A 56,309-nucleotide genomic window follows, 5' to 3' on the forward strand; every position below is an offset into this window, starting at 1 on the left:
TCTCACGGCTGTGTGCGCCCACCCCCCCGCCGGGGCCGTTGGGCGGGCCCCCCCCCCCCCGGGGGGCGCCGGGCGGGGGGGGGGGGGGGGCAACCTTTCGCGCCACACGGGGGCGCCCCGCTGGCGGGGCCCCCCCGGGCCGGGGATCTCGGCGCTCGATCGCGGCGCTCAGCCGAGCAGCATCACGGACACCTCGGCGCCCTCGGCGACCTCGGTGACGTCGGTGGGAAGGGTGATCAGCGCGTTCGCCCTGGCCAGGCTGCCGAGCAGGTGGGAGCCGGTGCCGCCGACCGGGTCCACGGTGCCCTCGCCGACTCCCGCCGCGGGCGGGGTGTACCAGGCACGCAGAAACTGGCGCTTGCCCTCGGGGGACTTCAGCGCCGCCGAACAGGTGGCCCGCACGATCGGCCGCTCGGTGACCTCGGCCCCCTGCATGCGCAGCAGCGCCGGACGCACGAACACCTCGAACGACACGAACGCGCTGACCGGATTGCCGGGAAGGGTGAAGATCGGCGTCTCGTCGGGGCCGATCACGCCGAAGCCCTGCGGCATGCCCGGCTGCATCGCGACCTTGCCGAACTCGACCGTGCCCAGCTCGGAGAGCACCTCCTTGACCACGTCGTAGGCGCCCGCGCTCACCCCGCCCGTGGTGACCACCACATCGGCCCGGATCAACTGGTCCTCGATGGTGTCGATCAGGATCTTGGGGTCGTCGGGCACGTTGCCGACCCGGTACGCGATGGCGCCCGCCTCGCGTGCGGCGGCGGTGAGCATGTAGCTGTTCGAGTCGCGGATCTGGCCGGGGCCGATCGGCCGGCCGGGCTGGGTCAGCTCGCTGCCGGTGGACAGGATCACCACGCGCGGCTTGGGCCGGACCCGGATCCGCTCGCGGCCGATCGCGGCGAGCAGGCCGACCTGCGCCGAGCCCACCGCGGTGCCCGCGTCCAGCACCGTCTGCCCGGCGGTGACGTCGCTGCCGCGGCGCCGGATGTACTGGCCGCTCGACGGCGCCCGGGTGATCCGCACCGTCGGCATGCCCGCGTCGGTCCACTCGACCGGCACGATCGCCTCCGCGCCCTCCGGCAGCGGCGCGCCGGTCATGATCCGCGCGCACGTGCCGGATCCGATCGCGATCTTCGGCGCGTTGCCCGCGGCGATGTCGTCGACGACGTCGAGCACCACCGGGTAGCGCTCACCCGCGTCCGCGACGTCCGCGACCCGTACCGCATAGCCGTCCATCGACGAGTTGTCGAACGGCGGCAGGTCGCCGGTGGCGGCGACCTCGTCGACCAGGAGGCTGCCGTGCGCGTCGAGCAGTTGCAGTTCGAGGGGGGCCAGCGGCGCGATCCGTCCGAGGATCCCGGCAAGGTGGTCCTCGACGCTTTTCATGCCTGCATCTCCTCGTTCACGTACTGCCTCAGCCAGGCCCGAAACGCGGGTCCCAGATCCTCACGCTCGCATGCCAGCTTCACGATGGCACGCAGATAGTCGGCCCGGTCACCCGTGTCGTACCGGCGGCCGGTGAACACCACGCCGTGCACGGTGCCGCCGTCGGCGGCTTCGCGACCCGCGAGCACCCGCAGCGCGTCGGTCAGTTGGATCTCGCCGCCCCGACCGGGCGCAGTGCTCTCCAGCACGTCGAAGATCGCCGGGTCGAGCAGATAGCGGCCGATCACCGCGAAGTTGCTGGGGGCGCCGCCCGCCTCCGGCTTCTCCACGAGGTCGGTGACGCGCACCACGCCGGGCTCGGAGACGCCCGGAGCCAGCGGTTCGACCGCCGCACAGCCGTAGAGGTGGATCTGTGCCGGGTCCACCTCGATCAGCGCCACCACGCTGCCGCCGAGTTCCCGGCGCACCCGCAACATCGTGCTCAGCAGCGGATCGCGCGGGTCGATCAGGTCGTCGCCGAGGAGCACCGCGAACGGCTCGTCCCCCACGTGCGGGCGGGCGCACGACACGGCGTGGCCCAAGCCGCGCGGATCGCCCTGGCGCACGTAGTGGATCGCGGCCAACTCGCTCGACTCGCGGACCAGTTTGAGTCGATCCACGTCGCCCTTGGCCGCCAGCGCGTGTTCCAGTTCGTACGCCCGGTCGAAGTGGTCCTCCAGGGGACGCTTGTTGCGACCGGTGACCATCAGCACGTCGGTGAGCCCGGCCGCGACCGCCTCCTCGACCACGTACTGGATGGCCGGCGTGTCCACGACCGGCAACATCTCCTTCGGCGTGGCCTTCGTCGCCGGCAGGAAGCGGGTACCCAGGCCGGCGGCGGGAACAACGGCCTTGGTGATGTGGAACGAACGACGCGCATGCATGGCTCGCACACTAACGGGTGAGGTCGCCCGGGGTCCCGTTAAGCCCGGCGATCGGACGCTTGTCGCCCGCCGGTCCGCCCTCGACCGGATCCGGGCCGCAGAACCGGTCGCCACCCGCCCGCTTGGCCCGACCCAGTGCCCGATCCGCGGCCCGCAGCAGGGTCGCGGAGTGGGTGCCGTCGCCGGGCAGTACGGCCGTGCCGATCGCCATGGTCAGCCGGACCGGGTCGGTCGCCGCGCCGAACGTGCCGCGCCGCACGGCGTAACACAACCGTTCGGCGACCTTGGCCGCGCCGGCCGCGTCCGTCTCGGGCAGCAGGATCACGAACTCCTCGCCGCCGTACCGGGCGATCGTGTCCACCTGGCGGATCTCCAGGGCGAGCCGCTGGGCCACCTCGCGCAGCACCGCGCTCGCGCCCTGGTGACCGTGCCGTTCGTTGACGTCGCGGAAATGGTCGAGGTCGAGCATGAGCAACCCGAGCGGCCGGCCGAACCGGGTCGCGCGCATCACCTCGCGGTCGAGCACGAGTTGCAGGTAGCGGTAGTTCCACACGCCGGTCAGCGGGTCGGTCACCGACAGCCGTTCCAACTCGGCGCGACTGAGTTCCAGGCGGGTGACCTCGTGCCGCAGTTCGGGCAGTTCGTTCCCGGCGATCGCGCGCAGCCGACGCACGGCGACCGCCAGCGAGCCGACCGCCACCGAGAGCGCGCCGACCAGCAGGATGATCAGGAGGCGTTCGAAAGTCAGGGCCATGCGGGATCCGGGTCCGGTGCGGTGGCGCGAACTGTGTCGATTGCGCGGACTCCTTCGGTAACCCGTCCAAACACGTCATTCAGGGAACAGCATGAAGGACATCCTCAACGACAAGGCCACGCTGAGGTCACAGTTGTTGCACTCACGGTCACTCATGGGGTCGGATCGGCGTGTCGCGGCGTGTCGCGCGCTCCGCGACGCGCTCCTCGCGCTCCCCGAGGTGGCCCGCGCCGAGACCGTCGCCGCCTATGTTCCGGTGGGCTCCGAGCCGGGCGGGCGGGATCTGGCCGAGGACCTCGCCGCCGGATCGACCCGGCGCGTGCTGCTGCCGGTGTTGCTGGCGGACAACGACCTGGATTGGGCCGTGTACGAGGGGCCGGCGTCGCTGGTGCCGGCGGGCCGGGGGCTGCGCGAGCCGATCGGACCGCGGCTGGGCGTCGAGGGCGTGCGCACGGCGGACGTCCTGGTGGTGCCGGGGCTCGCGGTGGACCGCCGGGGTCTTCGGCTCGGCCGTGGCGGCGGGTCCTACGACCGGGCGCTCACCCGGGTGCGGGCGGCGGTGACGGTGGTGTTGTTGTACGACGACGAGGTGCTCGACCGGGTGCCGGCCGAGCCGCACGACGTGCCCGTGGACATCGCGGTGACGCCCGCGGCGGTGTACCGGTTCAGCCGGTAGCACCGCCGCGGGCCGCCGTCACGGCCCGGCTGGGGCCGCCGGAGCGACCGGGTCGCCCGGGACCAGGGCCAGCCGGTGCTTGGCCGCCTTGTCCACCGCGGCGGGCGTGTACGGCCACGCCAGCGTCTTGCCCTTGCGCCACAGGTCGGTCTGGTCGGTGTAGTTGTCGTGCCACACGTGCCCTGAGGCGCCGGTCAGGTTGATCCACCGGGACGCGTCCAGATCGGCCAGGTCCACCACCATCCGCATCGACGGCACGGTGGTCACCTCGTAGCCCTGCGCGACGTTCCACCCGGTCGCGTTGACCAGGCCCTCGCCGCCGGACATCCGATACGGCCCGCGGTTGAGCATGTACTTGACCACGCCCGGCCCCTCGGTGCCCAGCGTCTGGTTGCGCAGCGTCAGCGTGTGCAGCCGACCCCACGACCAGGTGTCGATGTCCTTGCCGAGCCGGGAGGTGAGGTCCTTCTTCGCCTCGGTCATCGCCTTGTGCAGGAGGCCGTCCCGGGTGGTGATCGCGCCCGGGTTCTTGGAGATGTTCCACCACGGGCTCTCCGGACTGGCCAGCAGCGTGCGCGCGACCTCGTTCCACCGGTCGCCGCCGTCCGGCTGCGCGGTGGAGTCGTCCCGGTCGCCGCACTGCACATGGTTGGTCGTCGGGTTGCTCGCGCAGTCGTTGTCGGCCCGGACCGAGAACGGCATCTTGTCGCCGAAGGCGAGCATGAGCACCTGGCGCCACACCGCGTTGAAGTACGCCGCGGCCTTGGAGTCCGCGTCGTTGCGCATGTCCCAGTCCTTGAGCAGGTCCTGCGCCTCGCGCACCCACGGATCGTCGATCTTGACGTCGCGCAGGTACGGCACCAGGAACTGCGCGACCGGGTTGACGTCGTCCGCCTGCATCTTCTGCATCGCCGCCGCGTCGATCTTGCCCGGCGCGGTGGTGATCATCTCCTCGATCCGCCGACTGCGGGAGCCGTAGCCCCAGTCGGAGGTCATCAGGTACGGGTACGCCGGCGAGGTGACCGCGTTGTTGGCGGTGACGATGTAACCGTCCTGCGGGTCGTACACGTTCGGCAGCGACTCGAACGGGATGGTGCCCACCCAGTCGTACTTGGGGTCCCACCCGTACACCGGCCAGCGGCCGTCACCACTGCGCCGCACCGGGATCTTGCCGGGCGCCTGGTAGCCGATGTGCCCCTCGACGTCCGCATAGATCGCGTTCTGCGACGGCACGTCGAAGTTCTTCAGCGCGGCCCGGAAGTCGTTCCAGTTCTGTGCCTTGTCGAGCTGGAAGAGCGCGTCCATCGAGGTGCCCGGGTCCAGCGCGGTCCACCGCAGGGCGACCGCGAAGCCCTCCTCGCGCTGCGGGCTCGGGTCCGGGATCGGCGCGTCCTTGCCGACGTCCTCCAGTTCGTCGGACACGTCGGTCAGGATCGGCCCGTGCCGGGTGGTGCGCACGGTGATCTGCCGATCGGCGCCGCCGGCCACCTTGATCGTCTCCTGGCGCACGTCCACGAACGGCTCGAACTTGCCGCCGTAGAGCACGGTGTCGCCCTGGACCTTCTCCAGGTAGAGGTCGGTCACGTCGGCGCCGAGGTTGGTGAAGCCCCACGAGATCTTCTGGTTGTGGCCGATGATCACGCCCGGCATGCCGGAGAACGTGTAGCCGGAGACGTCGTACTGGCACTTGGGCCCGACCGTGCGGCAGTGCAGGCCCATCTGGTACCAGACCGAGGGCAGGGACGGGGACAGGTGCGGGTCGTTGGCCAGCAGCGGCTTGCCGGTGGTGGTGCGACTGCCCGCCACCACCCACGAGTTGGAGCCGACACCGGAGGACTTCTCGCTGAACAGCGAGGGCAGCTTGGACAACGACTCGGACAGGCCGGTCAGCGCGCTCTGCGCGCTCTTGGAGGGCACCGCGGGCGGAGCCTCCTGGGCGAAGCGCTCGGTCTTGCCGTCCTTGACGATCGCACCGTCGCGCACGATCGGCTTGTTCGCCTCGTACGGGTACGGCGGGTAGAGCTCGTCGATCTGGTTGACCGTCAGCTTGTCGGACAGCAGCGCCCGGTCGATCTCGTCCTGCATGTTGGTCCGCAGGTCCCACGCCATCGCCTTGAGCCACGCCACGGAGTCGATGGGGGTCCACGGCTCGGCCTTGTAGCCGTCGTGCACAAGGCCGAGCAGCGCGTACTCGAACGACGCGTCGGCGCCCTTGTGGTCCTTGAGGTAGGCGTTGACGCCCTCGGAGTAGGCCTGGAGGAACTTCTGCGACTCCGGCGGCATGGCCGCGTACTCCTGCTCGGCCACCTTGCGCCAGCCCAGCGTGCGCAGAAACTTGTCGTTCTCCACCTGACCGGAGCCGAACATCTCGGACAGCCGGCCGGCGGTCATGTGCCGGCGTACGTCCATCTCCCAGAACCGGTCCTGGGCGTGTACGTAGCCCTGCCCCCGGAACAGGTCTTCGGACGTGTCGGCATACACCTGCGGGATGCCCTTGGCGTCGCGGACCACGTCCACCTTGCCGGTCAGCCCCGGAACCCGGACCGTGCCGGAGGCCTGCGGGAACGAGTCGCGCGACAACTGCCAGCCCCACCAGCCGAGTCCACCGATCACGATGGCCAGCACCACGACCAGGACGATGGCCGTCAACCGGAAGCGGCGCCACGCCTTGGACGGCCCCTTGGGGGTCGTCGATCGTTCCTTGACCTTGGCGGTGGCACCGGGCGCGGGCGCCTCGGCCGGGGCTGCGGGCTCGGGATCGGCGACGGGCGTGGGCTCGGCCGCCGGCGCGGGCACCGGCGCGGACTCGACCCGCGGCGGCTCGCCGGCTCGCGGCGCGGGCGGCCCGGCGGGAGCGGGAGCGGGAACGGCCGCCGGTGCGGGCGGCTCCGCGTACGGCTCGGGCGGTGCGTAGGGCTCCTGGGCGGTGTACGGCTCCTGGGCGGCCGGGTAGGGCTCCTGGGCGTACGGCTGCTCCCGGGCGGCGTAGGACTCCTGTGGTGCGTACGGCTCTTGCGGCTGGTGCGGCGCGTACGGCTCGGGCTCGCCGTACGGTTCCGATTCGTCGTACGGCTCGGACGCGGCTCGACGTTCACGCTCCGCGCGTTCGTCCGCGCGCCGCTGGGCCGCGACCGGATCCGCCGCGGCCCACTGCGATGTGGGCCACTCGCCCGTGGGCCAGTCGTCCCACCCGGGGGATGAGGCGTCCTGGCCACCGGGGGGCTGCTCCGGGTCGGGCGTCTTCGAGGGAGGCATCAAGGTCCTTATGCGGTCGGTGCGGCAAGGACACCTTAAAAGCCGAGCGTCGCCGGCATCACAGCCACGGGTACGAGACGGGACCCCTGTGGGGTATGGATCCTTCGCTTTGGTAAAATATTCGCCAGGCGTAGGTAATTCATCGCCGGTTCGCCGGCGCGGCAGGGCCCCCCTTCCCATGGCTCGCTGATTGCCTGCGCATCGCGGTGTCGCCGGCTTTGCCCGTCGTCGCCCTGCCTTCTTGTTCCGCACTCCGTGCGGCCGCCTGGGGGGTGGCCGGACCGACGACCGCCGGAGGTGACGCACGTGTCCGTGCCCGAGCTCAACCAGGTCCTGCTCCTGGGTGCCCTCGTCATGTTGTCCGCCGTGATAGCGGTGCGCCTGGCGACCAGGACCGGACTGCCGAGCCTGCTGCTCTACCTCGGACTCGGAACCCTGATCGGGGACGACGGCCTCGGCATAGGTTTCGACAACGCCGAGCTGACCCAGACGCTCGGCTACGCCGCGCTGATAGTAATCCTCGCCGAGGGCGGGATAGCGACCAGTTGGAAGGAGATCAGGCCGTCGGTGCCGGCGGCGGCGGTGTTGTCCACCGTGGGGGTGGGAGTGAGCGTCGCGATCACCGCGTTCGCCACCAGGATCGTGCTGGACGTGGACTGGTCGACCGCGATCCTGATGGGCGCGATCGTCTCCTCCACGGACGCCGCCGCGGTGTTCTCGGTACTGCGCAAGCTGCCGCTGCCGCATCGGCTGACCGGTCTGCTGGAGGCCGAATCCGGGTTCAACGACGCACCGGTGGTGATCCTGGTGGTCACGTTCGCCCACGTGGGTCACGTCGAACCGTGGTACGTGATCCTCGGCGAGATCGGCATGGAGCTGACCATCGGCGCGGTGGTCGGCCTCGCGGTGGGCAGGATCGGCGCGTACGGTCTGCGCCACGTCGCGCTGCCGGCGTCCGGCCTGTACCCGATCGCGGTGATGGCGCTGTGCGTGCTCGCCTACTCCGGCGGCGCGCTGGCCCACGGCAGCGGGTTCCTCGCGGTCTACCTGACCGCGCTGGTGCTGGGCAACTCGCAGCTCCCGCACGGTCCCGCGACGCGCGGCTTCGCCGAGGGGCTCGGCTGGATCGCCCAGATCGGGCTGTTCGTCCTGCTCGGACTCCTGGTCACCCCGCACGAGTTGGCCGGCGCGATCGTCCCGGCGCTGGTGATCGGCACCATCCTGCTGCTGGTCGCCCGACCGCTGTCGGTGATCGTCACCACGACGCCCTTCCGCATACCGTGGCGCGAGCAGTTGATCCTGTCCTGGGCGGGGTTGCGCGGAGCGGTGCCGATCGTGCTCGCGACCATCCCGATCGTCAAGAACGTCCCGGACGCCCAGCGGCTGTTCAACATCACCTTCGTACTGGTGGTCGTGTTCACCCTGGTGCAGGGACCGACGCTGCCGTGGATAGCGCGCAAGGCCGGCTTCGCGGGCGAGCAGGAGCCGACCGACCTGGGCGTGGAGTCCGCGCCGCTGGAGCGGCTCCAGGGTCACCTGTTGTCGGTCAGCGTGCCGCCGGGCTCGCGCATGCACGGCGTGGAGGTCGGCGAGCTGCGACTGCCGCGCGGCGCGGCGGTCACTCTGATCGTCCGCGACGACGAGAGCTTCGTGCCCGAGCAGACCACCGTGCTGCGGCGCGGTGACGACCTGCTCGTGGTGGCCACCGACACGGTGCGCGACGACGCGGAGGACCGACTGCGCGCGGTCAGCCGGGGCGGCAAGCTCGCGGGCTGGTTCGGGGTCAAGGGCGACACGTGAGGTACGATCGGTTGGTTGATTGATTGCCATCGGGGCGCCTCACGGCGCCTCGATCGCCGATCCCCTCCACACACCGACTCTGCCTGACGCAGGGCTGGCGTCAGGACCGCACGGCGGCCGAAGCACAGCTTCGGTATCTACCCCGGTGGACGCTTTCGAGGACAGCTCTCGGCGCACCGGGGTTTCCCATGTGCGTCACCAGGTGGCAGGAAGCGACATCCACGATGCCCACGCATCGGACCGCACGACGCGCCCACGAGGAGTGGTGCGCGTGATATCCACATACTCCTCGCTGCTGCGGACCCCGTCCGCCTGGCGTTTCCTGGTGCCCGCGCTGATCGCGCGGCTGCCCTACGCGATGCTCGGCCTGGGCATCGTGCTGTTGGTCAAACACACGACCGGTTCGTACGGCACCGCCGGCGCGGTCTCCGCCGCGGCCGCCGTCGCGCTCGCCTTCGTCGGCCCGCAGACGGGTCGGCTCGCCGACCGCTTCGGCCAGGCCGCCGTGGTCGTTCCCGGGGCGGTGCTGCACGGCGCGGCGGTGGCCGCGCTGATCGTCGCCGCGCTCACCGACGCGCCGCTGTGGCTGTTGTTCGTCACCGCCGTGCTCTCCGGCGCGACCGTGCCGCAGATCGGCTCCATGGTGCGGGCCCGCTGGGCCGCGCACCTGGAGCGGTCGCCGCTGCTGCCGACCGCGTTCGCGTTCGAATCGGTCACCGACGAGTTCACCTTCGTGGTGGGCCCGGTGGTGGCCACCTTCCTGGCCACGGGCGTGCACCCGGCCGCCGGGCTGGTCGTCGAGGCCGCGCTGACCCTGATCGGGTCGCTGCTGTTCGCGCTGCAACGCGGCACCGCGCCCCGGCGGGTGGTCCGCACGGCCGACGACGCGCCGCGCGTGTCCGCGCTGCGGATCGGCGGCGTGCGGCTCCTGGTGGTGGCCTTCGTGTGCATCGGCGGGGTCTTCGGGACCGTGCAGGTCTCGGTCACCGCGTTCGCCGAGGAATCCGGCGTACCCGGGCTGGCAGGCGCGCTGTACGCGGTCTTCGCGGGCGGAAGTCTGATCGCCGGCGCGGTCTACGGCGCGATCGCCTGGCGACGGGCGGCGCACCGCCGAATGCTGGTGACGTTCGCGCTGCTGGCGCTGGGCACCGCGCCGCTGTGGGCGATCCCCACGGTGGGAATCATGGTGCCCGTCGCGTTGCTGTGTGGACTGGCGATCGCACCCACGCTGATCACCGGCTTCACCCTCGTCGACACGCTGGTCCCGGCCGAGGCCAAGACCGAGGCGTTCACGTGGCTGACCGGCGCGATCGGCCTGGGCCTCGCACTCGGTTCGACGTTCTCCGGGATGCTGACCGACGCGCGCGGCTCGGGCGCCGGATTCGCGCTCACCCTGGCGGCGGCCGGCATCGGCTTCCTCGTGGTGCTCACCGGGCAGCGACTGCTGCGGCCGAGCCCGGATGTGACACCCATTACACCGATGACCGCGACCGTGGTGGACGGATCTCCGGTGAATGCTGCACCATTGGCACTCGACAGGTGAGAGTGCCAGTACCCAGCTGACCTGTCTGTCGAAGGAGGACCAGACCGTGCCGACGTACCAGTACCAGTGCACCGCCTGTGGCGAGGGCCTTGAGGCCGTCCAGAAGTTCACGGACGACGCGCTGACCGAGTGCCCCGCCTGCCAGGGCAGGCTGCGCAAGGTCTTCTCGGCCGTGGGCGTCGTGTTCAAGGGCTCCGGCTTCTACCGCACCGACAGCCGCGGCTCGAGCACGTCCTCGACCCCGGCGGCGACCCCGGCGGCCGCGTCGTCGTCCTCCTCGTCCGACTCGGGCGGTTCCTCGTCTTCGTCCTCGGGTTCGTCGTCGTCCTCTTCGTCGTCGTCCTCGTCCGGCTCGTCCGGTACGACGTCGACGGCGGCCTGACCGATGACGACCGGCGTGCTGCCGGCGGGGGTGGCCCCGGCCGAGATCGGCGTGATCGGCGGCTCCGGGTTCTACGCGTTCCTGGACGACGTGGTCGAGGTGCGCGTGGACACGCCGTACGGCGCGCCCAGTGACGCGCTGTTCCTGGGCGAGGTGGCCGGCCGTCGGGTGGCCTTCCTGCCCCGGCACGGCCGCGACCACGCGATCCCGCCGCATCGGATCAACTACCGCGCCAACCTGTGGGCCCTGCGCGCCGTCGGGGTGACCCAGGTGCTCGCGCCGTGCGCGACCGGCGGCCTGCGCGCCGAGCTGGGCCCGGGCACACTCGTGGTCCCCGACCAGCTGATCGACCGCACCTCCGGTCGCACCCAGACGTTCTTCGACGGGCTCCCGCTCGCCGACGGCAGCCTCCCGCCGGTCGTGCACACCACGTTCGCCGACCCGTACTGCGCGGACGGCCGCGCGGTGGTCGCCGCCCAGGCACGCACGTCGGGCTGGGATCCGGTGGACGGCGGCACGCTCGTGGTGATCGATGGCCCGCGCTTCTCCACCCGCGCCGAATCCAAGTGGTACGCGGCTCAGGGCTGGTCGATCATCGGGATGACCGGACACCCCGAGGCCGTACTCGCCCGCGAACTCGGGTTGTGCTGCACCGCCGTCGCGCTGGTCACCGACCTGGACGCGGGCGTCGAGGCGGGCGAGGGGGTCACCCACGCCGAGGTGATGGAGGTCTTCGCGGCCAACGTCGACCGGTTGCGCACGCTGTTGTTCGACGTGGTCGCGGCGCTGCCGAAGACGCGTTCGTGCGCGTGTGGCACGGCGGAGGTCGAGCGACCCGCCTAGCGTGTCGGCCCGGCGTTTTGCCCTGGGGCGCGGTTGCGCGCGGCCCGCGTGGTGGCAGTGTCGAAACGTACGAAAGGCCGTCTCCCGGTTCGGGGGGCGGCCTTCGTGGTGTGTGGGGTCGCCGTGGCGGGGTGTGTCGCGCGCAGGCCAAGGCGGGTGGGGGTCGGGGCCGGGTCGTCACTCACACGAGTGGACCGGTTGTCCCCAGGGGCGGAGTTGTGCACAGGCGAGGAGACACCTCGGCCGGGGTGCGGCGGCGCGCGGCACGGTGGGAACGCGGCTCGGCCCTCGTTTCCCGCCCCGGTTCCGACGGGGGTCGGGCCGCACCGTCCGTGCCGTTTCGCGCTGCCCGCGCTGGAGGTGTGATGTCCGCTTCGGGATCGTTCGGGTCCTCGCCCGGTTCGACGTTCGGCCCGGCGTTCCGGGCGCCGCCGCCCCCGAGCGCCCGGACGCCGTGGCGGCGCGTGCTGGCCCGCCATCGCCGCGGCCTGGCCGCGCTGTCCGCCGCCGTCGCGGTGCTCGCGGTGATCGTGGCGGTCCGCCCGGCACCCGCGGCCACCACACCGATCGTGGTGGCCGCGCGCGATCTGGCCGCGGGAAGCACCCCCGGACCCGCCGACCTGACCCTGGTCGAGATGCCGACGGCCTTGCGTCCGGCGGGAGTTCTGCACACGGTGGGCCAGGCGGCCGGGGTCGCGCTGACCGGTCCGCTGCGCCGGGGCGAACCGGTGACCGACGTCCGGGTGGCCCGCTCCGGCGCCCCGCGCGACCCGGGCACGGTCGCCCTGCCCGCGCGCTTCGCGGACGCCGACGCGGTGGCCGTACTGCGCCCGGGCGACCGGATCGACGTGTTGGCCGCGCCGCTTGCCGACCACCCGGGACCCGCGCGCCTGATCGTGCCCGGCGCGCTCGTGGTGGCCCGGCCGGCATCGTCCGGCTCCTCGACGGGAGCCCTGCTGATCCTCGAAGTCCCCCGCCCCGTGGCCGCCGAACTCGCGGGCGTGGCGACCGGACCGGCGCTGACCTATACCATCCACAGACTCGCGAACGGCCCTGTTGCGACGGATCGCGAATGACAGCAGACTCGTGCGAGTTGTCCTGCTTCAGGGGGTATTCAGTGGTCACTACTGTTCCCGGTATTGATCATTGATCGGTTCGCCCCTTCGAGGCTTCGACCGATCAAGATCGATGGGAATCAAGCAGTGGGCGGCTTCAAGAAGTTCCTCATGCGCGGAAACGTCGTGGACCTGGCCGTGGCCGTGGTCATCGGCGCCGCGTTCACGGCGGTCGTGACCGCGTTCGTGAAGGGGATGATCAACCCGGTCGTGGGTGCCTTCGGCACCAAGAACCTGGACGGTTACACCACCTGCATCAAGGGCCCGTGCGGAGTCGACGCGAAGGGGCAGGCAACCGGCGTGCAACTGCTCTGGGGCTCGGTCCTCGGCGCGACGCTGACCTTCCTGATCACCGCGGCGGTCGTCTACTTCCTGCTCGTGCTGCCGCTGAACCACATGATGGAAAGGCGCAAGCGGGCCCTGGGCCACGCCGACGAGAAGGAACTCAGCGACACCGAACTCCTGGTCGAGATCCGCGATCTGCTCGCCGCGCGGCTCAACCCCGAGGCGGAAGCGAACCAACCGAACCACGGCGTCCCCGGCTCGCGCTCTTCACGCTCCGACCTCTGATCGGCCGACGGCACACACAGCACACACGCCCCGACTCGCACCCACACACCGGCGCGGGCGTCGGACGGCACCAGGCAGATGTACGTGAGACGGCGGGCCCGCACCTTCCTCGAAAGGTGCGGGCCCGCCGTCTCGTATCGCCGAGTCTCATGTCGCCCAGTCTCGCGTCGCCGGTCGTCAGAGGTGATGCGGCGGCTTGTCGTCCAGGAATCGGCGCAGGTCCGCCGGGTCGGCGGCCGTGCGCGCGTCGCCCCATCCGGAGTCGGTCTCGTCCGAGCTCACGTCCGGGAGCAGGTCGTCCCAGCCGAACGCGTCCCGCCGCCTCGCTTCGCCCGGCCCACTCGTCGCGCGTACTTCCGCATCCGCATCCGCCATCGCACCAGTGTGCCGGCGCCCCGGTGGCACCCGCGTCACGCGGCTTCCAGCCCCTGGGCGGTGGCCAGCTCGCGCAGTTCGACGAGCGCCTGCTTCTCGATCTGCCGAATCCGCTCGCGGGTGAGGCCGAGCTGCTTCCCGACCTCGGTCAGCGTGTGCTCCTTGCCGTCCGCCATGCCGTAGCGCGCCCGCAGGATCGTGGCCGTACGGCCGTCGAGCCGACCCACCAGGTCCGCTATCTGTTCGCGCCGCAGCGTCGCCAGGGTGATGTCCTCCGGCGTCAACGGGTCGGTCTCCTGGACCAGTTCGCCCAGTTCGGTCTCGCCGTCGTCACCCACGGGGGTGTCCAGGCTGATCGGATCGCGCGCCCAGCCGATGACGTCCACGACACGCTCGGGGGTGGAGCCCACCGCTTCGGCGATCTCCGCCATCTCCGGATCGCGGCCGTGGTCACGGGCGAACTCGCGCTGCACCCGCCGAATCTTGCTCAGTTCCTCGACCAGGTGCACGGGCAGCCGCACGGTGCGCGCCTGATCCGCCATCGCGCGGGTGATCGCCTGCCGAATCCACCACGTCGCGTAGGTGGAGAACTTGAAGCCCTTCGCGTAGTCGAACTTCTCGACCGCGCGGACCAGGCCCACATTGCCCTCCTGAACCAGGTCCAGGAACGGCATCCCGCTGCGCGGGTAGCGCCGTGCGACGGACACCACCAGACGCAGGTTGGCCTGGATGAACAGCTCCTTGGCCTGCGCGCCGCGTTCGATCAGGCGGTCCAGCTCGGCCTGCTCGACACCCTCGGGCACCGCGTCCTCGTCGATCAGCTTCTGTGCGTACAGCCCGGCCTCGATGTCCTTGGACATCTCGACCTCGCGCTCCGCGTCGAGCAGCTTCGTGCGGCTGATCTCGTCCAGGTACACACCGACCGTGTCGCGCTCGACGTCGGCAGCCTTCCGCGTGCGGGAAGCCGCCACTCGCTCGGCGCCCTGTCGGGCCACACCACGTGTAGTCGGCATGCTCTAGCCCTCGCTTTCATTCGCGTTCGTCAGTAATTCGAACGAACGAGAAGCCTGTGATATTCCGTCCGCAGATGTACTGTTGAAAGGTTGGCCGATAGCGGCCCCTGCGAGCGCCTGCCCGGCGTCGGGCGGCCCATGCGTACTGTGGGGGTGCCGCTTGGTGCCTACGATCCGCTCAACGGTCGACGAGGCCCGGATGTTCCTAAGGCACGCGCCCGGCCCTGCCCCGGCGATCCCAGGTCGACTCCGCGAGCCGGCATCGATTCGGCGGCGAATATCGGCTTATCCACTGTTATCCGACGCCATCGACGGACGCGCGCCCGTCGTCTACCGATGGGTTTCGGCCGGCCGTCAGTGCGTGTCCGGCGCGGGTTGCAGGTCGCGCGGGGTCAGCCGCCAGGCCAGTCCGGCCGCGATCATCGCGACCACGCCGCCGGCCAGGAAGGTCGGCGTCATGGCGGACGTGAACGCCTCGCCGGCCCGGTCCAAGAGGCTTCCGGTGCCGAGCCGAGCCGCGACCACCGACGCCTCGCCGATCGACTCGCGCACCGCCGCCAGATCGGCCGGACCCAGGTCCAGATCGGCCAGGTCGGCCCGGTAGAGCGAGGACGCCAGGCTGCCCAGGATCGCGACGCCCAGCGCGGCGCCGAGTTCGTACGCGGTCTCGTCGATCGCCGCCGCGCCACCGGACTCGGCGGCCGGCGCCGAGGACATCAGCACCACGGACGCGACGGTGGCCAGGGTACCGACGCCGAATCCGACCACCGCGAGCGCGACGCCCACCAGCACGTAGTCCACGTCCCGGAAGTGCTGCCCGATCCACGGCAGCGCGAGCCCGACGCCCATCAGCGCCAGGCCGGACGCGAGCACGTTCCGGGGCGGGAAGCGATGCATCAGCGGGGGCACGAACATCGACGCGAGGATCAGCGCGATCGGCGCGGGCAGCAGGTGCAGCCCCGCGGAGACCGGGCTGTACCCCTGTACGTACTGGAACCACTGGCTGAGCAGGAACAACGCCGCCCCCAGCCCGAGCATGCCCAGGAAGATCGCCGTCGCGGCCATGGTGAACGCGCGATGGGTGAACAACCGGACCTGGAGCAGCGGGTTGGCCAGCCGCAGCTGGCGGCGCACGAACACGGTCAGGGCCACCGCGGCCACCACCATCAGGACCCACGCGACGGGATCGGCGACACCGGCCTTGCCGAGTTGCTTGATGCCGCCCGCGAGGGTGCCCATGCCGACGATCGACAGGCCGACCCCGGGCCAGTCCCACTTACCGGTGCGCGGCGAGCGCGACTCGGGCAGCAGCCACAGTCCGAATGCGATCACCGCGACCGCGATCGGCACGTTCAGCAGGAACGCCGACTGCCAGCCGTGCGACTCCACGAGCAGACCGCCGACGACCGGCCCCAGCGCCATGCCGCCGCCGAAGACCGCCGACCACACGGCGTACGCGAGGGCCCGCTCACGGGCGTCGGTGAACACCTGGCGCAGGATGGTCAGCGTGGACGGCATGATCGCCGCGCCGCCGACGCCGAGCAGCACCCGGGCCGCGATCACGTGCCATGCCTCGGTGGCCGCGACGGCGAGCAGCGAGGCCAGCGCGAAGATCGCGAAGCCGACCAGCAGCAGTCGCTTGCGCCCCCAGCGGTCGCCGAGCGCGCCGGCGGTGACCAGCAGGCCGGACAGCGCGAGCGCGTACGCGTCGATGATCCACAACTGCTCGACCGAATCGGGCCGCAGATCCGCGACCAGCGAGGGGAAGGCGACGTTCAGGATCGTCGCGTCCATCGCGATGATCAGCAGGCTCCCAGACAGGATCGCGAGCACGGCCCAGCGCGTCGGGTCGAGTTCGGGCGAAGGTGTGGTGGAGCCGGCCATGAAACATCCTCAATTCTTATGAGACACTAAAGTCTCATCTCGGCGTCATGGTGTCTACCGCTCCCCTCCCGGGAGGACGACCTGGATGAACGACGCGCGATGGCGGAACCCGAGCCGCTCGTACACCTTCCGGGCCGGATTGCCCTCGGTGACCGCGAGCCCGATCGAGGGCAGCCCGTCGGCCGCCGCCAGTCCGAGCGTGTGCCGCAACAACCGGCCGCCCAGCCCGGCGTACCGCGGGTCCGGGTCGCGGAAGACCTCGCTGATCCACGGCCCGAGCAACTCGGCGTCGTTGACCAGGACGGCCGCGACCACCCGCTCCTCGTCGACCGCCACGGTGCTGAACCCGCACAGCGGCCCGAGCGTGCGGCCGTCGTACAGACCGTCCACATCCTGTGGATTCGGGTGCTCGGCGCGATCCGGGTGATCCGGCGGGTAGGCGGCGAGCCAGTTCTCGTACAGCGCCGAGGGCGGCACGGACACCGCCGGGCGCGCCTCGATGCCCGCCTCGGTCCACGCGGTGTCCCCCAGGTCCGGGCCGAGGTCGCGGGTGTACTGGTGCAGATGGCGGAACAGTCGGCCGCCGGCGGCGAGCAGCACCGCACCGATCTCCTCGCCGGTCGACACCACCCACCCGGGCAGCGCGGTCAGGATGGCGGGCGCGGCGAGCTCGGCCGGGAACCGGTGCAGGCGCAGATCCAGCGCGGCCGGGCGACCGGACCGGTTGCCCAGCCGGTAGTCGGCCACCAGCGATCCGTCCCGATCGAACACGGTCCCGCGGGTGCGAACACTCTCGTCTGTGGTCATGAGATTCATTCTTCGATGCGCGAGCAAGTGGATATCTCCTTGTCGGCGGCCTCGAACCCGACCTCGGACACGCGCCCCGACGACGGTCGCGAGCATGCGTCGCGCGCGAGCGCCGTACGCCGTGCCCATCCGCCCAGCATCACCCGACCCGGGAGTCCCCGCACGCCCGGGCACACCAGAACATGCGCGGAGAGTGAGCGCCCCCGAAACTGGCATACATGGACAAAATCTCGCTCCGGACGGCCACCCGGGAGCAACTCGCCTCGGCCCGCGCCACCTCGTCCGGCCGCAGCTCGGTCACCATGCTCGGCGGATCCCGACAACACCTGCGCCAAACCCTGATCGCCCTGACCACCGGCAACTCGCTGGCCCCCCACGAAAGCCCCGGCGAGGCCTCCCTGATCGTCCTCACCGGCCACGTCCGCCTGGCCACCGACGACGAGACCATCGAGGGCACCTCCGGCGACCTCCTCGTCATCCCCCAGGAACCCCATTCCCTCGAGGCCCTCGAGGACTCCGCCGTCGTCCTGACCGTCAACAAACCCTGACCCACGCCAAAGCCGCCGGCCACCCCCTCGACCGTTCCGCTACCCTGTCCTGCGGGACCTCACGGCCCCGAAGCCTCCATAGCTCAGGGGATAGAGCACCGCTCTCCTAAAGCGGGTGTCGCAGGTTCAAATCCTGCTGGGGGCACCTGGTCGAACAGGCGAGAAACCCCGGCTTCGGCCGGGGTTTCGGTGTTTTCCGGGGTGGGTCAGGTGGTCGGGGACACCTCGGCGGTGCGGGCTCGGTCGTAGAGGGCGGCTATGTCGGGGCCGAAGTAGCTGCTGTAGGAGGTGAGGTCGTCGCCGCCCTCCTGGTAGCCGCCGATCACGCCGATCACCGTGCCGCGGCCGTTGGCGGGGTCGATCTCGGTGAGCATCGGGCCGCCGCTGGTGCCGTTGGGGAACCCCGCGCAGTCGAAGCGCAGTTGGGTGTCGGAGTAGGCCGACGTGGTGTTCTGGCACCCGATCGGCTGGTCCTCGTCGTCCGGGTAGCCGATCAGGCGGGCCGGGCGGGCGGGAGCGGAATCGAAGTCGACCTGCTCGGCGCCGGTGATCGTCTCGATCCGGTCGTCGGTACCCGGGCGGCGCACCTGGAGGAAGGCCACGTCGTAGTCCGGGTCCCGGTCGGCGACCCAGCGCGGGTCCACGTCGATCCGGGAGAGCACCCACGCGCCGTACGGCATCACGCCGTCGTGATAGCCGGGCGCGAACGCGATGTCGGAGGCGAAGGCGTCGCCGAACACGCAGTGCGCGGCGGTGACCACCAGGTTCCGGTTCGGGGACCGCACCACGCTCGCCGTGCAGAAGTGTTCCGGATCCTCCCCTTCCGCCACGTGCAGCAGCGCGCCGATCGCCGGGGTCGCCGCGATCGGGGCGGCCTCCAGCGGATCGGAGGCCGGCAGCGGCTCGACCTGCGACGAGGACTCCGTGGGCACGGGCGACGACGACAGCTCGGAGGACGGACCGGCGGGCGCCGCGCCGAGCAGGCTCGCCGCGATCCGGTCGCCCTCGGCCGGGTCCGGGAGGTGGTACCCGCGGGAGGCGTCGCCGGTACCGCGCGACCTGGGATGGCCCGAGATGCGTCCGGTCGACGCGAGGCCGGCCACCACCAGGACCGCGGCCACGCAGAAGAGCGCGCCGATCACCACTCGACGCCTGTGCGGGGTCGCCTCGACATCCGACGTTCGTCGTGACACTCGACCACCATTTTTCTCAGCGGGATACGGCCTCGGCCTGTGGACGCTACCGGCCGGATGGATACCCCGGTGGGGACGAATCAGGCCGATACCCGCACGGTCACGAAGTCGTGACGAAGGGTTCCTTCGACCGTCGCCCCAACGAGTGGGAGGAGGGCGACGGTCGCAGGAATCCCCCGCTGTGCGTCGGCTCGGCGCCGTCTCTCCAAACGCGCCCGGCCGGCCCTGCGACCGTATCCCGAAGATCCACGGCCTCGGCACCCCGGTATGGGTGATTTATGAATGCCTTAAGAATCTGTGCGCGGAAGGTGTGCGCACGCATCGTTCCGGGTCACCGGGTGCGCCCGGAGCACTCGGACGCGGGCGGCCCGATCATGCCCTCGTGCGCCGCGCCCGGCACTGCCACAATTTCCTTGTTCCACGAAGGGTTCCACGAAGGGTTCCACGAAGGGTTTCACGAGGGGGACCCGCGCGGGGGTTTCGCGCGGGCGACGGCGGGCCGGAGAGGGCGGGGTACCGATGGCGGGTTCCGAGGACTCGTGGTGGACGGTGCGCGCCCGGTTGCGGCTGATCTGGGTGCCGTGCGCGGCAGTGATGCTCGCCACCGTCGCGGCGCTCGTGGTGGGTCTGACGCTGGACGGGGACGCGCGCTCGCGCGGGCTGCTCCTGGTGCTCGGCGGTGATCTGCTGCTCGTGGTCGGGCTGACCGTGCTGATCGAGGCCGCGCTGCGGCGCACCGTCGAGCGGCCGCTCACCCGGCTGGCCGATCCGAACGCGCAGCCGGCGCGCGCCGCGCGCTACGACAGCCGCGAGTTCGATCTGATCGCCGCCACCATGGCGGAGCTGCACGCGCGGGCCCGCACAGCGGAGCAGGAGGCCCGCCGCACGCAGGCCGAGATCGCCCGGCTGACCGAGTCGGTCGCGGAACGGGACCGGGCGCTGGAGACCGAGCGCGAGCAGACCCGGGATCTGGTCCACGCCGGGGAGGAACTGCGGGCCCTGGTCGAGGAGCACGCCCGGCGGGCCCGGCTCGCCCGGGCGGACCTGGATCGGTTCGCGCACGCCGCGACGCACGACATGCAGGATCCGCTGCGCCGGATCGTCTCGTTCGGCCGGATGCTCCAGGAGCGCTATCAGGACGTGCTCGATCGGCGCGGCCGGCAATACATCGACTTCACCATCGACAACGCCCGCCGACTCCAGGTGCTCATCGACGAGATGGTCACCCTCACCGAAGTGGGCCGCTCGCGCGCGGAAAGTGCCCGGGTCGACCTGGGCGACCTGGTCCGGCAGACCTGGCTGGACATGGCGGACCGGGTGGAGGACACCGGCGCCGAGTTGGCGTACGACGAACTGCCGGTGGTGGACGCGGATCCCGCGCTGTTGGCCACGCTGGTCCAGCATCTGCTGGGCAACGCGGTGAAGTTCCAGCGCCCCTACGAGCCGCCACGGGTGCGGATCGCCGCCGAGCCGGTGTCCGACGGATGGCGGATCACCGTGACCGACAACGGGATCGGCATCCCCACCGAGGCGGCGGAACGGGTGTTCGCGGCCTTTCAGCGGCTGCACCCGCGCGAGACGTACACCGGCAGCGGCATCGGACTCGCGATGGCCAAGCGAATCGTCGAACAACACGGCGGCCGGATCGCCGTGGACACCGGGTACACCGACGGGACCCGGATCGAGTTCACCCTGCCGGACCGCGCCGCCGAACCGGACGAGCCGGAAGCGGCAGCGGACACCGAACTCGCCGACGCCGAAAAGCCGGTGGACCCGGCCGGCCCCGCCGACCCGGCCGCCGAGGACCCCTCGGCGGACCTCTCCCGGAACCTCCCGCGGGACCTCCGGCAGGACCTCCCACCGGACCTCCCGGAGGACCTCGAACCGGTTACACCCGTTCGCTTCAGCGATCCGTCGAACCACGAGCCGCTCGCGTACGTTTCCGTTGCATCGGCGCCGCACGATCGGCCGGCGCCGGGACCGACGACGGAGGCACCCCATGCGAACGAGCGACCCGAGCACCGAGCCGGCAAGCGTCGAGCCGACGGGCATCGAGCCGACGAGTAGGGCCGAGCCCACCCGCCGGATCCTGGTCTGCGGCGCCCTCGTCGCCGCCGCCGGAGCGACCCTGGTGGCCTGCGGTGGCGACGACGACGGTGGTGATGACGACACGAAGAACACCGCCCCCGCCGGCGACAAGACGCTCGGTGCGGCCGCCGACGTGCCGGTCGGCGGCGGCAAGATCTACGACGACGCCAAGGTCGTGGTCACCCAGCCCACCGCCGGCGACTTCAAGGCGTTCACCGCGGTGTGTACGCACCAGCAGTGCCTGGTCGCCAACGTCGCGGCCGGCAAGATCAACTGCACGTGCCACGGCAGCAGTTTCGACGCCTCCACGGGCGCGGTCCTCGGCGGCCCGGCCCCTCGCCCGCTCGCCGTGAAGCCGATCGCGGTGAACAACGGCCAGATCGTGCTGAAGCCGGCGTAACGACCCACCACCCGCGCAACAGCCCGGCCCGGCCCCGGCCCGGTCGCCCGCGCGGCTATGGTTTCCGCTCCCGCTTCGTGATTGCGTACCCGAGCCCGCCCCGGCCCAGGACGCGATCCGGAGGATCTGCCCATGACGACGACGCCGACCCCGCGACCGAGGCTCGACCTGCTCGACGGCGACTGGTACGCGAACGGCCCCTACGCGGACTACGCGTGGTTCCGCGAGCACGAACCCGTCGCGTGGGACGCGGGCAACGAATTGTGGGGCGTCTTCCGGCACGCGGATCTCAAGGATGTCGAGGCGCGCAGCGAGCACTTCGTCAACTCCGACCGGAACAAGGGGGGTTACCGCCCGAACCTGCCCGCCGACCCGGCGATCATCGGCCTGGACAACCCGCTGCACAACAAACGGCGCAAGCTGGTGAGCAAGTGGTTCACCCCGCGTGGCGTGCGCGAGTGGGAGGCGCACGTGCGCGAGACGTGCGTGGAGCTGCTGGACGCCGCCGTGGCCAAGGGCACCGTCGAGGTGGTCGGCGACCTGGCGTCCGTACTGCCCGCGAAGATGATCGGGCGGCTGCTCGGGTTTCCCGACCGGGACTGGCCGCTGTTGCGGGACTGGTCCGAGCGCACCATCGCGCTCGGCGGCGGACCGCGCTACCTGACCGAGGACGGCCGGGCCGCGGCGGGCGAGTTCATCCGGTCGGCGCTGGGACTGTACGAGACGAAGAAGACCTGCCCGGCGGACGACGTGATGTCGGTGTGGACCACGGCGCGGATCGACGGCGAGCCGGTGGGCCCGGGCGATGTGGCGAGCGACTGCCTGCTGCTGCTGGACGGCGGCGCGGAGACCACCCGCACGGTGATCGCCCGTACCTTCCTGTACCTGATCGAGCACCCGGAGCAGTGGGACCTGCTGCGCGCGGGCGCGGACCTCGCGGTGGCCACGGAGGAGTTCATCCGGTACACCACTCCGATCCACAACATGTGCCGGGTCGCCGTCGGGGACCAGCGCATCGGTGACACGGTGATCCCGGACGGACACCAGGTGGTGCTCATGTACGGCTCGGCCAATCGCGACCCGGCGGTGTTCGCCGAACCCGAGCGGTTCGACGTGACGCGCACGCCCAACGACCACATCACCTTCGGCTTCGGCACCCACTTCTGCCTGGGCGCGCCGTTGGCCCGGTTGGAGATCCGGGTCTTCTTCGAGGAACTGCTCGCCCGGGTCCGCGAGCTGCGCCCGGTGCCCGGCAGCGCGGTGGTCCAGATGCCGAACGCGTTCGTGTACGGGATCCGCGAGGCACATGTGGAGCTGATCGGCTGAGCCGGACCGGCGGGCGGCTCCCGTCCGGGGCTTCCCGCCGGCGGCGACCGGCGCCTGTCCGGCTGATCTTCGGCCGCGTCGATCCGGTATTTCCGGGAAGAGGGATAAAGAGGAGTTATTCCACAAAACGGATACCGGGAGGCGGCCATGCCAGGCTTGGACGAGGGATTGCCGGTCGATCATCGGCTCGGGCAGGTCTACCGCTACGGCGGCGGGTTCATGGGAATCGTGCTGATCACGTTCGGTGTCCTGGGGTTCACCAACAACGTCGGTTTCTTCTCCACCACCGGGCGCGAGGTCGCCGGCATGTCGACCAACGGTGCGCTGAGCCTGATCTCGGTCGTGGTCGGCGCGATCCTGATCGTCGGCGCGATCATCGGCGGCAACACCGCCTCGACCGTGAACATCGTGGTGGGCGCGCTGTTCGTGATCAGCGGGTTCGTCAATCTGGGCCTGATGGGCACTCCGGACATCAACTACCTGTCCTTCAAGATGCCGAACGTGATCTTCAGCTTCGTGGTCGGTCTGCTGGTGATGACATTCGGCCTGTACGGGCGGGTCAGCGGCCATCTGCCCCACGACAACCCGTACTGGCGCTCGCGGCACCCGCAGGAAGCGGCCCGTGAGGACGCCTTCCGCAGCCGGGCCTCGGTGCTCTCCCGCGACGGGGCATCCTCGCTCGGCGGCGACCCGTCCCGACACGGCATCGCCGGCAGCCACTGACACCGCGAACGCATCGGCGCCGGACCGGCGCAGAAGCCGGTCCGGCGCCGATGCGCGCCGTGCGTCGCCCGGGACTCAGTGCCCCGCGCCGCCCTCCGCGCCCGGCGGCCGTTCCCACCGCGGCATCAGGAACGCGAGCCCCCACCCCGCGGCCAGCGCGAGCGCGCTGCCCACGAGGCCGATCGTGAACGCGTCGTCGAACACCGCGCGCACCGCGTCCGCTCCGTGCGCGGCAGCCACGTTGTCCTCCACGTGGCCGAAGAACAGCGTGCCGAACAGCGCCACCCCCAGCGCGCCCGCGAGTTGCTGGACCGCGTTGAGCACTCCTGACGCCGAGCCGATCTCGTGGTCGCCGACCCCGGCGAGCGCGATCCCGAAGAAGGGCGCCATCAGCAGACCGAAGCCGAAGCCCGTGACCGTGGTCGCCGGCAGCAGGACCCAGGCGTCCACCGGCCCGTCGTGCAGCGCGAGGGTGGCACCGATGCCGATCACCCCGACCAGGCCGACCAGCAGGCCGGCGTGCAGGACCCGGCGGCCGTACTTGGCGGCGAGCACCGCGCCGGCCAGACCTGCGCCGACGGTCGAGCCCAGCGACCACGGGATCAGCGCGAGCGCCGCGTGCGTCGCGCTCCAGCCCAGGCCGACCTGGAGGTAGACGCCGAGCAGGAGCATCAGGCCGATCATCGAGCCGAACATCATCAGGCCGACCGCGAGGGCGCCGGTGAACGCGCGATTGCGGAACAGGCTGATCTCCACGAGCGCGTCGCGGCCCGCACGACCGGTCCGCACCTCGTACCAGGCGAACAGCGCCAGCACCGGCAGTGAGCCGGTCATGCACACGAACGTCCAGCCGGGCCAGCCCTGTTCGCGGCCCTGGACCAGCGGGTAGACGAGCAGCACCAGTGCGGTGGTGACCAGGACCATGCCGACCACGTCCAGGCCGGGCCGGCGCGTGCCGGCCGCCGGGGTGGTGGGTCGGGGCACCACGGTGGAGCCGGCGAAGAAGGCGAACAGACCCAGCGGCACGTTCAACAGGAAGACCGCGCGCCAGCCCAGGCCGAACAGGTCGGCGTCCATCACCACGCCGCCCAGGATCGGGCCGAGCACCGCGGCCAGGCCCATCGCCGGGCCGAACACCGCGAACGCCGCGCCGATCTCGCGCTCGTCGAACATCTCCCGGATCAGTCCGATCGCCTGCGGCACCATCATCGCGGCGGCCAGACCCTGCAAGCCGCGCGCGACGATCAGCATCTCCGGTGATTGAGCCAGGCCGCACAGCGCCGAGGTGACGGTGAAGGCGAGCACCCCACCGAGGAACATCCGGCGCCGGCCGAGGATGTCGCCGAGTCGGGCGCCGGTGATCAGGAACATCGCGAACGCCAGCGTGTACGCGGCCGAGAACCACTGGAGGTGGGTCGAGGTGCCGCCGAGGGATTCCCGGATGCCGGGCCCCGCCACCTGGACGATGGTGGCGTCCAGCAGGTCCATGATGTCGGCGCCCATGACCACCGCGAGGCCGATCCACCGGAGCGGGTAGGACGGCCGCTCCGCCGGCTCGGCCGCGACCGGCGCCGCCCTGGTGATGTCGGTTTCCATCGTCTCCCCCTCTAAATGCGAACGCCGTTCGTGCTTCGAACGCCGTTATCTCTTCGAACACTGTTTTAATCACGAACAGCGTTCGCGTCAAGTACAGTGTTCGTAAAGCTGAGCGATCGGTGTGGGGTTGATCGAGGAGGTGGCGCCGTGTCCGAGGTTCCCGAAGTACCCATGCCGCCCTGGCGCACGTCGCCCAGGAGTCGGGCGGCGCGCAAGCCGACCCTGAGCCAGGAGGCGATCGTCACCGCCGCCCTGGAGATCATCGACGCGGAGGGCATGGACGCGTTGAGCATGCGCCGGATCGCCCAACGCTTCGACACCGGCGCGGCGTCGCTGTACGCCTATGTGGCCAACAAGGACGAGCTCGTCGAGCTCGTGGTGGACCGGGTCAACGGGGAGGTCCGGATCCCGGTCGCGGATCCCGAGCGCTGGCGCGAGCAACTGCGCGAGGCGATGTTCGCGATCCGCGACGTGTACGCCTCACACCGAGATCTCGGCCGCGCCCTGATCGGCGCGGTGCCGATGGGACCCAACTCGCTCGACTCCTCCGAGCGCCTGCTGGCCATCCTGCGCGCGGGCGGACTGTCCAAGAAGGTCAGCGCGTTCGCGGCCGACCTGCTGTCGATGTACACCGTGATGTCCGGCCTGGAGATGGGCGGCCAGGGCACCATGCACGGGTCGACCGACGCCGAGCGCGACGCCTACTACCGGCGGATCCACGACTACTTCACGTCGCTCCCGGCCTCGCGCTTCCCCACGCTGATGTCGATGTCCGACGCGTTGACCTCCGGCGACGGCGACGAGCGCTTCGCGTTCGGCATCGACGTGTTGCTGCTCGGCATGGTCGCGTACTCCGAACGGGAGTCCTGACCCGGCGTCAACAGCCCGGCCAGGACCGGGAGCAGCGCGCAGATGGTGTACGCGCCGGCATAGCCGCCCGGGCCGCCGATGATCATCCCGAACAGCGGTGGTCCGGCGGCGGCGGTCAGGTTCTGGCCGGTGTTCTGGATGCCCATCACCCGACCCGCCCACGCGCCGCCCGCGATCTCGGCGACCGCCGTGAACGCCAGCCCGTTCCAGCTCACCGTGGCCACCGAGGCGAGCAGTAGGAAGCCGATCGCGACCGGTCCGCCGATCACCGAGGTCAGCGCGAGCGCGCCCACCACCACGGCGTTGACCGCGCACAACGTCCGCATCGGCCGCAGCCGGGAGCCGACCAGGTCCGACCAGCGGCCGACCGCGATCCGGGTGCCCGCGGCGACCAGTTGCACGGCCGCGAGCAGGCGCCCGGCGGTGGTCGCGGTCCAGCCGTGCTCGGAGACCAGGTAGTCCGACGCGAAGGACACCACCACGAACTGGGGCACCACCAGCAGCGCGCTCGCCGCGTGTATCCGGTACAGGATCGGCGAGTCGTACGGGGAGGCGGGCCTGCTCGCACCGGCCGGCGTCTCGGGTCGGGCCGGGTCGCGCACGATTACCGCGACCAGCGCCGCACCCAGCACACACAACACGGCCGGGAAGACCAGGGCGGCCCGAAAGCCCGCGTGGGTACCGATCGGCGGCAGCACCAGGGCGCCGGCCACCATGCCCAGTGGCTGCGCCATCTGCCGCATGCCCATCGCCAGTCCGCGCTGCTCGGGAGCGAACCAGCCCAGCACGACTCGCCCGCTGGCCGCGTTGACCGCCGCCGAGCACGCGCCGGCGACCGCGAGCCAGCCGGCCAACCACACCGCGCCGTCGCCGGCCAGGGCCACCACGATCGCGACTCCGGCCAGCGCCAGACCCACCGCCATCACCCGGCGCTCGCCCCAGCGATCGGCCGCGGCGCCCCACAACACCAGGGTCAGCAACAGGCCGAAGGTCGGGCACGCCACGACCGTGCCGGCCTGCGCGAGCGACATGCCCTCGTCCTCGCGGAGCACCGGGACGAGGTAGGCGAGGCCGTACAGGAACACGCAACTCGCCAGTTGTGCGCACATTCCGATGGCCAGCATCAGCCAGCGCCGACTCTCCCCCATCGCGCCACCTCCACGTCGATATCAGTGCACCATACAAGCTTTCTCAGAACTTGAGACGAGAATCTTGAACTCTGAGACATGCTGGATGGAGCAGCATGGGAACAGGGACCTCAGCACGGTTCATCGCTCTCGGGAGGCCGCATGTTCGACGTCGAGGAATACAAGGTCGGACCGCGCAACGCGATCACCGACGTGGCCGGACTGCGGGTCGGACACGCCGCCTACACCGATGCCGGCGCGATGACCGGCACCACCGTCCTGCTCGGCCCGGTCGGCGGGTTCGTGGCCGGGGTGGACGTCCGCGGCGGCGCGCCGGGCACCCGCGAGTTGGACGCGCTCGACCCGCGCAACCTGGTGCCCCGGATCGAGGCGATCGTGCTCAGCGGCGGCAGCGCGTTCGGCCTGGACGCGGCGGGCGGCGTGGTGGCCTGGCTGGCCGAGCGCGGTCGCGGGTTCCCGGTCGGCACGGAGCCGCATCAGGTGGTGCCGGTGGTGCCGGCCGCGTCGTTGTTCGACCTCGGACGCGGTGGCGACTGGGCCCGGCGGCCGGACGCGGCGCTGGGCCGGGCGGCGATCGCGGCGGCCGACGCCGAGCCGGAGCACGCGCCGGTGCCGATGGGCAGTGTGGGCGCGGGCACCGGCGCGATGGTCGGCGGACTGCGCGGCGGGGTCGGCACCGCAAGCGTGGTGCTGCCCGGCGGGGTCACCGTCGCCGCGCTCGCGGTGGTCAACGCGGCGGGCTCGGCGGTGGACCCGACCGGCGGGCTGCCGTACGCGGTCGGCCTCGGCCTGCCCGGCGAGTTTCCGCTCGCCCCGCCCGAACACGCCGAACACGCCGCCGCGTTGGACCGCGCTGCGGCGTCGGCCAAGTTGCCGCCCTCGCTCAACACCACGATCGGGATCGTGGCCACCGACGCGGTGCTGACCAGGTCGCAGGCGCACAAGGTCGCGGGCGTCGCGCACGACGGGCTGGCCCGGGCGATCCGACCGGTGCACACGCTCTACGACGGCGACACCGTCTTCGCGGTGTCCACGGCCCTGGTGCCGCTGCCCACGCCCGATCCGACCACGCCGTACGGGGTGAACGCGGAGGCCGCCGCGCTGACCGTGATCCACGCGGCGGCGGCGGACGTATTCGCCCGGGCCGTGCTGCACGGCGTACTGGCCGCGAAACGCGGCGGCGAGATCCCGGCTTACCGGGATCTTTATCCGAATTCCAGCTCCGCGTACGGGCGGTGACGTTCTCGATCTTCGTTTCGGAATGTCGCAAACCCGCCTGAGAACCGCCGGCCCGGCTGCCCTATCATCGGCGATTCGACGATGACATTCCCCCGCTTCCGAAGGGGCCTGGACTAACGGAGCGGTTTGCCGGCATGGGACACGTAGATCATTTCGCGTACGGAGCTGTGACCCCGGGCATCGCCTATCTCATGTCGTGTGTCGGATCGGCTCTGGGGCTGCTCTGTACGACACGGGCGCGCGCGGTGCGCGGTTGGGTTCGGGCACGTTGGTTGGTACTGGGCGCGGTGTCGATCGGCGGCACCGGAATCTGGGTCATGCATTTCATCGGCATGCTCGGATTCTCCGTGCGCGAGACACCGATTCGATACGACGTGACCAAGACGATGACATCGCTCGTGCTCGCGGTGGTGGTGGTCGGCATCGGCATGGCGGTCGCCGGTCGGCGCGACGCGGGCGCGGTGGGACTGGTCCTCGGCGGGGTGATCACCGGTGGCGGCGTGGCGAGCATGCACTACATGGGCATGGCCGCGATGAGCCTGGACGGTTCGGTCGAATACGACTCGTTCCGGGTCGGCCTGTCGATCGTGATCGCGGTGGTCGCGGCCACCGCCGCGCTGTGGGCCGCGTTGAACGTGAGCGGATTCGCGGCGACCGGGGGCGCCGCGTTGATCATGGGCCTGGCGGTCAGCGGAATGCATTACACGGGCATGTCCGCGATGAGTGTGCGCACCGAGGGCAGGCACGGCATGGCACACGGCGTGGAAGCCTCCCAATTCCTCGCGCCGTTGATCACCGGAATCAGCCTTTTCACGGTGATCACGTTGTTCGTCGTCGCGCTGTCGCCGTCCGCCGACGAGATCAAGGAAGAGGCGGAACTCGACGCCCGATTGGCCCGCCTGGAGGACAACCGGATCGGTGCGACATCGGCCGCGAGTCGGGTCGGCCGACGGGCGTCGCGCCGGCACGGGGCGGAAAGGGATCCGCGGGACTACTTCCACTCCGGACGCTGATCTTCGGACGCGATCCTCGGACGCCGATCCGGAGCGGCCCGTCGGCACGAGGAAACCGGGGACGGGAATCCGGAAGCCGGAATTCCGGAACGGGGAAGTCGAACCCGAACCGGGAAAGCCGAACGAGGAAACCGGAATATGGAATTCCGGTTTCCTCGTTCGGTGCCGTCCGCGTCTTTGCCTCCGCCCGGGCACCGGCTCGACGACCACGCGGGGACGAGTGCCCGTGACTCGGCGGGAAGCCGTCCTTGCCCCAGAGCATGCGCCGGGGGATCCGTGCGCTATTGCGTCGGTTCGAGGACCGGGCCGAGTGCGGCGATCGCGTCGAACGGTCGTTCCTGTCGCTCCCGACGCCGCGCCGCGAATCTGCCCCACAACCCGGGTCCGCGGTCCTCGTCGTCCCCGCGCGCCCGCTTGCGGGCCGTACCCATCTCGCTCAGCGCCCGGCCCTCGCCGAGGCGGTCGCCGACCTGCCCGAACAGGGTCGCGGCCTGCTCGTGCGCGCCGACCGCCTCGTCGAACCGCCGCAACTGCTGGAGCGCGGCCCCGAAGCTGTTCAGCGCCTGGCCCTCGCGGTGCCGGTCGCCGAGCTTCTCGAACAGGGTCGCGGCCCGCTCGTGCGCGTCGGCCGCCTCGTCGAACCGCCGCACCTGGTGCAACGCGCCTCCGAGGCAGTCCAGTGCCTGGCCTTGTCGGTGCAGGTCGTCGAGTTCGGTGAACAGGGCCGCGGCCTGCCGATGCGCCTCGATGGCGTCCTCGAACCGCCGCACCTCCTGAAGGGCAAACCCGAAGTTGTTCAGGGCCTGGCCCTCGCGGTGGTGGTCGTCGAGTTCGGTGAACAGGGTGGCGGCCTGCCGATGCGCCTCGATGGCCTCGTCGAACCGCCGCACCTCCTGAAGGGCGATGCCCAGGTTGTTCAGGGCCTGGGCCTCGCGGTGGTGGTCGTCGAGTTCGGTGAACAGGGCCGCGGCCTGCCGATGCGCCTCGATGGCCTCGTCGAACCGCCGCACCTCCTGGAGAGCGGTGCCGAGGTTGTTGAGGACCTGGGCCTCGCGGTGCCGGTCGTCGAGATCGGCGAACAGGGCCGCGGCCCGTCGATGGGCGTCGATGGCTTCGTCGAACTTCCCCACCTGTTGGAAGGCGGTACCCAGATTGCCCAGCGCCTGGGCTTCGCCGTGGTGGTCGGTTTGCTCACGGCAGTTGACGAGGTCTTCCTGGTGGGCGTCGATGGCCTCGTCGAACCGCCGCACGTGCTGGAGGGCGGTGCCGAGGTTGTTCAACGTCCGCCCCTCGCCGTTGCGGTCGCCGAGTTCGCGGCAGATGACGAGGTCTTGCTGGTGACTCATGATCTCTCCCGACGCGTCGCGGACTTCCATCCCGACCGCCCTTCCCCACGACGGTGGGCGACAGCGTGGTCCGGGCGGTATCCCTACACATGGACACCTTCAGTAACACGTGTCTCACGGAGCGTGGCAACCGCACCGACGGCTGGAGGCCCAACCGAGTGGCGGATTCAACTACATGGCCGATATGTCCGATATGTCCGATTCTTCCCGCCGCATACCTCCGATGCCCGACCGGGCCGCCGCCGGACGTCACACCGGCATCGCATCGGCAACGCACTGCCGTGGAGGCACCGCACCGGCAGCGCGTCGAGGTCGCGTCGTGCGACGCCGCACCACGCCGCGCCCGCCGAAGCCGCCCGGTTCGCGACCGCACTCGACGAGCGATGACCCCGGCCGTGCGCGAGCGAGACGCTTGATTGCGTCAATGATTTGACGCAGACTCGCACGACGTCTCAACCAGCGCCAACGCGTCGGCGCACGTCGGCGCGTGGTCAGGAGGAATCCGATGCCGATCCCCGTGCCCCTGGACGAATATCCGGTCCACCAGGTCCCGCTGTTCCACAGCGAGGTCGGCTCGACCGACCGGAACTTCTACGACCGCTGCATCATGCACGCCTACGACCGCGCGGGCGGCGTCCAGATCGCGACCGGCCTGGGGGTCTATCCGAACCTGGGCGTGATCGACGCGTACGTGGTGATCCGCAAGGACGGCCGCCAGCACGCGGTGCGGATGTCCGGCGCGCTCGGCCCGGATCGGCTCAAGCAGGAGGTCGGGCCGTACCGGATCGAGGTCCTGGAGCCGCTGGCCAGCGTGCGCGTGGTGTGCGACGCGCCGGACCAGGGCATCTCGATCGACCTCACCTTCACCTCACCGTTCGCGCCGCTGCCGGAACCTCGACACGTGCAGCGCAGCGACTTCAAGCCACTCCTGGACGCCTCGCGCTTCGTGCAGATCGGCGACTGGACCGGCACGGTGACCCTGGACGGCGAGGAGATCGCGGTCACCCCGCAGACCTGGTCCGGCTCGCGCGACCGCTCGTGGGGCATCCGCCCGTCGGGCGAGGCGCCGCCGGCCGGGCGGCCCGCGCAGACCGCCGGGTTCTGGTGGAACTGGATCCCCATCCACCTCGGCGACCAGGCGCTGATGATCATCGCGCAGGAGTCGGCCGAGGGGCACCGCTTCCTGACCGAGGCGATCCGGATCTTCCCGATCGCCGACGGGAAGGCGCCCGAGCAACTCGGCTGGCCCGAGTTCGACGTGCGCTACACGTCCGGCACCCGGATACCCGAGGGTGCCGCGATCCACCTGACCGACCGCAAGCGCAACGCGCTCACGCTGCACCTGGACAACCACGGGTACATCGCGCTCAACGTCGGCGCGGGCTACGGCGGCGACCCGGACTGGGGCCACGGCCAGTGGAAGGGCGAGGACTACCTCGACGGCGCGGTGTACGAGCAGCAGGATCCCGAGGTGGCCAAGCGCATCCCGTTCAGCGTGATCGACCACGTCGCCTCCGCCCGACTCACCGGCCCCGACGGGGCGTTGCTCGCCGAGGGTGTGGGCATCTTCGAGCACGGCACCTTCGGTCGGCACGACCCATCGGGCTTCACCGGGTGGGACTCGGTCGCCCCGTAGGCGAACCGCCGGCGTCGGGCACCTCCACACGTGTCGAGACCCGACGCCGGCGAGCCGGCAAATTTTACCGACATCTCGCCGCCGACACACGCAAAACACTCAAGTTGCGGAAATACCGAGACAGTTCGCGATATCCATAGGCGCGGGACCGGTGTCACTCACTCCCGTGACCCGCCGACCGCCGGGCCGTGCACGCGAGTCCTCCCGCGCGCCCGGCCCGGCAGGTCTCGGCCGGATCGAAGTCGCCGCCGGATCCGAGTCGCCGCGGCGGGCTCAGTCGTCGGCGAGGAACGCGGTCAGCCGCTCGGTCGTCTCGATCCACTCCTCGACCAGGGACAGCACGACCTCCTGCGTCGGCCGCACCCGGTCGAGCATGCCCACGACCTGGCCCACCGGCCAGCCGTTGAGCTCCTTGTTCTTGGTCCGGGTGAAGCGCCGGGACGCCGCGTTGAAGATGATGCCCTGGAGCGGCATCGGCAGCGGGTCGGGATTCGCCGGGTCCTCCCACGCCTCGGTCCACGCGCTCTTGAGTTGGCGGGCCGGCTTGCCGGTCATCGCCCGCGAGCGCACGGTGTCGGTGGACTTGGCCTCCAGCAGGTTCTGTACGGCCACCTCGTGGGTGTCCGCCTCGGCGACGGTGAGCCACAGACTCCCCGTCCATACCCCCTGCGCGCCGAGCGCCAGGGCGGCGGCCATCTGCCGACCACCGCCGATGCCACCGGCCGCGAGCACCGGGACGTCCGGGCCGACCGTGTCCACTACCTGCGGGATGAGCACCATCGTGGAGATCTCGCCACAGTGCCCACCGGCCTCGGTGCCCTGCGCGACCACCACGTCCACACCCGCCTCGACCTGCTTTTGGGCATGCCGAGGGCTGCCGCACAGCGCGCCGACCAGAACGCCCGCCGCGTGGCACGCGTCGATGATGTCGGCCGGCGGCGGGCCGAGCGCGTTGACGAACATCTTGACCAGCGGGTGCTTGAGCGACACCTCGATCTGCGCGCGCGACTCCAGGTCCACGTTCAGCCCGGCGGCCTTGACCGGCTTGTCCGTCAACTCGGCGGGCAGCGCCGGGATCCCGTGCCGCTCCAGCAGTTCGTCGACGAACTTCCAGTGCTGCTCCGGGATCAGCTTCTCCAGATTGCTCGGCAGCGCGGCGTCGCCGCCGCCCTTGCCGATGTACGCCATCGGGATCGCCAGGTCGACGCCGTACGGCTTGCCGTCGGTGTGTTCGTCGAGCCAGGCCAGCTCGATCTCCAGTTGCTCGGGATCGAACGCGAGCGCGCCGAGGACGCCGAAGCCGCCGGCTCGGCTGACCGCCGCGACCACGTCACGGCAGTGGGAGAACGCGAAGATCGGGAAGTCGATCCCGAGCCTCGCGCAGATGGGGGGCTTCATCGCCAGAACCTCCGGTCACCGGGTGAAGGCCCCAGAATAGGAAGGCTCCTTGACTAAATCAAGGTCAAGGAGCCTTACCATTTGCCGGTCGACACATCGGCCGTCGCGCCGAGCCGCGTTCCCGCGCGATGTCACGGGAGCGGCGCGGGGCCGCTACGGCTTGTCCGCACCCACCGCCCACATCGCGAAGTACTGCGCCGCGGCGCCGTACGCCTGCGCCAGCGCGACCTTCGCGCCGTCCACCTGGTGTTCTCCGGCCGCGCCCCGCACCTGGAGGGCCGCCTCCAGGAACCGCAGCATGCCGGACGCGCCGATCGGGTTGGAGGAGAGCACGCCGCCCGACGGGTTCACCGGGAAGTCGCCGTCGAACGCGGTCTCACCGCGGTCGACCATCTTCCAGCCCTCCCCCACGGGCGCGATGTCGTGGCCCTCCAGCCACATCGGCTCGTACCAGGAGAACGGCACGTACAACTCGGCCACGTCGATCTGGCGACGCGGGTCGGTGATCCCGGCCTGGCGGTAGACGTCCCACGCGCAGTCGACGCCCGCCTGCGGGCGGATCGGGTCGCGGCCGTTGAACGAGGACGGCTCGGAACGCATCGAGGTGCCCAGGATCCAGGCCGGGGCCCGGCCGTCGGCCGCCGCCGCGTCGCCACCCGCCTCGTCGGTCAGCACGATCGCGCCGGCGCCGTCCGAGGACGGGCACGACTCCAGGAAGTGCAGCGGGTCCCACATCATCGGCGACTCGCGGACCTTGTCGATCGAGATGTCCTTGAGTTGCAGGTGCGCGTACTGGTTGCGCAGCGCGTTCTGCCGGTCCTTGACCGCCACCTGCCAGCCGATGTGCTCGGGCGCCCCGGACTTCTGGATGTAGGCCCGAATCCAGGGCGCGAACGCGCCGCCCGCGCCGATCGACCCGGACTTGCCGCCGCCCAGGCCGAATTGCGCGTTGCCCTCGGACTGCTTCTCCCACGCGACGGCCAACACCCGCTTGTGCACGCGACTGCTGATCAGGTGTGAGGCGACGATCGCGGTCGACCCGCCCACACTGCCCGCGGTGTGCACCCGAAACACCGGCTTCCCGGCCCCGCCGAGCGCGTCCGCGAGGTAGAGCTCGGGCTTCATCACACCCTCGAAGATGTCGGGGGCCTTCCCGATCACCACCGCGTCGATGTCGCTCCAGGTCATCCGCGCGTCGTCGAGCGCGCGCTGGGCGGCCTCGCGGACGAGGCCCGCGATGGACAGGTCGTCCCGCCGCTTCTTGTGCTTGGTCTGGCCGATGCCGACGACGGCAACGCGCTCATGGGTCATCGGTTGTCACCTTCCAGGACACAGACGAGGTTCTGCTGGAGTGCCGGGCCGGACGTGGCGTGCCCGAGCGTGCGCGAGCGGCCGTCGACCAGGATCCGGTCGGCGGCGGCGGCGATCCGGACCAGGCCGGTGGCCATCAGCGGGTTGCCGGTGAGCGCACCGCCGGACGGGTTGATCAACACGTCGTCGGCCAGGCCCAGAGACTGCCGCAGGATCACCTCCTGCGCGGTGAACGGAGCCATCAGCTCGGCCACCTCGACACCCGCCACACCGCCCGCGCGCTCGGCGGCGATCCGGGTCGAGGGCGAGTCGGTCAGGTCACGCAGCGCCGGGTTGTGCACCTCGCTGCGGTGGTCGAGGCCGGTGATCCAGGCCGGGCGCTCGGTCAGTTCGGCCGCGCGCGGACCGCGGACGAGCACCACCGCGCACGCGCCGTCCGAGATCGGCGGCAGGTCGCTCTTGCGCAGCGGGTTGCGCAGGTATGCCTCGGCGAGCAGCTTGTCCACGTCCTGCTCGGCGTTGCGTACCTGCTGCTTGGGATTGCCCGCCGCGTCGCGCCGCGAGCGTGCGGCGATCTCGGCGAGTTCGCGTTCGGTGGTCTTGCCCGACTCGATCAACTGCCGGGCCTGGAGCGCGGCCAGCGAGACCGGGTCCAGGCCGAGCGGCGCGAGGTAGTACGGGTCGAGTTCCTGCGGGTAGATCGCGGCCGGGTCGCCGGTGGAGGACTTGCCCGAGCCCATCGCCACCGCGATGTCGATGTCGCCGTGCTTGAGCCGCACCCAGGCTTCGTACATCGCCCACGCGCCGTCCATCTCCACGTGCGACTCGTGGATCGGCGGCCACGCGCCCATCGCGTCCAGGTTGGGCACGAACGAGAACGTGCCGCCGGAGATGTAGTCGCACGAGCCCTGGCAACTGAAGCCGATGTCGGAGCGCTCGAGGCCGACCTTGCCCAGGGCCTCGTCCACGACCATCAGCAGCATCTCGGTCTCGGTGAGCTCCTGCCGGCGCACCGCCGGGAGCTGCGCGGTCGCGACGATCGCGATGTCGCTGTCCTGCCGCACTGCCGTCTCCCTTGTCTCGCCCGCCTCTTGGCCGGTCCGGCCGGTGCCGTCCGCGTTGTGACGCGCCGTCATCAGAACACCCGGTTCATGTACTGCTCGGCGGGCTCGTCCGGCTCGCCGGTGTGCCGCCAGCCCTTGATGAAGCCGGAGACCGTGCCCCAACCCTTGCTGGTGATCTCCGCCGCGTCCCGCTCGGCTTCGGGCATCCACTCGGCCTGGACCCGCATGCCGACCCGGATCTCGGACACCGGGATGTCCAGGATCTGCTGCTGCGCGATCACCATCTCGTCGCCTTCGAGCACGACGGAGGCCCGTGCGAACGGCTCGGTCTCCTTCTGCCCGGGGTAGGGCGTGGGGGTGATGATCGTGTAGTTGGACACCACGCCCCGGTCCGGCAGCACCTCGTCCAACTCGGGGCCGAGCAGGATGGCGTCCACGGAGCAGTAACCCCGGCCCAGGAACACGCGGTTGCACTGCGGGCAGCGCTGGCCGGTGAGCCGGCCCGCCCGCAGGTTGTTCGCGTAGCGGACCAGGGTGGGCGAGAGCACGTCGGTGTAGGTGATCTTGGAGAAGTACTCCATCGTGGTCACCTCCTGCGCCTCGCCGGGCTCACCCGCCGGGGCCTGGGCATTCTCGCCCGGCACGAAGCAGACGATGTCGTCGATCCGGCCGACGGGCTCGTCGCGCCAGCGCGGCGCGACCCGCATGCCGGTGCTCACCGCGTCCTCGCTGCCGGCGTCCAGCACGTGCACCAGGTCGGTGTCCGCGCCGTCCAGCCGCACCAGCACGAAGGCGAACGGCCGGTCCAGCGGGTGCGATTCGATCGGTTCGGCGACCCAGGTCCAGGACCGGACGGTGCCGATCGGACCCACCTCGACGAAGTCGTGCGCGAGTTCGTTCCCGGTCTCCGGGTCGTACTCCATGGGCGGCACGATCACCCGCTCACCGGAGCGGATCCCGACGATGCGACGGGCGGTCAACTCCGAGAAGAAGCGACCCATGACCGGTCCGAGTGTGCGCTTGTAAGGGAACTGGATAGTACTGACGGTCTGTGTCGACACGGTCATCCTCTCGGCCTGGGAACGAGGTCGGCCACCGGCCGAACGATAGGTAAGGTTCCTTGACGAGGTCAATGGATGGCGAAAACATGTTCTCGCACGGCGACGCCTTCGGCCTCCGCCACGGTCCGCCGCCATCCGTCATCGTCCATCGCCTCCGAGGGGAAGCCGCAGATGTCGTACGACCTGCCCGCCGCGCTGCACCGCCCGGTATTCGTCCCCGATCTGCTCCTGCACGCGCTGACCAGGCATGCCGACAAGCCGGCCGTCTACCTGACCGACCGACCGGCGGGCGAGGATGTCTTGACGGCGCGTCAGGTCCGCGACGAGATCAGCCGCTACCAGCAGGCGTACGCGTCGCAGGGTGTGGTCAAGGGCACCATGGTCTCGGTGCTGTCCGCGAACCGGCCCGAGGTGTTGTTCGCGACCGGCTGCAACATGCTGACCGGCTGTCGCGCGACGCCGCTGCACCCGATGGGTTCGCTGGAGGACCACGCGTACGTGCTGGCCGACGCCGGTGTCGAGGCGCTGATCTACGACCCGGGACCGTACGGCGAGCGGGCCGCGGCGCTGAAGCAGCGGCTGCCGCACCTGAAGCTGCTCGCCTTCGGGCCGGCCACGGACGGGCTCGGGGTCGATCTGCTCGCGCTGGCCGCCAAGTTCGAGCCGGGTTCGATCACGCCGCCGCAGGTGAGCGCCGAGGACGTCTCGGGCTACGCGTACACCGGCGGCACGACGGGGCGGCCCAAGGGCGTGATGTCCACGTACCGCTCCGGGGTGACCCTGCCGACCATCCAACTCGCCGAGTGGGACTGGCCGGACGAGGTGCGCTTCCTGGTCGCGACGCCGCTGTCGCACGCGGGCATGTCGGCGTTCATCCCGACGCTGTTGCGCGGCGGCTCGATCGTGGTGTTGCCGCACTTCGATCCCAAGCAGGTGCTCGCGGCGATCGAGAAGTACCGGATCACCGCGACGATGCTGGTGCCGACCATGCTGTATGTGCTGCTGGACCACCCCGACCTGGACAAGCACGACCTGTCCAGCCTGGAGACGGTGTTCTACGGTGCCTCGGCGATGTCGCCGGCGCGGCTCAAGGAGGGCATCGAACGGCTGGGGCCGATCTTCTTCCAGTACTACGGTCAGGCCGAGTGCCCGATGACGATCACCGTGCTGCGCCGGGACGAGCACGACCCGAACGACCCGGCGCGACTCGCCTCGTGCGGTCGGCCGGTCCCGTACCTGACGGTGCGGCTGCTCGACGACGACCTGAACGAGGTGGCCCAGGGCGAGCCGGGCGAGATCTGCGTCCGCGGGCCGCTGGTGATGGCGGGCTACCTGAACAAGCCCGAGCAGACCGAAGAGGCGCTGCGCGGCGGCTGGTTGCACACCGGGGACATCGCGCGGGCGGACGCGGACGGCTTCCTGACCATCGTGGACCGCAAGAAGGACATGATCATCACCGGCGGCTTCAACGTCTTCCCGCGCGAGGTCGAGGACGTGATCTCGGCGCATCCGGCGGTGGCCGCGGTCGCGGTGGTCGGTGTGCCGGACGACAAGTGGGGCGAGGCGGTCAAGGCGGTCGTGGTGCTCCGGCCGGGCGTGGAGGTGGATCCGGCGGAGCTGATCGCGCTGGTGAAGGAACGCAAGGGCGCGGTGCAGGCACCCAAGTCGATCGACTTCACCGATGCGATTCCGCTGTCGCCGCTGGGCAAGCCGGACAAGAAGACGCTGCGGGCGCGGTATTGGGGAGAGGGCGGGCGGCAGGTGAACTGAGTCGGGGCGTGGTCGCGGGGCCTTCCGGGGGTGTGGCGCGGGTCGCGCGTCTCGCGCGTCTCGCGCGGGTTGCGCGGGTTGCGCGGGTTGCGCGGGTCGCGCGTTCCGGCGGAAGGCCCCGCTGGGCGTCGGGTCCGGTCGTGAGCCCGGCCACGGACTACTTCGCGTTCGCGCTCACACGCTCGGTGAGGAAGTCCTCCCAGGTGCGGGTGCCGACCGTGCCGCCTTCCAGGGTCAGGTTCTCGCCGGCGCGGTACGCCCGACCGGCCTTTCCCGGGAAGCGCACCGGCATCATCGGCCGACGCCGGCCGCGTGCCTGCAGGTAGCTGCGGCTCAGCTCGCGCATCCCGTACACCTTCGGGCCGGCCAGGTCCCGCACCAGACCTGCCGGCTCGCCGAGCGTCAACTCGACCAGCCGCTGGGCCACGTCGCGCGGGTCGACCGGCTGGAGCCGGACCCCGCCCGGCACCGGCACCACCGGCAGCTTGGTCATCTTGTCCACGGCGGTCAGCATCAGGTCGTGGAACTGGGCGGCGCGCAGCGTGGTCCACGGCAGACCCGACTCGGCCACCGCCTGCTCGGCGCCGAGCTTGGCCTTGAAGTAGCCGAGCGGGACGCGGTCGGCGCCGATCACCGAGATGTAGACGAGGTGCCGTACGTCGGCGTCCTTCGCGGCCCGGACCAGATTGCGGGTGGCCTCGTCGTCACCCTTGGGGCCGCCGGCCAGGTGCAACACGGTGTCCGTGCCGGCCACCGCCGCTTCGACGCCCTTGTTCTCGAGCAGGTCGGCGGTCACGTACTCGACGCCTTCCGCGGCCGGACCACCGCCGGTGCGGCTGAGCACCCGGATCCGGTGGCCCGCGTCCCGCAGCAGCGGGACGACCAGGCGGCCCAGCGTGCCCGTACCACCGGTGACCAGAATCGACTTCGTCATGACAGCTCCCGTTGTGCGGGCCGGGCTTCGGTTCCCGGTCTGGGTGGGGCCCCGATGGGCTCCTGCTTCCATGACGGAGGGGGTGGAGAAAGTGTGACGGGGTGATCGGGGTCGGGTTTTACGGTGGGTCTCGGACGGGCGCACGGGCGGGTTCGGCGGAAGACGACGGAGCGGGGCGGCAGTGTTTCCCAGTGGTTTCGAGCCGGAGCGGGTCACCCGTTTGACCAGACTGTTGGACGAGTGTCGGGCGGCGATGGCCGCCGGGACGGGGATGGACGAGGTGCAGCGCGTTCTGGCCGCGCGGGGTCTCGAGCCGATCGACGCGATCTTGCTGACCCGGCTACTGCTCGGGGCCGGGCCGGACGATCTCGGGCGGGCGAAGTGGATCGTCTTGGACAGCGATTCCAGACGGCGCGAACGCGAGATCCATCGGGAGTTCACGGAGTCCGTGTATCAGGCGCTGGAAGCTCTCGCCGAGGGGACGCGGCGGCCGGGTAGACGGGAGACGGGACTGTCCACAGGCTGTGCATGAAACCTGGGGATCAGTGCGCTCGGGTGCGCGGAGGCCGATTCCTCCAACTTGCCGGGATCCAGCCGAGTCCGGGCACAGGGCCAGTGGTGGTCTGTGACGCGGCGTCCGGCGCCACAGTGGCGCTGCTGGACGGGGCGGCGTCTGCTTCGGCGCATGTGGAACCCGGGCCCGGATGGGCTGACCTGTGGATGCCTGGGTGCCTGTCATCGGCCGATGAGCACTGTGATGATCACCGGTGTGGGCGACACGGGGGCGGCGGCCGGCGACGGGCCGAAAAGAGGGAGGTCGGGTTCGGCGGGTTGTCCTTGCCGGGCGGTCGCAGGGCACGGTGGGTGCCGTGGCGGTGGGCATCGATGATGCGCCGGGAGCGCCATGGACCGAACCACCGCCGTGGGCAGGGCACGGTGTGGCGGGGCGCCGGATCGGCGCCCCGCCCAGCCGCTACCAGCGCCGGTGCGACGAATCCCGGTGTGGGCAAGGGACGCGCAGTCGTCCGACGACGACTCCGCGTCGGCCCCGGCACACCGAGGCCGCCGGTCTCCGCTCGGGTCCGGCCAGCGCCGGATCCTGTCGCAGGATCGCGGCCTGGAGTTCGCGCAGCCGAGGCCCCGGATCCAGGCCCAACTCCTCCGCGCACAACCGCCTACCGGCCTCCAAGACCGCCAGCGCCTCCGCCTGTCGGCCCGATCGGTACAGCGCCAGGGCCAGTTGCGCCCTCGGCCGCTCGCGCAGCGGATACTCCCGGACCAACACCATCAGGTCGCCGATCACCGACGCGTGCGCGCCGAGCGCGAGTCGGCACTCGGCCGCCTCCTCCGACAGGCCCGCGCGCTCCTCGGCCAGCCGCGCCCGTTCGGCCTGGGCCACCTCGTGATCGACCAACTCGGCGAACGGGTCGCCCGACCACAACGCCACCGCCGCACCGAAGAGTTCGTCGGCCCGGCCGTACGCCCCCGCCGCACTCGCGGCACGCGCCGCCTCGGCCAGCCGACGCCACCGGCCGGTGTCCAGCCCCCCGACCGGCACCTCCAGGGCGTAGGAGTCATCGCGCGTAGTCAATATCCGAAAGGGCGCCCGCCGCCCCGGTTCCAACACCCGGCGCAGGCCGGAAAGATACGCGTGCAACGTGGATCGCGCGCCGGGCGGCGGGCGCCCGTTCCACAGCTCCTCGGCCAGCCGGTCCATCGGCACCGCCACTCCGGGCCGCAGCAACAGCAGGGTCAACAACTCCCGTTGCCGCCTCGGCCCGATGTTCAACTCGCTCCCGTCGGGGCCCAAAACGCGGGTCGGCCCCAACACGTGGAAGGACAAGCCCCCCGATTCATCGTTGCGCGGTGGCTCCCCAACCTGCCCGCGCGACGGAATCCCCCTCGTCATATGGAAAGTGACGAAACCTCAGGACATCGGGTTCCGTTCTCGCGCCGAGACGAGGGACCCTCAGGCTCATTACGGCCCGCCCGGGTTCGGCGGCCGGCTCGAAGGAACGCGTTGCCCGACCGATCTCGCCACGATCCGGATGAGTCCTCGGGTGGCCGGCCGCCGCCCGGCTCCGCCGCTTCACCCGGCTCTGTCGCCCCACCGAACGCGGTCGCCCCACCGCACGCCGTCAGCCCGCCCCCACCGGTCGGCCACCCGCGTTGTCGGTGCCATCCCGTAGTCTGCCGGACCCGGCCGCGTCCCCTCCCCACCCGCACCTACGCGGTCCGGTCCGATCCGGACACCCGCCGTGGTCCGCCATCGAAGAGCCGAAGAGCTACGGAGCCGCATGATCAACGACATCGTCATCACCGGCGCGCGCGAAAACAACCTCAAGGACGTCTCGCTGCGCATCCCGAAGAACCGGATCGTCGTCTTCACCGGTCCGTCCGGATCCGGCAAGTCCTCGATCGTCTTCGACACCGTCGCCGTCGAGTCGAAGCGGCAACTCAACGAGACCTTCTCGGCGTTCGAGCGCAAGTTCCTGCCCCGCTACGAGCGCCCGCACGCCGACGCGATCGAGAACGTGTCCCCGGCCATCGTGGTGGACCAGAAGCCGATCGGGTCCAACTCGCGCTCGACGGTCGGCACGATGACCGACATCAACCCGCTCCTGCGGGTGCTGTTCTCCCGCGTCGCCGAGCCCTCGGCCGGCACGCCCGGAATGTACTCGTTCAACGACCCCGGCGGCATGTGCACCACATGCGACGGCATCGGTCGGACCGTACGGGCCGACTACACCCGCCTGCTGGATCGGTCCAAGTCGATCAACGACGGCGCGTTCCTGCTCGGCCTGCTGGCCGTCGGGCTCTACCAGGCATCCGGCCTGTTCGACAACGACAAGCCGATCGCCGACTACACCGACGCCGAGTTCGCGCTGCTCACCCGAGGCGACCCGGATCGGGTGATCAAGTTCAAGTGGGTCACCCCGGACGGCACGGCCAACGTGACCTTCGAGGGCCTGTACACCCGCTTCGACCGGCTCTACCTCAACCGCGACACGTCCTCGCTCAGCGCCAAGACCCGTGAGACGGTGGAAACCTACCTGACCGAGGGGCCGTGCCCGGACTGCGCCGGCGCCCGCCTGAACCCGGCCGTACTCGCCGCGCGCATCCACGGACTCAATATCGCCGACTACTGCGCGCTCGAAGTGGGCGAACTGATCGAGGTGTTGGCCCGGATCGAGGACCCGATCGGCGGCCCGGTCGCCGCGGCGGCCTCCGCGGCGCTGCGGCGGATCGTCGACATCGGCCTGTCCTACCTCAGCCTGGACCGGGAGACCTCGACGTTGTCCGGCGGCGAGGGGCAGCGGCTCAAGATGGTCCGCCACCTGGGCTCCAGCCTCACCGGCATGACCTACATCTTCGACGAGCCCAGCGTCGGCCTGCACCCGCGCGACGTGCACCGCCTGAACGAACTCCTGGTCGCACTGCGGGACAAGGGCAACAGCGTGCTGGTCGTCGAGCACGACCCGGACGTGATCGCGGTCGCCGACCATGTGATCGACATGGGCCCGCACGCCGGGTCGCACGGCGGCGAACTGGTCTTCGCGGGCACGGTCAAGGAACTGATCGAGTCGGATACGCTCACCGGCCGCTTCCTGAACCGGGGCACGGTGGTCAAGACCGACTACCGCAGCCCCACCGGGCACATCCCGGTGCGCGGCGCGGATCTGCACAACCTCAAGCACGTCGACGTGGACATCCCCACCGGCGTACTGACCGTGTTCACCGGCGTCGCGGGCTCCGGCAAGAGCACCCTGGTGTCCGAGGTGTTCACCGCCGCGCACCCCGGCACGATCGTCATCGACCAGGCCGCGATCGCGGCCAACTCCCGCTCCACTCCCGCCAGTCACATCGGGATCATGGACCCGATCCGGGCCCTGTTCGCGAAGGCGAGCGGGGAGAAGCCGGGCCTGTTCAGCTTCAATTCGGCGGGCGCCTGCCAGGCCTGCCAGGGACGCGGGTCGGTCACCGTGGAGATGGCTTTCATGGACCCGGTGACCACGATCTGCGAGCGCTGCGAAGGCCGCCGCTTCGACGACAAGGTGCTGGAGTACCCGCTGCGCGGCAAGTCGATCATCGACGTGCTGGCGCTCACCGTCGAGGACGCGCACGAGTTCTTCACCGAGAAGCGGGTCCGGCCCCACCTGGCCGCGCTCGTCGAGGTCGGCCTGGGCTACGTCACGCTGGGCCAGCCGCTCAGCACGCTCTCCGGCGGCGAGCGGCAACGGCTCAAGCTGGCAGGCGAGTTGCACAAGACCGGCAGTGTCTATGTGCTGGACGAGCCGACCACGGGCCTGCACATGTCCGACGTGGACACCGTGATCGCGCTGTTGGACCGGCTGGTGGACGGCGGCAACACGCTCCTGGTGATCGAGCACAACCTGGACGTGGTCGGCCGCGCGGACTGGGTGATCGACCTGGGCCCGGACGGCGGCAAGCACGGCGGCACGGTGGTCTTCGAGGGCACCCCCGAACAACTCCTGCTCGCCGAACACTCGTTGACCGGCGAATTCCTCCGCCGCAACCTCGACCGGAACGCAACCGACCGGTAGCCGGAAGCCGTACCCTCCGGCCCCGGTCCCGGTCGCCTGCCCGCCCGCCCTACCGTCGGTCGCTGAAGCGGATGTCCAGGCTGCGCAGGTAGGTCTGCAGCCCCGCGTCCTGGATCGGGATCAGGTGCGCGGGGCTGCCGGACTCGTTGTGGTGGGCGTGCCACTTGCCGGGCGGCGTGACGAACGCGCCGCCCGGCTCCCAGTCCACCCGCTGCGGGTCGAGGATCTCGCCGCGCTCGTCCAACCGGTCGCCGAGCAGCGTGAAGCAGCCCGGCTCGCAGTCCAGAATCAGGTCCAGGGCAACCGACTGGTGCCGGTGCGGGCGCTGGATCTGGTCCACCGGGAGCAGGCCGAACATCGCCCACAGGGTGTGCGTGACGGTCAGCGTCTGGTCCTGGTCGATCGTGTTCAGGAGCACGCTGACCCGGTTCTTGGCGTTGGCACCGGGCGCCTCGGCGATCCGGGTGAGTTCCTCGACCGCGCGATGCCGGGAGAACTTGGTCGGCCGGAACCGGGCCCGGTTCGGGGTGACGCCGAGATAGCGCAGCAATGGCTCGTCGTGCACCCAATAGAGCACCGCGTCCTGTGCGGCGTGATGGGTGATCTCGCCCAGGTCCGGCAGGACCAGGAAGTCGCCCTTCTCCCACTCCACCGCCTGCCCGCCGACCAGCGACATGCCCCGGCCGTACATCACGTAGTAGAGCTGCGACGTCGCGTTCGGCCGCACCGCGAATCGGTCGCCCGCGTTGATCCGGACGAAGTTGGCCAGCAGCGCCGGGCTGGTCGCCGGACCGCCCGCGATCCGCATCGGCTCGGCCAAGTCGAGCGGGACCACCCGGGTCTCGCCGCCGGTGTGCAACTCGGCCGGAAAGCGCTCCACCGGAACGGGCGTCGTGTAGCCGGCGCCGATCGGATTGGCCGCCTTCGTGTACTCCCAGTAGACCGCGTCCTCGGACCACGCGGCGGCGGTCGCGGCGAGCGGTCCCTCGAAGCCGAAGCGGGCCACGTCGACCAGGGGCGGCGCGGCCGCGGTGGGATCGAAGAGCGCGGCCTCCGGCCCTCCGGTCGGGTTCCGATCCGCCGCCGCCTGCGACTGCACAGTCATCCGAAATCCCTTCACGAGCGACTCCCCCGGTCCTGCCATGGTGCCACCGGCCGATTGCCGTGGACTGCGGCAGGAATCACATCCGCAGCTCGGCACGATGCACACCCGCCCGCGCGGTACGGCTCACGCCTGCCCGGACAAAAGCCCGCCGGCCCGTCGGCCGACTGCGCGAAGGCCTGCTCCGCCTCGGCCACCGCCGTTTCCGCGATCGCGCACCTGGCGCCGGCCGAGCACGTGGACGCGGTACGTGCGTTCGTCACCGGCGGGGATGTCGTGTTCGCCGGCGCCGCGGGGTTGATGGTGCTCGCGTTGTTGTGCGCGCTGCGCATGCCGGATCCACGACCGGCGGTCGAGGACGCTTCGCCGGCGCCGGCGAGTTCCGGCCGGGTCGAGCCCGCCCGGGTCGGTTGAAGCTTGTCCCGCGAGACCGTACCCGCCCGATCGCGCGCCGCCTGTCCACCGTTCGATGGACAGGCCGCGTCCGTCGTTCGTACGTCCCGGCGCCCACCCCGCACCCGAGATCGTCGAGCCATGACGATTCAGCGAACGGACCCGGCCCGAGGGCGCGGCGAAGCGGCGATCACGGTGCGGGGGTTGCGCCGGAGCTATCGCGGGCGACCGGCGGTGGACGGGCTCGATCTGGACGTGCGCACAGGCGAGATCCTCGCGCTGCTCGGCCCGAACGGCGCGGGCAAGACCACCACGACCGAGATCCTGGAGGGCCACCGCTCGCGCGACGCGGGCGAGGTCGACGTCCTGGGCTGTGATCCGGCGAGCGCGGGCGTGCGCTGGCGGGCCCGGATCGGCATCGTGCTCCAGGAGTCGGCGGACGTCTCCGGGCTGACCGTGCGGGAGAGCGTGCGGCACTTCGCGTGCTACTACCCGAGGCCGCGCGATGTCGACGAGCTGATCGAGGCGGTCGGGCTGACCGACCGGCGGGACACCCGCGCGGGTGCCCTCTCCGGTGGTCAACGGCGCCGGCTCGACGTCGCGCTGGGCATCGTGGGCCGACCCGAGCTGCTGTTCCTGGACGAGCCGACCACCGGGTTCGATCCGCAGGCGCGTCGCCGGTTCTGGTCGCTGATCGCGAGCCTGCGCGACGCCGGCACGACGATCCTGCTGACCACGCACTACCTGGACGAGGCGGAGCACCTCGCGGACCGGGTCGCGGTGATCCGGGACGGCCGGATCGTGGATGTGGACTCGCCCGAGCGGCTCGGCGGCCGGCATCTGGCCCGCGCGGTGCTGCGCTGGCGCGACGCGGAGGGCACGCACACGGTGGAGAGCGCCGAACCGACCGCCGACGTGGCCCGGCTGGCCGCGCGCTACGGCGGCGAGGTACCGGAGCTGACCGTCACCCGCCCCTCGCTCGAGGACGTCTACCTCGACCTGATCGGAGCCGCGTGATGTCGATGTCGGCGATCGTTGTGGAGCGCTCCCGTCTGGAGCTCAGGCAGTTCGCCCGGCAGCGCGAACAGATGGCGGTGACCTTCGGGATGCCGGTCCTGCTGCTGGTGCTGCTGGGCGTCATCGGCGGCGGCACCGTGGAGGGCACGAACGTATCCGAGAGCCGACTGCACGCGGCCGGGATGATCGCGGTCGGCATCGTCTCGGCCGGCTTCCAGGGGCTGGCGCTCTCGGTCGCCGCCGAGCGACACGACGGCACGCTCAAGCGCTTGCGCGGGACGCCTATGCCGCCGGCGGCCTATCTGCTCGGCAAGATCGTCCAGGTGTTCCTGGTCAGCCTGACCCAGGTCGCGGTGCTGCTCGTGGTCGGCGTCTCGTGGCTGGATCTGACCCTTCCGCACGACCCCTCGCGGTGGCTGACCTTCGCGTGGGTGTTCGTCCTGGGGGTGACCGTGGCCACGCTGCTCGGGCTCGCGGCGAGCGGGCTGATGCGAAAGGGGGCCAACGGCGCGCTGATCATCCTGCCCTTCACCGCGCTCCAGTTCGTCTCCGGAGTCTTCGTGCCCTTCGACGAGCTGCCCGACGGTGTCCAGCGGTTCGCCGCGCTGTTCCCGCTCAAGTGGCTCACCCAGGGAATGCGCTCGGTGTTCCTGCCCGACGACTTCCGGGCGGTCGAACCGGCCGGCACCTGGGAACCCGGTCGGGTGGCGCTGGTCCTGGCCGCGTGGGGTGTGATCGCCTTGGTCGTGTGGATCCGGACCTTCGAGTGGAGCGGGAACGAACGGTGAACACGGTGAACCCCACGGATGCGACCGGCGGGGCGGGTGCGATCGGTGCGGCGGGCGCGTCGGACAAGCCCGCCTCCGTCCTGCCCGACGAGGAGGAGGCCCTCTTCGGCGGCAAGCTGCTCACCGCCTATCGCTACGCGTACATCGCGCTCGCCGCGATCACCGCCGCCGAGTTCGGCGCGGAGCGCCCGCCGTGGTGCATCGCGGTGCTCGTGGTGCTGCCGGTGTCGTTCTGGGTGATGCTCCCGCCCGGCATCGATCCGACCGGCTGGGACCGGCGCGGCCGGGCCCACCTGGTGCTCGCCTACGCCGGGGTGACCGCGCTCAGCCTGGTCGATCCCGACGGCATCGGGCTGATGTACGTGCTCGTGCCGCTGACCTTCACGTTCATCGACAAAATGCTCCCGGCCATGCTGGCGAGCGTCTACCTCTTCGGGATGAACGGCGCGCTCCAGGCCCGGCAGGCGCACTGGGAGCACGGCAGGGTGGTCGGCATCCTGGTCGAGATGGCGATCGTGCTCGCGTTCAGCTATCTGATGGCCCGGCTGATCAACTGGCTCGCCGACAAGGTGCAGGAGCGCGGCCGGTTGTTGCGCGAGTTGGAGGCGACCCGGGCCGAACTGGCCGAGACGCACCACGAGGCGGGCGTGCGGGTCGAGCGCGAGCGCATGGCGCGCGAGATCCACGACACCCTCGCGCAGGGCTTCACCAGCATCCTGATGTTGCTGCAGGCCGCCGGGATCACCGTGGACTCGGACGCCGCCGCCACCCGCAAGCGGTTGGAACTGGCCGAGCGGGTGGCCCGGGACAACCTGGCCGAGGCACGCGCGCTGGTCGCCGCCCAGGGGCCGGCGCAGGGCACGGACCGGGCCGAGCCGATCGCCGACGTGCTCGGTCGTACGGTCGCCGGACTCGGCGAGGAGTTGGACGTGGCCGCGACGTTCACCGTCACCGGCGCCGAGCACGAGCTGTCCTCCACGGTCCAGGTGGTGCTGGTCCGGGTGCTTCAGGAGTCCCTGGCCAACGTCCGCAAGCACGCCGAGGCCGCTTCCGTGGCGGTGGAACTGGCCTATCGTCCGTTCGCCACCCGGCTGACCGTGGTGGACGACGGGCGGGGCTTCGACCCCGGACCGGGAAAGGGGGGATACGGTCTTCCCGGAATGCGGGCGCGGCTCGCACAGGTCGGCGGCGAGGTCGAGGTGGTCTCGGCGCCCGGCCGGGGCACGACCGTACGGGTGGAGGTACCTCGGTGATCCGGCTGCTCATCGCCGACGACCATCCGGTGGTCCGGGAGGGTCTGGCGGGCATGCTCGCGGCCGAGTCCGACTTCGAGGTGGTCGGTTCCGTCGAGGACGGCGCCCAGGCCGTGGACCGGGCCGCCGAACTGCGACCCGACGTGGTGCTGATGGACCTGCGGATGCCCGGCACCGACGGGGTCGCCGCGACCCGGCGTATCGTCCGCGAGTTGCCCGGGGTCCACGTGTTGGTCCTGACCACGTACGACACCGACGCCGACATCGTGCGCGCGGTCGAGGCGGGCGCGACCGGCTATCTACTCAAGGACACCCCTCGGGTGGAGTTGGCCGCCGCCGTCCGGGCCGCCGCGCGGGGTGAGACCGTGCTCGCGCCGCCCGTGGCCGCCAAGCTGGTCACCCGGCTGAAGACGCCGGTCCGCGACCCGCTGAGCCCGCGCGAGACGCAGGTGCTCGGGCTGGTCGCGCGCGGGATGACCAATGCCGAGATCGGGCGGCAGTTGTACATCGGCGAAGCCACGGTCAAGACGCACCTGCTGCGCACGTTCAACAAGCTCGGCGTCGACGACCGCACCGCCGCCGTCACGGTGGCCATGGCGGACGGGCTGCTGCCCGACGCCGGCCGGTGAGCGCGGCCGGCCGAGCGGTCGACTGTCCGGCGGGTACGGCTAGCCGGCGATCAGGCGCGCGTACCGACCCTTGTGGAACATCAGCGGGGCGGTGTCGCGCGGCAGGTCCAGGGTGGTGACCGCGCCGATCACGATCACGTGGTCGCCCCCGGGGAGTTCGTGCGCGATGTCGCACTCGATCCAGGCGACCGCGCCGGCCAGGCGGGGCGCGCCGTTGCCGGCGGGCGTCCAGTCGACGCCCGCGAACTTGTCGCCGCCGCTGCGACCCATCGCGCGGCACACGTCCTGCTGGTCCTCGGCCAGGATGTTGACCACGAACCGGCCGGCCGCGCGGATCCGGGGATAGGTGGTCGAGGTGAGCGCGGGGGCGATCGAGATGTACGCCGGTTCCAGCGACAACGACGTGAACGACTGGCAGGCCATGCCCACGGGGACGTCGTCGTCGATCGCCGTGACCACCGTGACGCCGGTGGCGAAGTGGCCCATGACCTGGCGCATCCGCGCCTGATCGATCCCGGCCGACGGCGTCGTTGCGCTGGACATGGCAGCCCCCAGAGGTCGAAAGCTGGATATGACTAATAGTCATATCCCTGTTTGTGTTCGCCATTGAACGGCGGAACTGACGAACCGTCAATAACCTCGTGCCGACTTCCGCCCCGTGATCACCGCCACCTTGACGGCCCCTTTCGGCGTGTTCGGGAACTTAGGCGTGCCTGCTGCACGTCCGGATCAGTAGCAGTAGCGTCGTCCGCGACGTCATACATCCTCTGGAAGGAAACACCCATGGCCGTGAGCCTGAGCAAGGGCGGAAACGTCTCCCTGACCAAGGAGGCCCCTGGCCTGACCGCGGTCGTCGTCGGCCTCGGCTGGGACCTGCGCACGACCACGGGCGAGGACTTCGACCTCGACGCGAGCGCGATCGTGGTCAACGCGGCCGGCAAGGTCTACTCCGACCAGCACTTCGTGTTCTTCAACAACATGAAGACCCCGGACGGCACCGTCGAGCACACCGGCGACAACCGCACCGGCGAGGGCGAGGGCGACGACGAGCAGATCAAGGTCAACCTCGCGCAACTGCCCGCGGACGTCGACAAGGTCGTCTTCCCGGTCTCGGTCTACGACGCGGACAACCGCAAGCAGTCGTTCGGCCAGGTCCGGAACGCGTTCATCCGCGTGCTGAACGCCGCCGACAACGTCGAACTCGCGCGCTACGACCTTTCCGAGGACGCCTCCACCGAGACCGCGATGCTCTTCGGCGAGCTCTACCGCGCGGGCACCGACTGGAAGTTCCGCGCCCTCGGCCAGGGCTACGCCTCCGGCCTCGCCGGCATCGCCAAGGACTTCGGCGTAAGCGTCTGACCCCACACCCCCGAACGCCGGCCGGCCACCCCGGCCGGCGTTCGCACACCCACCCACCACCACTCAAACCCCAGGCCCGGCCGGCACATGAGGCGAACCAGCCCGGCCGGCGTTTGAGGCCAATCAGCCCCGCCGGCGCTTGAGGCGAACCAGCCCGGCCGGCGCATGAGGCCAAGTAGCCGGGCCGGCGCTTGAGGCCAACTCAGCCCGGCCGGCGCATGAGGCCAACTCAGCCCGGCCAGCGCATGAGGCCAATCAGCCCCGCCGGCGCTTGAGGCGAACCAGCCCGGCCGGCGCTTGAGGCCAAGTAGCCGGGCCGACGCATGAGGCCAACTCAGCCCGGCCAGCGCATGAGGCCAAGTAGCCCCGCCAGCGCATGAGGCGAACCCGGCTCACTGGGCCCACGTGTACCCGACATAGTTCTCCGCCAGCGAGTCCATCGCCGCCGACGAATCCGCCACATACCGAAGGTGCGCAACCTGCGCCCGCCGATCAAACGCGCTCGCGCCCGAATCGTGGTGCAACAACGTGGTCATCCAGTAGGAGAAGTGCTCCGCCCGCCACACCCGCCGCAGACACGTCTCGCTGTACGCGTCCAACCCCTCCCGCGCCCCGCTCTCGAACCACCGCCCGAACGCGTCCGCCAGCACCCGTACATCCGCCATCGCCAGGTTCAACCCCTTGGCCCCCGTGGGCGGCACGATGTGCGCCGCGTCGCCCGCCAGGAACAGCCGCCCGAAACTCATCGGCTCGGCCACGAAGCTCCGCATCGGCGTGATGCCCCGATCGCTGATCGGCCCCTCGTCGAGCTTCCACCCCGGCAGCGCCAACCGCTCCCGCAGCTCCGCCCAGATCCGCTCGTCCGGCCAGTCGGCGAGGTCCGCGTCCGGGTCCACCTGGAGGTAGAGCCGGCTCACCCGCGCCGACCGCATGCTGTGCAGCGCGAAGCCGCGCTCGCTGTACGCGTAGATCAGGTCGTCGGTGGACGGCGCGACGTCCGCCAGCACACCGAGCCACGCGAACGGGTAGGTCCGCTCGTAGGTCCTGAGCACGTCGGCCGGTATCGCCGGCCGCGAGACCCCGTGGAACCCGTCGCAACCCGCGACGAAGTCGCAGTCGAGGGTCTCCTCGACCCCGTCCCGGACGAACCGGATCCGCGGCGCGTCGCCGTCGATGCCCTCGATCGCGGTCACCGGCGCGTCGAAGTACAGCCGCGCGCCCTCGTCCAACCGCTTGGCGATCAGGTCCTTGACGATCTCGGTCTGCCCGTAGACCGTCACCGACCTGCCACCGGTCCGACTCGGGAAGTCGATGTGCCGGTTCTCGCCGGCGAAGCGCAGGTGTATCCCGTGATGCACGAGCCCCTCGCGCTCCAGCCGATCCGCCGCGCCGGCCTCGCGCAACACGTCGACCGTGGCCTGCTCCAGCATGCCCGCGCGCTGGCGCTGCTCGCAGTACTCCCGATCGCGCGCCTCCAGCAGCACCGAGTCGATCCCGCGGTTGTGCAGCAGTTGCGACAGGAGCAGTCCCGCCGGCCCCGCACCGATGATCGCGACCCGTGTCCGCATCCGCCCGCTCCTCACGCCGCCGTACCGATTCGCCCAGGGTCGCCCATCGCGGACACGCCGGGCGTCCTCGCCTTCCGGTGACCGGAAACCCGCTCCCCCACCGGAGTTTGGTCCCGCCGGACCCGGCAAGGCATGAGATGCCGAGCACGAGCGGAAACCTCCGAAAGATGGAGTTCGTCCGCTGTTCGACCGAAAGGCACGATCCGAGACCCGACCCATCTGGGAGTCCCCGTGAACACGACAGCGACCGTCATCCTGATCGTGGTGATCGTCGTCGTCCTCGCCGCTGCGGCCGTCTTCGCGGGCCGTCCGATGTTGCGGCGCAGGCACCTCAAGGAGCGCTTCGGCCCCGAATACGACCGGGCCGTGGAGCAGTACGGCGACCGGCGCGAGGCCGAGCGCAACCTGGCCGAGCGCGAGCGCCGGCACAGCGAACTCACCCTCAAGCCGTTGGAGCCGGCCGCGCGCGAGCGCTACGCCATCGAATGGACCGCGGTCCAGGAGCGATTCGTCGATACCCCGGACGACGCGGTCCAGGAAGCGGACGAGCTGATCACCCGCCTGATGCGCGATCGGGGCTACCCCACCGGCGCACACGACAAGCGGATGGAACTGCTGTCCGTCGAGCACGGGCACACGCTGGACCACTACCGCAAGGCACACGAGATCGCCCGGCGCAGTGAGGCCGGCGAGGCCCAGACCGAGGATCTGCGACAGGCGATGATCCACCACCGCGCCCTGTTCGACGACCTGCTCGGGCAGGCCTATCAGCCGCGTCACGCCGGCACCACCCCGACCTCGGCCGCGCCCACCGACACGCGCGACGGCGCGCACGACGGGCGCACCGATCAATGGCAGGCCGCTCCGGGTGAGGCGAACGCGCCGCGTCTGGACGTCTCGAAGCCCGACCAGCGCTGATCATCCCGATCTTCGGCTCGGCCGACGCCACGTCGGCCGAGCCGCCCCGAAGGATCCACCCGGGGCGTCCCGCTCGGGACGCCCCGAGTAGCGGCGCGACATCCGTCGTACCGGACGAGAGGACCACACCGATGCGCAAGCAGAACTTCCCGAATGGGCCGGGCGCTGCCGGTCCCGGCCGGGACGACGCACCCGTCGTCGAGCGCGACGAACGAGACCGCGCCGCCCGCCAGGCCCGGGTCACCGACGGCCCCGGCCCGAGCGTGGACAGTCCCTCCGAACCACCCGCCCGCGTCCTGCCGCACCAGCAGCACGACCAGGCGGAGCCCTACGGCACCACGGTGCACCCGACGCCTCGTACCGGCCGGGACACCCCGCCCGTGCCGACGAGCCCGCCCGCGTCCGCCGGCTCGCGGACCGCGTCCGACGCCGACCCCGCCAAGCGCCGCACCCGGGGCGATGCGCACGACGACGCCGACGCGGCCATGTTCGACCGGGCCGCCGCCGAGGACCTCAACCACCGGTTCCGCGAGGCGCTCGCCGGGTTCGTGGACAGCCCCTCGGACGCGGTCTCGGACGCGGACGACATCGCGGAGCAGGTCACCAAGCTGGTGACCGACTCGATCCGGACCAGGCGCGCCGAGTTGGAAGAGGCCAAGCGCACGGCCGGTGGGGACACCGAGCAGTTGCGGCTCGCGCTGCACAAGTACCGGACTTTCCTGCAGAGCATGTTGAAGCTCTGACCACGTCCACGCGGATCACACCGAGCGGGCTGAGCGGGCGGGGAGTGTCACCCACGGGGGTGGCCATCCCCGCCCGCCCCCATGTCCGCGTCCCCGCCGATGTCCCCGCTCCCGGTCCAGTGTTGCGCCACATCCCGCGACAGCGCCCGCGCCGCGGTCGTCACGCTGGGGATCAGCCGCCGCAGGTCGGCCGTACGGCGTCCGGTCACCAGGGACAGCGCCGCGACCACCGTGTCGTGCCGATCCCGGATCGGCGCCGCCACCGAGTGCGCGCCCACGGTCATCTCGCCCGACGTGGTGGCCACGCCGGTACGCCGGACCTCGGCCAGGCACTCGCGCAGCCGAACCGGATCGGTGATGGTCCGCGCCGTGTGCGCGGCGAGCGGCTCGGCCAATACCCGTTCGCACAGCCGCCGCGGCCCGTACGCGAGCAGCACCTTGCCGACCCCGGTGGCGTGCAGCGGCAGTTCGGTGCCCACCCGGGTGACGATCGGCATCGACCGGGTGCCGCGCAGCCGTTCCAGGTACAGCGCCTTGCCGTCGCGCAGCACCGCGAGCTGCACGTTCTCGTGCGTGGCCTCGTACAGGTCCTCCATGTGCGGCAACGCGAGATCCCGCAGGTCGGTCGCGGCATGGGCCTGCGTACCGATGTGCCACAGCTTGACCCCGACCCGGTACGTCCCGTCGTCCAGCCGCTCCAGAAACCCCCCGCCGACCAACTCGGCCACCAGCCGATGCCCGGTCGCCAAGGCCAGATCGGCCCGCCGGCACACCTCGGTCAGCGTCAACCGCCCGTCCCCCGCCGCGAACGCCCCGAGAATGGCCATCACCTTGCCGGCCACGGTGACGGGCGTCATCGGCACACCTCCGGGGTCGAGGACTTCTCGTTCGGTCGGGGACTTCCATTCAGTGGAACCCACATCCCCCGACCGCACCAAATCCCGACCCGCCCGAAAGACGAGATCCGGCCGCGCGACGGGATCCGGCCGGCAGCGGGTTCCGCCGCCCCGCCCGTCTACTCGCCGAGTTCGGTCCGCACCCGTTGGGCCACCGCGAACGCGCTGTTGGCGGCCGGCACTCCGCAGTAGATCGCCGTCTGCAGCAGCACCTCCTTGATCTCGTCCCAGCTCAACCCGTTCGTCCGCGCCGCGCGAAGGTGCATCGCGAGCTCGTCCATGTGGTTGTGCGCGACCAGGGCCGTGAGCGTGACGCAGCTGCGGGTGCGCCGGTCCAGGCCGGGTCGGGTCCAGATCTCGCCCCACGCGTAGCGGGTGATCAGATCCTGGTAGTCGGCGGTCAGCTCGGTGGTCCCCGCGACCGCCCGATCCACGTGCGCGTCGCCCAGCACCTCGCGGCGCACCCGCATACCCTCCGCGTGGCTCACGCGCGCACCGCCGTCAGGTGCGCGAGCATCGCCGACACGACCACGTCGGCCTGCTGGATGTTCGCCAGATGCGCCGCGTCGGCGACCTCGACCAACCTCGCGTGCGGGATCCCGGCGGCGAGTTCACGAGCGTGCTCCAGCGGCGTCGACGGGTCCCGCTCCGCGCCGATCACCAGCGTGGGCACGGTGATCCGGCCCAGCTCCGCCCGCAGGTCGTAGTGCGCCAGCGCGTCACAGCAGCCCGCGTAGCCCTCCGGCGGGCACCGGTACAGCATGTCCAGGATCCGCTGTACGGCGGCCGGCTCGCGCTCGACGTACTCCGGCGTGAACCAGCGTTGGATCACGGTGTCGGCGAGTTGCCGCATGCCCTGCGCCCGCACCGTCGCGGCCCGGTCCAGCCACGCCTGCGGCTCGCCGAAGCGCGCCGACGTGCAGCACGCGATCAGCGCGCTCAGCCGCTCGGGATGACGCGCGCCCATCCACAGGCCGACCGCGCCGCCGAGCGAGACGCCGGCGTACGCGAACTGCTTGACGCCGTAGGAGTCGGCCAGCGTGAGGACGTCGCCGACCAGGTCGCCGACCGAGGCCGTGCCCGGT

General features: G+C 70.9%; 50 protein-coding genes, 1 tRNA gene and 1 pseudogene (1 of these 52 cut by a window edge). 28 read left to right on the forward strand and 24 right to left on the reverse strand.

The annotated features are described in order from the left end of the window. Window positions 1-168: 168 nt before the first annotated feature. From glp to ACIBSV_RS18475, 3 genes are read right to left on the reverse strand one after another with little or no spacing between them, the layout of a single operon-like run. Window positions 169-1,389 carry a gephyrin-like molybdotransferase Glp gene (gene glp, locus ACIBSV_RS18465; protein WP_395864189.1) on the reverse strand — a complete coding sequence of 407 codons (1,221 nt, stop codon included), beginning with the start codon at window positions 1,387-1,389 and terminating at the stop codon, window positions 169-171. After that, on the reverse strand, window positions 1,386-2,312 hold the full coding sequence (locus ACIBSV_RS18470) for a UTP--glucose-1-phosphate uridylyltransferase (protein WP_395864191.1): 927 nt from the start codon (window positions 2,310-2,312) through the stop codon (window positions 1,386-1,388). The genes glp and ACIBSV_RS18470 overlap by 4 nt, the downstream gene beginning before the upstream one ends. A gap of 10 nt (window positions 2,313-2,322) precedes the next feature. Next, the gene (locus ACIBSV_RS18475; protein WP_395864193.1) at window positions 2,323-3,066 is read right to left on the reverse strand and encodes a GGDEF domain-containing protein; all 744 of its coding nucleotides are present in this window, start codon (window positions 3,064-3,066) and stop codon (window positions 2,323-2,325) included. Between the two features lie 91 nt (window positions 3,067-3,157). Here ACIBSV_RS18475 and ACIBSV_RS18480 point away from each other — a divergent pair, with 91 nt between their 5' ends. Beyond that, complete coding sequence (locus ACIBSV_RS18480; protein ID WP_395864194.1) at window positions 3,158-3,742, forward strand: 5-formyltetrahydrofolate cyclo-ligase; 585 nt, start codon at window positions 3,158-3,160, stop codon at window positions 3,740-3,742. Window positions 3,743-3,760: 18 nt separating this feature from the next. Here the strand turns inward: ACIBSV_RS18480 and ACIBSV_RS18485 are convergent, their stop codons facing one another. Next, window positions 3,761-6,997: a penicillin acylase family protein gene (locus ACIBSV_RS18485; protein ID WP_395864196.1), complete on the reverse strand. Its 3,237-nt coding sequence runs from the start codon at window positions 6,995-6,997 to the stop codon at window positions 3,761-3,763. A gap of 297 nt (window positions 6,998-7,294) precedes the next feature. On the opposite strand from ACIBSV_RS18485, the gene ACIBSV_RS18490 reads away from it, so the two are divergent. The 6 genes from ACIBSV_RS18490 to mscL all read left to right on the forward strand — a co-directional run bounded on the left by ACIBSV_RS18490 (window position 7,295) and on the right by mscL (window position 13,250). Further along, window positions 7,295-8,797: a potassium/proton antiporter gene (locus tag ACIBSV_RS18490; RefSeq protein WP_395864198.1), complete on the forward strand. Its 1,503-nt coding sequence runs from the start codon at window positions 7,295-7,297 to the stop codon at window positions 8,795-8,797. 271 nt (window positions 8,798-9,068) lie between these two features. Next, the gene (locus ACIBSV_RS18495; protein WP_395864200.1) at window positions 9,069-10,340 is read left to right on the forward strand and encodes an MFS transporter; all 1,272 of its coding nucleotides are present in this window, start codon (window positions 9,069-9,071) and stop codon (window positions 10,338-10,340) included. Window positions 10,341-10,386: 46 nt separating this feature from the next. Then, window positions 10,387-10,722, forward strand: coding sequence for an FmdB family zinc ribbon protein (locus ACIBSV_RS18500; RefSeq protein WP_395864201.1), 336 nt, complete (start codon window positions 10,387-10,389; stop codon window positions 10,720-10,722). A 3-nt stretch (window positions 10,723-10,725) separates the two neighbouring features. Beyond that, window positions 10,726-11,565 (forward strand): S-methyl-5'-thioadenosine phosphorylase, encoded by an 840-nt coding sequence (locus ACIBSV_RS18505; RefSeq protein ID WP_395864203.1) that lies wholly within the window; start codon window positions 10,726-10,728, stop codon window positions 11,563-11,565. Between the two features lie 365 nt (window positions 11,566-11,930). Continuing rightward, window positions 11,931-12,641, forward strand: a complete 711-nt coding sequence (locus ACIBSV_RS18510) for an SAF domain-containing protein (RefSeq protein ID WP_395864205.1) — start codon at window positions 11,931-11,933, stop codon at window positions 12,639-12,641. A 126-nt stretch (window positions 12,642-12,767) separates the two neighbouring features. Further along, the gene (mscL, locus tag ACIBSV_RS18515) at window positions 12,768-13,250 is read left to right on the forward strand and encodes a large conductance mechanosensitive channel protein MscL (RefSeq protein ID WP_395864207.1); all 483 of its coding nucleotides are present in this window, start codon (window positions 12,768-12,770) and stop codon (window positions 13,248-13,250) included. Window positions 13,251-13,427: 177 nt separating this feature from the next. On the opposite strand, the gene ACIBSV_RS18520 is transcribed toward mscL, so the two are convergent. The 4 genes from ACIBSV_RS18520 to ACIBSV_RS18535 all read right to left on the reverse strand — a co-directional run bounded on the left by ACIBSV_RS18520 (window position 13,428) and on the right by ACIBSV_RS18535 (window position 17,329). Next, on the reverse strand, window positions 13,428-13,625 hold the full coding sequence (locus tag ACIBSV_RS18520) for a hypothetical protein (RefSeq protein ID WP_395864209.1): 198 nt from the start codon (window positions 13,623-13,625) through the stop codon (window positions 13,428-13,430). A gap of 35 nt (window positions 13,626-13,660) precedes the next feature. Continuing rightward, window positions 13,661-14,638 (reverse strand): RNA polymerase sigma factor RpoD/SigA, encoded by a 978-nt coding sequence (locus tag ACIBSV_RS18525; RefSeq protein ID WP_395864211.1) that lies wholly within the window; start codon window positions 14,636-14,638, stop codon window positions 13,661-13,663. 354 nt (window positions 14,639-14,992) lie between these two features. After that, on the reverse strand, window positions 14,993-16,522 hold the full coding sequence (locus tag ACIBSV_RS18530; RefSeq protein ID WP_395864213.1) for an MFS transporter: 1,530 nt from the start codon (window positions 16,520-16,522) through the stop codon (window positions 14,993-14,995). Window positions 16,523-16,576: 54 nt separating this feature from the next. Beyond that, window positions 16,577-17,329 (reverse strand): GNAT family N-acetyltransferase, encoded by a 753-nt coding sequence (locus ACIBSV_RS18535; RefSeq protein ID WP_395864215.1) that lies wholly within the window; start codon window positions 17,327-17,329, stop codon window positions 16,577-16,579. A gap of 218 nt (window positions 17,330-17,547) precedes the next feature. Between ACIBSV_RS18535 and ACIBSV_RS18540 the strand changes: the two genes are divergently transcribed. After that, window positions 17,548-17,877: a cupin domain-containing protein gene (locus ACIBSV_RS18540; RefSeq protein ID WP_395864216.1), complete on the forward strand. Its 330-nt coding sequence runs from the start codon at window positions 17,548-17,550 to the stop codon at window positions 17,875-17,877. A gap of 72 nt (window positions 17,878-17,949) precedes the next feature. After that, window positions 17,950-18,022: transfer RNA gene (locus tag ACIBSV_RS18545), tRNA-Arg, on the forward strand. A 61-nt stretch (window positions 18,023-18,083) separates the two neighbouring features. Here ACIBSV_RS18545 and ACIBSV_RS18550 read toward each other — a convergent pair. Continuing rightward, the gene (locus ACIBSV_RS18550; protein ID WP_395864218.1) at window positions 18,084-19,070 is read right to left on the reverse strand and encodes a trypsin-like serine peptidase; all 987 of its coding nucleotides are present in this window, start codon (window positions 19,068-19,070) and stop codon (window positions 18,084-18,086) included. 519 nt (window positions 19,071-19,589) lie between these two features. Between ACIBSV_RS18550 and ACIBSV_RS18555 the strand changes: the two genes are divergently transcribed. From ACIBSV_RS18555 to ACIBSV_RS18570, 4 genes are all read left to right on the forward strand, one after another. Continuing rightward, the gene (locus ACIBSV_RS18555; protein WP_395864220.1) at window positions 19,590-21,137 is read left to right on the forward strand and encodes an ATP-binding protein; all 1,548 of its coding nucleotides are present in this window, start codon (window positions 19,590-19,592) and stop codon (window positions 21,135-21,137) included. After that, on the forward strand, window positions 21,070-21,558 hold the full coding sequence (locus ACIBSV_RS18560; protein ID WP_395864222.1) for a Rieske (2Fe-2S) protein: 489 nt from the start codon (window positions 21,070-21,072) through the stop codon (window positions 21,556-21,558). The genes ACIBSV_RS18555 and ACIBSV_RS18560 overlap by 68 nt, the downstream gene beginning before the upstream one ends. Window positions 21,559-21,690: 132 nt before the next feature. After that, window positions 21,691-22,884: a cytochrome P450 gene (locus ACIBSV_RS18565; protein WP_395864224.1), complete on the forward strand. Its 1,194-nt coding sequence runs from the start codon at window positions 21,691-21,693 to the stop codon at window positions 22,882-22,884. A 147-nt stretch (window positions 22,885-23,031) separates the two neighbouring features. Beyond that, a complete protein-coding gene (locus tag ACIBSV_RS18570; protein WP_395864226.1) occupies window positions 23,032-23,607 on the forward strand; it encodes a DUF4383 domain-containing protein in 576 nt (191 codons plus the stop codon). 75 nt (window positions 23,608-23,682) lie between these two features. Here ACIBSV_RS18570 and ACIBSV_RS18575 read toward each other — a convergent pair whose 3' ends face one another. Further along, a complete protein-coding gene (locus ACIBSV_RS18575; protein ID WP_395864228.1) occupies window positions 23,683-25,203 on the reverse strand; it encodes an MFS transporter in 1,521 nt (506 codons plus the stop codon). A gap of 171 nt (window positions 25,204-25,374) precedes the next feature. Between ACIBSV_RS18575 and ACIBSV_RS18580 the strand changes: the two are divergent. Further along, window positions 25,375-25,989 (forward strand): annotated as a pseudogene (locus ACIBSV_RS18580) (TetR/AcrR family transcriptional regulator); the annotation flags it as partial. Here the strand turns inward: ACIBSV_RS18580 and ACIBSV_RS18585 are convergent. Further along, window positions 25,926-27,221 (reverse strand): MFS transporter, encoded by a 1,296-nt coding sequence (locus ACIBSV_RS18585; protein WP_395864230.1) that lies wholly within the window; start codon window positions 27,219-27,221, stop codon window positions 25,926-25,928. The pseudogene ACIBSV_RS18580 and the gene ACIBSV_RS18585 overlap by 64 nt on opposite strands. Window positions 27,222-27,362: 141 nt before the next feature. On the opposite strand from ACIBSV_RS18585, the gene ACIBSV_RS18590 reads away from it, so the two are divergent. After that, on the forward strand, window positions 27,363-28,460 hold the full coding sequence (locus ACIBSV_RS18590; protein WP_395864231.1) for a P1 family peptidase: 1,098 nt from the start codon (window positions 27,363-27,365) through the stop codon (window positions 28,458-28,460). 134 nt (window positions 28,461-28,594) lie between these two features. Continuing rightward, the gene (locus ACIBSV_RS18595; RefSeq protein WP_395864233.1) at window positions 28,595-29,473 is read left to right on the forward strand and encodes an MHYT domain-containing protein; all 879 of its coding nucleotides are present in this window, start codon (window positions 28,595-28,597) and stop codon (window positions 29,471-29,473) included. 281 nt (window positions 29,474-29,754) lie between these two features. Here the strand turns inward: ACIBSV_RS18595 and ACIBSV_RS18600 are convergent, their stop codons facing one another. Further along, the gene (locus ACIBSV_RS18600) at window positions 29,755-30,819 is read right to left on the reverse strand and encodes a tetratricopeptide repeat protein (protein ID WP_395864235.1); all 1,065 of its coding nucleotides are present in this window, start codon (window positions 30,817-30,819) and stop codon (window positions 29,755-29,757) included. Between the two features lie 505 nt (window positions 30,820-31,324). Here ACIBSV_RS18600 and ACIBSV_RS18605 point away from each other — a divergent pair. Then, window positions 31,325-32,455, forward strand: coding sequence for a hypothetical protein (locus tag ACIBSV_RS18605; protein WP_395864237.1), 1,131 nt, complete (start codon window positions 31,325-31,327; stop codon window positions 32,453-32,455). A 273-nt stretch (window positions 32,456-32,728) separates the two neighbouring features. Here the strand turns inward: ACIBSV_RS18605 and ACIBSV_RS18610 are convergent, their stop codons facing one another. The 4 genes from ACIBSV_RS18610 to ACIBSV_RS18625 form a co-directional block, all read right to left on the reverse strand. Continuing rightward, window positions 32,729-33,853 carry an NAD(P)H-dependent flavin oxidoreductase gene (locus ACIBSV_RS18610; protein WP_395864238.1) on the reverse strand — a complete coding sequence of 375 codons (1,125 nt, stop codon included), beginning with the start codon at window positions 33,851-33,853 and terminating at the stop codon, window positions 32,729-32,731. A gap of 153 nt (window positions 33,854-34,006) precedes the next feature. Beyond that, window positions 34,007-35,164, reverse strand: a complete 1,158-nt coding sequence (locus ACIBSV_RS18615) for a thiolase domain-containing protein (protein ID WP_395864239.1) — start codon at window positions 35,162-35,164, stop codon at window positions 34,007-34,009. Next, the gene (locus ACIBSV_RS18620; RefSeq protein WP_395864240.1) at window positions 35,161-36,300 is read right to left on the reverse strand and encodes a lipid-transfer protein; all 1,140 of its coding nucleotides are present in this window, start codon (window positions 36,298-36,300) and stop codon (window positions 35,161-35,163) included. The genes ACIBSV_RS18615 and ACIBSV_RS18620 overlap by 4 nt, the downstream gene beginning before the upstream one ends. Next, window positions 36,300-37,295 carry a Zn-ribbon domain-containing OB-fold protein gene (locus tag ACIBSV_RS18625; protein ID WP_395864241.1) on the reverse strand — a complete coding sequence of 332 codons (996 nt, stop codon included), beginning with the start codon at window positions 37,293-37,295 and terminating at the stop codon, window positions 36,300-36,302. Before ACIBSV_RS18625 ends, ACIBSV_RS18620 begins: the two co-directional genes overlap by 1 nt. A 165-nt stretch (window positions 37,296-37,460) precedes the next feature. On the opposite strand from ACIBSV_RS18625, the gene ACIBSV_RS18630 reads away from it, so the two are divergent. Continuing rightward, window positions 37,461-39,059, forward strand: a complete 1,599-nt coding sequence (locus tag ACIBSV_RS18630) for an AMP-binding protein (RefSeq protein ID WP_395864242.1) — start codon at window positions 37,461-37,463, stop codon at window positions 39,057-39,059. Window positions 39,060-39,216: 157 nt separating this feature from the next. On the opposite strand, the gene ACIBSV_RS18635 is transcribed toward ACIBSV_RS18630, so the two are convergent. Then, window positions 39,217-39,993 carry an SDR family oxidoreductase gene (locus tag ACIBSV_RS18635; protein ID WP_395864243.1) on the reverse strand — a complete coding sequence of 259 codons (777 nt, stop codon included), beginning with the start codon at window positions 39,991-39,993 and terminating at the stop codon, window positions 39,217-39,219. A gap of 271 nt (window positions 39,994-40,264) precedes the next feature. Here ACIBSV_RS18635 and ACIBSV_RS18640 point away from each other — a divergent pair, with 271 nt between their 5' ends. Then, window positions 40,265-40,525, forward strand: a complete 261-nt coding sequence (locus ACIBSV_RS18640) for a hypothetical protein (protein ID WP_395864245.1) — start codon at window positions 40,265-40,267, stop codon at window positions 40,523-40,525. Window positions 40,526-40,966: 441 nt separating this feature from the next. Here ACIBSV_RS18640 and ACIBSV_RS18645 read toward each other — a convergent pair whose 3' ends face one another. After that, entirely contained in the window at window positions 40,967-41,836 is an 870-nt protein-coding gene (locus tag ACIBSV_RS18645) for a BTAD domain-containing putative transcriptional regulator (protein WP_395864246.1), read from the reverse strand. A gap of 454 nt (window positions 41,837-42,290) precedes the next feature. Between ACIBSV_RS18645 and ACIBSV_RS18650 the strand changes: the two genes are divergently transcribed. Continuing rightward, the gene (locus ACIBSV_RS18650; protein ID WP_395864248.1) at window positions 42,291-44,558 is read left to right on the forward strand and encodes an ATP-binding cassette domain-containing protein; all 2,268 of its coding nucleotides are present in this window, start codon (window positions 42,291-42,293) and stop codon (window positions 44,556-44,558) included. Window positions 44,559-44,607: 49 nt separating this feature from the next. Here the strand turns inward: ACIBSV_RS18650 and ACIBSV_RS18655 are convergent, their stop codons facing one another. Continuing rightward, window positions 44,608-45,663 carry a cupin gene (locus tag ACIBSV_RS18655; protein WP_395864250.1) on the reverse strand — a complete coding sequence of 352 codons (1,056 nt, stop codon included), beginning with the start codon at window positions 45,661-45,663 and terminating at the stop codon, window positions 44,608-44,610. 234 nt (window positions 45,664-45,897) lie between these two features. Between ACIBSV_RS18655 and ACIBSV_RS18660 the strand changes: the two genes are divergently transcribed. The 5 genes from ACIBSV_RS18660 (at window position 45,898) to ACIBSV_RS18680 (ending at window position 49,740) form a co-directional block, all read left to right on the forward strand. Then, window positions 45,898-46,074 (forward strand): hypothetical protein, encoded by a 177-nt coding sequence (locus ACIBSV_RS18660; protein WP_395864252.1) that lies wholly within the window; start codon window positions 45,898-45,900, stop codon window positions 46,072-46,074. Window positions 46,075-46,194: 120 nt separating this feature from the next. Next, on the forward strand, window positions 46,195-47,070 hold the full coding sequence (locus ACIBSV_RS18665) for an ABC transporter ATP-binding protein (protein ID WP_395864254.1): 876 nt from the start codon (window positions 46,195-46,197) through the stop codon (window positions 47,068-47,070). Window positions 47,071-47,075: 5 nt separating this feature from the next. After that, a complete protein-coding gene (locus tag ACIBSV_RS18670) occupies window positions 47,076-47,858 on the forward strand; it encodes an ABC transporter permease (RefSeq protein ID WP_395864256.1) in 783 nt (260 codons plus the stop codon). A gap of 5 nt (window positions 47,859-47,863) precedes the next feature. Continuing rightward, entirely contained in the window at window positions 47,864-49,111 is a 1,248-nt protein-coding gene (locus tag ACIBSV_RS18675) for a sensor histidine kinase (protein ID WP_395864258.1), read from the forward strand. After that, complete coding sequence (locus tag ACIBSV_RS18680) at window positions 49,108-49,740, forward strand: response regulator (RefSeq protein WP_395864260.1); 633 nt, start codon at window positions 49,108-49,110, stop codon at window positions 49,738-49,740. The genes ACIBSV_RS18675 and ACIBSV_RS18680 overlap by 4 nt, the downstream gene beginning before the upstream one ends. Window positions 49,741-49,779: 39 nt before the next feature. Here ACIBSV_RS18680 and ACIBSV_RS18685 read toward each other — a convergent pair whose 3' ends face one another. Further along, a complete protein-coding gene (locus tag ACIBSV_RS18685) occupies window positions 49,780-50,283 on the reverse strand; it encodes a flavin reductase family protein (protein ID WP_395864262.1) in 504 nt (167 codons plus the stop codon). A gap of 240 nt (window positions 50,284-50,523) precedes the next feature. Here ACIBSV_RS18685 and ACIBSV_RS18690 point away from each other — a divergent pair, with 240 nt between their 5' ends. Continuing rightward, a complete protein-coding gene (locus tag ACIBSV_RS18690; protein ID WP_395864264.1) occupies window positions 50,524-51,099 on the forward strand; it encodes a TerD family protein in 576 nt (191 codons plus the stop codon). A gap of 392 nt (window positions 51,100-51,491) precedes the next feature. Here the strand turns inward: ACIBSV_RS18690 and ACIBSV_RS18695 are convergent, their stop codons facing one another. Beyond that, entirely contained in the window at window positions 51,492-52,667 is a 1,176-nt protein-coding gene (locus tag ACIBSV_RS18695) for a 4-hydroxybenzoate 3-monooxygenase (protein WP_395864266.1), read from the reverse strand. Between the two features lie 231 nt (window positions 52,668-52,898). Here ACIBSV_RS18695 and ACIBSV_RS18700 point away from each other — a divergent pair, with 231 nt between their 5' ends. Both ACIBSV_RS18700 and ACIBSV_RS18705 read left to right on the forward strand, forming a co-directional pair. After that, window positions 52,899-53,585 carry a hypothetical protein gene (locus tag ACIBSV_RS18700; protein ID WP_395864268.1) on the forward strand — a complete coding sequence of 229 codons (687 nt, stop codon included), beginning with the start codon at window positions 52,899-52,901 and terminating at the stop codon, window positions 53,583-53,585. A gap of 131 nt (window positions 53,586-53,716) precedes the next feature. Continuing rightward, window positions 53,717-54,328, forward strand: a complete 612-nt coding sequence (locus ACIBSV_RS18705) for a hypothetical protein (RefSeq protein ID WP_395864269.1) — start codon at window positions 53,717-53,719, stop codon at window positions 54,326-54,328. Window positions 54,329-54,375: 47 nt separating this feature from the next. On the opposite strand, the gene ACIBSV_RS18710 is transcribed toward ACIBSV_RS18705, so the two are convergent. From ACIBSV_RS18710 to pcaD, 3 genes are all read right to left on the reverse strand, one after another. Then, window positions 54,376-55,185 (reverse strand): IclR family transcriptional regulator, encoded by an 810-nt coding sequence (locus tag ACIBSV_RS18710; RefSeq protein WP_395864271.1) that lies wholly within the window; start codon window positions 55,183-55,185, stop codon window positions 54,376-54,378. Window positions 55,186-55,343: 158 nt separating this feature from the next. Beyond that, the gene (gene pcaC / locus ACIBSV_RS18715) at window positions 55,344-55,712 is read right to left on the reverse strand and encodes a 4-carboxymuconolactone decarboxylase (RefSeq protein WP_395864273.1); all 369 of its coding nucleotides are present in this window, start codon (window positions 55,710-55,712) and stop codon (window positions 55,344-55,346) included. Beyond that, window positions 55,709-56,309: the 3' portion of a 3-oxoadipate enol-lactonase gene (pcaD, locus tag ACIBSV_RS18720; RefSeq protein ID WP_395864275.1), read on the reverse strand. Its footprint extends 176 nt past the window's final position; the window shows 601 of its 777 coding nt (coding positions 177-777); the start codon falls outside the window, past its right edge; its stop codon occupies window positions 55,709-55,711. Before pcaD ends, pcaC begins: the two co-directional genes overlap by 4 nt.

This window comes from Embleya sp. NPDC050154, from assembly GCF_044460165.1.
Taxonomy (GTDB): Bacteria; Actinomycetota; Actinomycetes; order Streptomycetales; family Streptomycetaceae; genus Embleya.

Excerpts from the sequence above, each read along its gene's own strand:
- glp (WP_395864189.1), bottom strand. The coding sequence starts at position 1,389 with ATGAAAAGCGTCGAGGACCACCTTGCCGGGATCCTCGGACGGATCGCG.
- ACIBSV_RS18470 (WP_395864191.1), bottom strand. The coding sequence starts at position 2,312 with ATGCATGCGCGTCGTTCGTTCCACATCACCAAGGCCGTTGTTCCCGCC.
- ACIBSV_RS18475 (WP_395864193.1), bottom strand. The coding sequence starts at position 3,066 with ATGGCCCTGACTTTCGAACGCCTCCTGATCATCCTGCTGGTCGGCGCG.
- ACIBSV_RS18480 (WP_395864194.1), top strand. The coding sequence starts at position 3,158 with ATGAAGGACATCCTCAACGACAAGGCCACGCTGAGGTCACAGTTGTTG.
- ACIBSV_RS18485 (WP_395864196.1), bottom strand. The coding sequence starts at position 6,997 with ATGCCTCCCTCGAAGACGCCCGACCCGGAGCAGCCCCCCGGTGGCCAG.
- ACIBSV_RS18505 (WP_395864203.1), top strand. The coding sequence starts at position 10,726 with ATGACGACCGGCGTGCTGCCGGCGGGGGTGGCCCCGGCCGAGATCGGC.
- ACIBSV_RS18510 (WP_395864205.1), top strand. The coding sequence starts at position 11,931 with ATGTCCGCTTCGGGATCGTTCGGGTCCTCGCCCGGTTCGACGTTCGGC.
- ACIBSV_RS18520 (WP_395864209.1), bottom strand. The coding sequence starts at position 13,625 with ATGGCGGATGCGGATGCGGAAGTACGCGCGACGAGTGGGCCGGGCGAA.
- ACIBSV_RS18525 (WP_395864211.1), bottom strand. The coding sequence starts at position 14,638 with ATGCCGACTACACGTGGTGTGGCCCGACAGGGCGCCGAGCGAGTGGCG.
- ACIBSV_RS18530 (WP_395864213.1), bottom strand. The coding sequence starts at position 16,522 with ATGGCCGGCTCCACCACACCTTCGCCCGAACTCGACCCGACGCGCTGG.
- ACIBSV_RS18535 (WP_395864215.1), bottom strand. The coding sequence starts at position 17,329 with ATGACCACAGACGAGAGTGTTCGCACCCGCGGGACCGTGTTCGATCGG.
- ACIBSV_RS18540 (WP_395864216.1), top strand. The coding sequence starts at position 17,548 with ATGGACAAAATCTCGCTCCGGACGGCCACCCGGGAGCAACTCGCCTCG.
- ACIBSV_RS18555 (WP_395864220.1), top strand. The coding sequence starts at position 19,590 with ATGGCGGGTTCCGAGGACTCGTGGTGGACGGTGCGCGCCCGGTTGCGG.
- ACIBSV_RS18560 (WP_395864222.1), top strand. The coding sequence starts at position 21,070 with ATGCGAACGAGCGACCCGAGCACCGAGCCGGCAAGCGTCGAGCCGACG.
- ACIBSV_RS18565 (WP_395864224.1), top strand. The coding sequence starts at position 21,691 with ATGACGACGACGCCGACCCCGCGACCGAGGCTCGACCTGCTCGACGGC.
- ACIBSV_RS18570 (WP_395864226.1), top strand. The coding sequence starts at position 23,032 with ATGCCAGGCTTGGACGAGGGATTGCCGGTCGATCATCGGCTCGGGCAG.
- ACIBSV_RS18575 (WP_395864228.1), bottom strand. The coding sequence starts at position 25,203 with ATGGAAACCGACATCACCAGGGCGGCGCCGGTCGCGGCCGAGCCGGCG.
- ACIBSV_RS18585 (WP_395864230.1), bottom strand. The coding sequence starts at position 27,221 with ATGGGGGAGAGTCGGCGCTGGCTGATGCTGGCCATCGGAATGTGCGCA.
- ACIBSV_RS18590 (WP_395864231.1), top strand. The coding sequence starts at position 27,363 with ATGTTCGACGTCGAGGAATACAAGGTCGGACCGCGCAACGCGATCACC.
- ACIBSV_RS18595 (WP_395864233.1), top strand. The coding sequence starts at position 28,595 with ATGGGACACGTAGATCATTTCGCGTACGGAGCTGTGACCCCGGGCATC.
- ACIBSV_RS18600 (WP_395864235.1), bottom strand. The coding sequence starts at position 30,819 with ATGAGTCACCAGCAAGACCTCGTCATCTGCCGCGAACTCGGCGACCGC.
- ACIBSV_RS18605 (WP_395864237.1), top strand. The coding sequence starts at position 31,325 with ATGCCGATCCCCGTGCCCCTGGACGAATATCCGGTCCACCAGGTCCCG.
- ACIBSV_RS18610 (WP_395864238.1), bottom strand. The coding sequence starts at position 33,853 with ATGAAGCCCCCCATCTGCGCGAGGCTCGGGATCGACTTCCCGATCTTC.
- ACIBSV_RS18615 (WP_395864239.1), bottom strand. The coding sequence starts at position 35,164 with ATGACCCATGAGCGCGTTGCCGTCGTCGGCATCGGCCAGACCAAGCAC.
- ACIBSV_RS18620 (WP_395864240.1), bottom strand. The coding sequence starts at position 36,300 with ATGACGGCGCGTCACAACGCGGACGGCACCGGCCGGACCGGCCAAGAG.
- ACIBSV_RS18625 (WP_395864241.1), bottom strand. The coding sequence starts at position 37,295 with ATGACCGTGTCGACACAGACCGTCAGTACTATCCAGTTCCCTTACAAG.
- ACIBSV_RS18630 (WP_395864242.1), top strand. The coding sequence starts at position 37,461 with ATGTCGTACGACCTGCCCGCCGCGCTGCACCGCCCGGTATTCGTCCCC.
- ACIBSV_RS18635 (WP_395864243.1), bottom strand. The coding sequence starts at position 39,993 with ATGACGAAGTCGATTCTGGTCACCGGTGGTACGGGCACGCTGGGCCGC.
- ACIBSV_RS18640 (WP_395864245.1), top strand. The coding sequence starts at position 40,265 with ATGGACGAGGTGCAGCGCGTTCTGGCCGCGCGGGGTCTCGAGCCGATC.
- ACIBSV_RS18650 (WP_395864248.1), top strand. The coding sequence starts at position 42,291 with ATGATCAACGACATCGTCATCACCGGCGCGCGCGAAAACAACCTCAAG.
- ACIBSV_RS18655 (WP_395864250.1), bottom strand. The coding sequence starts at position 45,663 with ATGACTGTGCAGTCGCAGGCGGCGGCGGATCGGAACCCGACCGGAGGG.
- ACIBSV_RS18665 (WP_395864254.1), top strand. The coding sequence starts at position 46,195 with ATGACGATTCAGCGAACGGACCCGGCCCGAGGGCGCGGCGAAGCGGCG.
- ACIBSV_RS18670 (WP_395864256.1), top strand. The coding sequence starts at position 47,076 with ATGTCGGCGATCGTTGTGGAGCGCTCCCGTCTGGAGCTCAGGCAGTTC.
- ACIBSV_RS18685 (WP_395864262.1), bottom strand. The coding sequence starts at position 50,283 with ATGTCCAGCGCAACGACGCCGTCGGCCGGGATCGATCAGGCGCGGATG.
- ACIBSV_RS18690 (WP_395864264.1), top strand. The coding sequence starts at position 50,524 with ATGGCCGTGAGCCTGAGCAAGGGCGGAAACGTCTCCCTGACCAAGGAG.
- ACIBSV_RS18695 (WP_395864266.1), bottom strand. The coding sequence starts at position 52,667 with ATGCGGACACGGGTCGCGATCATCGGTGCGGGGCCGGCGGGACTGCTC.
- ACIBSV_RS18705 (WP_395864269.1), top strand. The coding sequence starts at position 53,717 with ATGCGCAAGCAGAACTTCCCGAATGGGCCGGGCGCTGCCGGTCCCGGC.
- ACIBSV_RS18710 (WP_395864271.1), bottom strand. The coding sequence starts at position 55,185 with ATGACGCCCGTCACCGTGGCCGGCAAGGTGATGGCCATTCTCGGGGCG.